This window comes from Streptomyces sp. NPDC054794 (assembly GCF_053611585.1).
In genome coordinates this window covers 1-55,523 of the sequence record NZ_JBSHAQ010000042.1, presented here as the reverse complement: position 1 = coordinate 55,523, position 55,523 = coordinate 1, and the positions used below count along the sequence as shown (strand labels likewise).

At 69.3% G+C, this 55,523-nt stretch carries 60 protein-coding genes and 3 pseudogenes (1 of these 63 running past the window's edge); 38 read left to right on the top strand and 25 right to left on the bottom strand.

Annotated elements, in window-relative coordinates; genetic code table 11:
* Positions 1-29 carry the 5' end (the start) of a hypothetical protein gene (locus ACWGKT_RS34445; protein ID WP_453276733.1) on the bottom strand. It extends 253 nt beyond the left edge of the window, so only the first 29 of its 282 coding nucleotides appear in the window; it begins with the start codon at positions 27-29; the stop codon falls past the left edge of the window.
* Positions 26-541, bottom strand: a complete 516-nt coding sequence (locus ACWGKT_RS34440; protein WP_453276732.1) for a hypothetical protein — start codon at positions 539-541, stop codon at positions 26-28. Before ACWGKT_RS34440 ends, ACWGKT_RS34445 begins: the two co-directional genes overlap by 4 nt.
* A 639-nt stretch (positions 542-1,180) precedes the next feature.
* Between ACWGKT_RS34440 and ACWGKT_RS34435 the strand changes: the two genes are divergently transcribed.
* From ACWGKT_RS34435 to ACWGKT_RS34425, 3 genes are read left to right on the top strand one after another with little or no spacing between them, the layout of a single operon-like run.
* Complete coding sequence (locus ACWGKT_RS34435) at positions 1,181-2,035, top strand: lysozyme family protein (protein WP_356158905.1); 855 nt, start codon at positions 1,181-1,183, stop codon at positions 2,033-2,035.
* Between the two features lie 11 nt (positions 2,036-2,046).
* Complete coding sequence (locus ACWGKT_RS34430; protein WP_453276731.1) at positions 2,047-2,907, top strand: hypothetical protein; 861 nt, start codon at positions 2,047-2,049, stop codon at positions 2,905-2,907.
* 42 nt (positions 2,908-2,949) lie between these two features.
* Entirely contained in the window at positions 2,950-3,867 is a 918-nt protein-coding gene (locus ACWGKT_RS34425) for a GlxA family transcriptional regulator (RefSeq protein ID WP_453276730.1), read from the top strand.
* 101 nt (positions 3,868-3,968) lie between these two features.
* Here ACWGKT_RS34425 and ACWGKT_RS34420 read toward each other — a convergent pair whose 3' ends face one another.
* Together ACWGKT_RS34420 and ACWGKT_RS34415 are read right to left on the bottom strand one after the other, a co-directional pair.
* On the bottom strand, positions 3,969-4,373 hold the full coding sequence (locus ACWGKT_RS34420) for a Dabb family protein (RefSeq protein WP_351435597.1): 405 nt from the start codon (positions 4,371-4,373) through the stop codon (positions 3,969-3,971).
* Positions 4,374-4,545: 172 nt separating this feature from the next.
* Complete coding sequence (locus ACWGKT_RS34415) at positions 4,546-5,460, bottom strand: NAD-dependent epimerase/dehydratase family protein (RefSeq protein ID WP_453276729.1); 915 nt, start codon at positions 5,458-5,460, stop codon at positions 4,546-4,548.
* Between the two features lie 344 nt (positions 5,461-5,804).
* Between ACWGKT_RS34415 and ACWGKT_RS34410 the strand changes: the two genes are divergently transcribed.
* Together ACWGKT_RS34410 and ACWGKT_RS34405 are read left to right on the top strand one after the other, a co-directional pair.
* A complete protein-coding gene (locus ACWGKT_RS34410) occupies positions 5,805-6,545 on the top strand; it encodes an IS701 family transposase (protein ID WP_453276728.1) in 741 nt (246 codons plus the stop codon).
* Entirely contained in the window at positions 6,466-7,068 is a 603-nt protein-coding gene (locus ACWGKT_RS34405; protein ID WP_453276727.1) for a hypothetical protein, read from the top strand. Before ACWGKT_RS34410 ends, ACWGKT_RS34405 begins: the two co-directional genes overlap by 80 nt.
* Before the next feature lie 618 nt (positions 7,069-7,686).
* Here ACWGKT_RS34405 and ACWGKT_RS34400 read toward each other — a convergent pair.
* On the bottom strand, positions 7,687-8,763 hold the full coding sequence (locus ACWGKT_RS34400; protein WP_453276726.1) for a glycosyl hydrolase family 18 protein: 1,077 nt from the start codon (positions 8,761-8,763) through the stop codon (positions 7,687-7,689).
* A gap of 109 nt (positions 8,764-8,872) precedes the next feature.
* Positions 8,873-9,709, bottom strand: a complete 837-nt coding sequence (locus ACWGKT_RS34395; protein WP_453276725.1) for a GntR family transcriptional regulator — start codon at positions 9,707-9,709, stop codon at positions 8,873-8,875.
* Positions 9,710-9,999: 290 nt separating this feature from the next.
* On the opposite strand from ACWGKT_RS34395, the gene ACWGKT_RS34390 reads away from it, so the two are divergent.
* Together ACWGKT_RS34390 and ACWGKT_RS34385 are read left to right on the top strand one after the other, a co-directional pair.
* Positions 10,000-10,158 (top strand): hypothetical protein, encoded by a 159-nt coding sequence (locus tag ACWGKT_RS34390; RefSeq protein ID WP_453276724.1) that lies wholly within the window; start codon positions 10,000-10,002, stop codon positions 10,156-10,158.
* A gap of 145 nt (positions 10,159-10,303) precedes the next feature.
* Positions 10,304-10,777, top strand: a complete 474-nt coding sequence (locus ACWGKT_RS34385; RefSeq protein ID WP_453276723.1) for an ester cyclase — start codon at positions 10,304-10,306, stop codon at positions 10,775-10,777.
* Here the strand turns inward: ACWGKT_RS34385 and ACWGKT_RS34380 are convergent.
* Positions 10,755-11,168, bottom strand: coding sequence for a hypothetical protein (locus ACWGKT_RS34380; protein WP_453276722.1), 414 nt, complete (start codon positions 11,166-11,168; stop codon positions 10,755-10,757). The genes ACWGKT_RS34385 and ACWGKT_RS34380 overlap by 23 nt on opposite strands.
* A gap of 33 nt (positions 11,169-11,201) precedes the next feature.
* Here ACWGKT_RS34380 and ACWGKT_RS34375 point away from each other — a divergent pair, with 33 nt between their 5' ends.
* Positions 11,202-11,324: a hypothetical protein gene (locus ACWGKT_RS34375; RefSeq protein WP_453276721.1), complete on the top strand. Its 123-nt coding sequence runs from the start codon at positions 11,202-11,204 to the stop codon at positions 11,322-11,324.
* Positions 11,325-11,850: 526 nt separating this feature from the next.
* Positions 11,851-12,513 (top strand): helix-turn-helix transcriptional regulator, encoded by a 663-nt coding sequence (locus ACWGKT_RS34370; protein WP_356158079.1) that lies wholly within the window; start codon positions 11,851-11,853, stop codon positions 12,511-12,513.
* Positions 12,514-12,756: 243 nt separating this feature from the next.
* Here ACWGKT_RS34370 and ACWGKT_RS34365 read toward each other — a convergent pair whose 3' ends face one another.
* Positions 12,757-13,434 carry a 4'-phosphopantetheinyl transferase family protein gene (locus ACWGKT_RS34365; protein WP_453276720.1) on the bottom strand — a complete coding sequence of 226 codons (678 nt, stop codon included), beginning with the start codon at positions 13,432-13,434 and terminating at the stop codon, positions 12,757-12,759.
* 158 nt (positions 13,435-13,592) lie between these two features.
* Between ACWGKT_RS34365 and ACWGKT_RS34360 the strand changes: the two genes are divergently transcribed.
* The 8 genes from ACWGKT_RS34360 to ACWGKT_RS34325 are packed head-to-tail and all read left to right on the top strand — an operon-like array spanning position 13,593 to position 23,167.
* Positions 13,593-14,327: a nucleotidyltransferase family protein gene (locus ACWGKT_RS34360; protein ID WP_453276719.1), complete on the top strand. Its 735-nt coding sequence runs from the start codon at positions 13,593-13,595 to the stop codon at positions 14,325-14,327.
* Between the two features lie 2 nt (positions 14,328-14,329).
* Positions 14,330-15,787 carry a class I adenylate-forming enzyme family protein gene (locus ACWGKT_RS34355; protein ID WP_453276718.1) on the top strand — a complete coding sequence of 486 codons (1,458 nt, stop codon included), beginning with the start codon at positions 14,330-14,332 and terminating at the stop codon, positions 15,785-15,787.
* Between the two features lie 8 nt (positions 15,788-15,795).
* The gene (locus tag ACWGKT_RS34350) at positions 15,796-17,100 is read left to right on the top strand and encodes a nucleotide sugar dehydrogenase (RefSeq protein ID WP_453276717.1); all 1,305 of its coding nucleotides are present in this window, start codon (positions 15,796-15,798) and stop codon (positions 17,098-17,100) included.
* A complete protein-coding gene (locus ACWGKT_RS34345; RefSeq protein WP_453276716.1) occupies positions 17,093-18,055 on the top strand; it encodes an NAD-dependent epimerase/dehydratase family protein in 963 nt (320 codons plus the stop codon). The genes ACWGKT_RS34350 and ACWGKT_RS34345 overlap by 8 nt, the downstream gene beginning before the upstream one ends.
* The gene (locus ACWGKT_RS34340) at positions 18,052-19,023 is read left to right on the top strand and encodes a glycosyltransferase family 4 protein (RefSeq protein ID WP_453276715.1); all 972 of its coding nucleotides are present in this window, start codon (positions 18,052-18,054) and stop codon (positions 19,021-19,023) included. The genes ACWGKT_RS34345 and ACWGKT_RS34340 overlap by 4 nt, the downstream gene beginning before the upstream one ends.
* A 6-nt stretch (positions 19,024-19,029) precedes the next feature.
* On the top strand, positions 19,030-20,229 hold the full coding sequence (locus ACWGKT_RS34335; protein ID WP_453276714.1) for a DegT/DnrJ/EryC1/StrS family aminotransferase: 1,200 nt from the start codon (positions 19,030-19,032) through the stop codon (positions 20,227-20,229).
* Positions 20,226-22,115 (top strand): hypothetical protein, encoded by a 1,890-nt coding sequence (locus ACWGKT_RS34330; RefSeq protein WP_453276713.1) that lies wholly within the window; start codon positions 20,226-20,228, stop codon positions 22,113-22,115. The genes ACWGKT_RS34335 and ACWGKT_RS34330 overlap by 4 nt, the downstream gene beginning before the upstream one ends.
* Complete coding sequence (locus ACWGKT_RS34325) at positions 22,112-23,167, top strand: alcohol dehydrogenase catalytic domain-containing protein (RefSeq protein WP_453276712.1); 1,056 nt, start codon at positions 22,112-22,114, stop codon at positions 23,165-23,167. Before ACWGKT_RS34330 ends, ACWGKT_RS34325 begins: the two co-directional genes overlap by 4 nt.
* 27 nt (positions 23,168-23,194) lie before the next feature.
* On the opposite strand, the gene ACWGKT_RS34320 is transcribed toward ACWGKT_RS34325, so the two are convergent.
* The gene (locus ACWGKT_RS34320) at positions 23,195-24,598 is read right to left on the bottom strand and encodes an aldehyde dehydrogenase family protein (protein ID WP_453276711.1); all 1,404 of its coding nucleotides are present in this window, start codon (positions 24,596-24,598) and stop codon (positions 23,195-23,197) included.
* 413 nt (positions 24,599-25,011) lie between these two features.
* On the opposite strand from ACWGKT_RS34320, the gene ACWGKT_RS34315 reads away from it, so the two are divergent.
* From ACWGKT_RS34315 to ACWGKT_RS34280, 8 genes are all read left to right on the top strand, one after another.
* The gene (locus ACWGKT_RS34315) at positions 25,012-25,953 is read left to right on the top strand and encodes a 3-oxoacyl-[acyl-carrier-protein] synthase III C-terminal domain-containing protein (protein WP_356158049.1); all 942 of its coding nucleotides are present in this window, start codon (positions 25,012-25,014) and stop codon (positions 25,951-25,953) included.
* A gap of 20 nt (positions 25,954-25,973) precedes the next feature.
* Positions 25,974-26,819 (top strand): hypothetical protein, encoded by an 846-nt coding sequence (locus ACWGKT_RS34310; protein ID WP_453276710.1) that lies wholly within the window; start codon positions 25,974-25,976, stop codon positions 26,817-26,819.
* The gene (locus ACWGKT_RS34305; RefSeq protein WP_453276709.1) at positions 26,816-27,517 is read left to right on the top strand and encodes a hypothetical protein; all 702 of its coding nucleotides are present in this window, start codon (positions 26,816-26,818) and stop codon (positions 27,515-27,517) included. Before ACWGKT_RS34310 ends, ACWGKT_RS34305 begins: the two co-directional genes overlap by 4 nt.
* A complete protein-coding gene (locus tag ACWGKT_RS34300) occupies positions 27,514-28,662 on the top strand; it encodes an acyl-CoA dehydrogenase family protein (protein ID WP_453276708.1) in 1,149 nt (382 codons plus the stop codon). The genes ACWGKT_RS34305 and ACWGKT_RS34300 overlap by 4 nt, the downstream gene beginning before the upstream one ends.
* A gap of 85 nt (positions 28,663-28,747) precedes the next feature.
* Positions 28,748-29,008, top strand: a complete 261-nt coding sequence (locus tag ACWGKT_RS34295; protein ID WP_356158175.1) for an acyl carrier protein — start codon at positions 28,748-28,750, stop codon at positions 29,006-29,008.
* A 102-nt stretch (positions 29,009-29,110) separates the two neighbouring features.
* Complete coding sequence (gene sbnA / locus ACWGKT_RS34290; RefSeq protein WP_453276707.1) at positions 29,111-30,091, top strand: 2,3-diaminopropionate biosynthesis protein SbnA; 981 nt, start codon at positions 29,111-29,113, stop codon at positions 30,089-30,091.
* The gene (gene sbnB, locus ACWGKT_RS34285) at positions 30,091-31,152 is read left to right on the top strand and encodes a 2,3-diaminopropionate biosynthesis protein SbnB (protein WP_453276706.1); all 1,062 of its coding nucleotides are present in this window, start codon (positions 30,091-30,093) and stop codon (positions 31,150-31,152) included. Before sbnA ends, sbnB begins: the two co-directional genes overlap by 1 nt.
* 37 nt (positions 31,153-31,189) lie before the next feature.
* Positions 31,190-32,893, top strand: coding sequence for an amino acid adenylation domain-containing protein (locus ACWGKT_RS34280; RefSeq protein WP_453276705.1), 1,704 nt, complete (start codon positions 31,190-31,192; stop codon positions 32,891-32,893).
* Here ACWGKT_RS34280 and ACWGKT_RS34275 read toward each other — a convergent pair.
* The 8 genes from ACWGKT_RS34275 to ACWGKT_RS34240 form a co-directional block, all read right to left on the bottom strand.
* Positions 32,880-34,139, bottom strand: coding sequence for an ATP-grasp domain-containing protein (locus tag ACWGKT_RS34275; RefSeq protein WP_453276704.1), 1,260 nt, complete (start codon positions 34,137-34,139; stop codon positions 32,880-32,882). The genes ACWGKT_RS34280 and ACWGKT_RS34275 overlap by 14 nt on opposite strands.
* 56 nt (positions 34,140-34,195) lie before the next feature.
* Positions 34,196-35,050: an alpha/beta fold hydrolase gene (locus ACWGKT_RS34270; protein ID WP_453276703.1), complete on the bottom strand. Its 855-nt coding sequence runs from the start codon at positions 35,048-35,050 to the stop codon at positions 34,196-34,198.
* Positions 35,051-35,157: 107 nt separating this feature from the next.
* Positions 35,158-35,430 (bottom strand): acyl carrier protein, encoded by a 273-nt coding sequence (locus tag ACWGKT_RS34265; RefSeq protein ID WP_356158192.1) that lies wholly within the window; start codon positions 35,428-35,430, stop codon positions 35,158-35,160.
* Positions 35,431-35,438: 8 nt separating this feature from the next.
* Positions 35,439-36,764 carry a type III PLP-dependent enzyme gene (locus ACWGKT_RS34260; RefSeq protein WP_453276702.1) on the bottom strand — a complete coding sequence of 442 codons (1,326 nt, stop codon included), beginning with the start codon at positions 36,762-36,764 and terminating at the stop codon, positions 35,439-35,441.
* Entirely contained in the window at positions 36,757-37,965 is a 1,209-nt protein-coding gene (locus ACWGKT_RS34255) for a preATP grasp domain-containing protein (protein WP_453276701.1), read from the bottom strand. The genes ACWGKT_RS34260 and ACWGKT_RS34255 overlap by 8 nt, the downstream gene beginning before the upstream one ends.
* Positions 37,966-38,261: 296 nt before the next feature.
* On the bottom strand, positions 38,262-39,614 hold the full coding sequence (locus tag ACWGKT_RS34250; protein ID WP_453276700.1) for an MATE family efflux transporter: 1,353 nt from the start codon (positions 39,612-39,614) through the stop codon (positions 38,262-38,264).
* A gap of 53 nt (positions 39,615-39,667) precedes the next feature.
* Positions 39,668-41,197 (bottom strand): amidase family protein, encoded by a 1,530-nt coding sequence (locus tag ACWGKT_RS34245; protein WP_356158204.1) that lies wholly within the window; start codon positions 41,195-41,197, stop codon positions 39,668-39,670.
* Positions 41,184-41,459 carry a phosphopantetheine-binding protein gene (locus tag ACWGKT_RS34240; RefSeq protein ID WP_356158207.1) on the bottom strand — a complete coding sequence of 92 codons (276 nt, stop codon included), beginning with the start codon at positions 41,457-41,459 and terminating at the stop codon, positions 41,184-41,186. The genes ACWGKT_RS34245 and ACWGKT_RS34240 overlap by 14 nt, the downstream gene beginning before the upstream one ends.
* A gap of 161 nt (positions 41,460-41,620) precedes the next feature.
* On the opposite strand from ACWGKT_RS34240, the gene ACWGKT_RS34235 reads away from it, so the two are divergent.
* From ACWGKT_RS34235 to ACWGKT_RS34210, 6 genes and pseudogenes are all read left to right on the top strand, one after another.
* Entirely contained in the window at positions 41,621-42,460 is an 840-nt protein-coding gene (locus tag ACWGKT_RS34235; RefSeq protein ID WP_453276699.1) for a class I SAM-dependent methyltransferase, read from the top strand.
* Between the two features lie 403 nt (positions 42,461-42,863).
* Positions 42,864-43,344, top strand: a pseudogene (locus ACWGKT_RS34230) (Tn3 family transposase); the annotation flags it as partial.
* A 76-nt stretch (positions 43,345-43,420) separates the two neighbouring features.
* Entirely contained in the window at positions 43,421-44,140 is a 720-nt protein-coding gene (locus ACWGKT_RS34225; RefSeq protein WP_453276758.1) for a tyrosine-type recombinase/integrase, read from the top strand.
* Positions 44,137-44,952: a hypothetical protein gene (locus ACWGKT_RS34220; RefSeq protein ID WP_453276698.1), complete on the top strand. Its 816-nt coding sequence runs from the start codon at positions 44,137-44,139 to the stop codon at positions 44,950-44,952. The genes ACWGKT_RS34225 and ACWGKT_RS34220 overlap by 4 nt, the downstream gene beginning before the upstream one ends.
* Positions 44,953-45,021: 69 nt before the next feature.
* A complete protein-coding gene (locus tag ACWGKT_RS34215) occupies positions 45,022-45,180 on the top strand; it encodes a hypothetical protein (RefSeq protein WP_453276697.1) in 159 nt (52 codons plus the stop codon).
* A 53-nt stretch (positions 45,181-45,233) separates the two neighbouring features.
* A pseudogene (locus tag ACWGKT_RS34210) lies at positions 45,234-45,384 on the top strand (IS5/IS1182 family transposase); the annotation flags it as partial.
* Positions 45,385-45,453: 69 nt separating this feature from the next.
* Here ACWGKT_RS34210 and ACWGKT_RS34205 read toward each other — a convergent pair.
* Together ACWGKT_RS34205 and ACWGKT_RS34200 are read right to left on the bottom strand one after the other, a co-directional pair.
* A complete protein-coding gene (locus ACWGKT_RS34205) occupies positions 45,454-45,888 on the bottom strand; it encodes a VOC family protein (protein WP_356159562.1) in 435 nt (144 codons plus the stop codon).
* Between the two features lie 101 nt (positions 45,889-45,989).
* The gene (locus ACWGKT_RS34200; RefSeq protein ID WP_453276696.1) at positions 45,990-46,370 is read right to left on the bottom strand and encodes a hypothetical protein; all 381 of its coding nucleotides are present in this window, start codon (positions 46,368-46,370) and stop codon (positions 45,990-45,992) included.
* 142 nt (positions 46,371-46,512) lie between these two features.
* On the opposite strand from ACWGKT_RS34200, the gene ACWGKT_RS34195 reads away from it, so the two are divergent.
* Positions 46,513-47,211, top strand: coding sequence for a hypothetical protein (locus tag ACWGKT_RS34195; RefSeq protein ID WP_453276695.1), 699 nt, complete (start codon positions 46,513-46,515; stop codon positions 47,209-47,211).
* Here the strand turns inward: ACWGKT_RS34195 and ACWGKT_RS34190 are convergent.
* Entirely contained in the window at positions 47,184-47,555 is a 372-nt protein-coding gene (locus ACWGKT_RS34190) for a VOC family protein (RefSeq protein WP_453276694.1), read from the bottom strand. The genes ACWGKT_RS34195 and ACWGKT_RS34190 overlap by 28 nt on opposite strands.
* An 81-nt stretch (positions 47,556-47,636) precedes the next feature.
* On the opposite strand from ACWGKT_RS34190, the gene ACWGKT_RS34185 reads away from it, so the two are divergent.
* On the top strand, positions 47,637-48,098 hold the full coding sequence (locus ACWGKT_RS34185) for a MarR family winged helix-turn-helix transcriptional regulator (RefSeq protein ID WP_356159552.1): 462 nt from the start codon (positions 47,637-47,639) through the stop codon (positions 48,096-48,098).
* A 97-nt stretch (positions 48,099-48,195) separates the two neighbouring features.
* Here ACWGKT_RS34185 and ACWGKT_RS34180 read toward each other — a convergent pair whose 3' ends face one another.
* Both ACWGKT_RS34180 and ACWGKT_RS34175 read right to left on the bottom strand, forming a co-directional pair.
* Positions 48,196-48,648 (bottom strand): nuclear transport factor 2 family protein, encoded by a 453-nt coding sequence (locus ACWGKT_RS34180; RefSeq protein WP_453276693.1) that lies wholly within the window; start codon positions 48,646-48,648, stop codon positions 48,196-48,198.
* A 66-nt stretch (positions 48,649-48,714) separates the two neighbouring features.
* Positions 48,715-49,425, bottom strand: coding sequence for an SDR family NAD(P)-dependent oxidoreductase (locus tag ACWGKT_RS34175; RefSeq protein ID WP_453276692.1), 711 nt, complete (start codon positions 49,423-49,425; stop codon positions 48,715-48,717).
* A gap of 103 nt (positions 49,426-49,528) precedes the next feature.
* Here ACWGKT_RS34175 and ACWGKT_RS34170 point away from each other — a divergent pair, with 103 nt between their 5' ends.
* Together ACWGKT_RS34170 and ACWGKT_RS34165 are read left to right on the top strand one after the other, a co-directional pair.
* A complete protein-coding gene (locus ACWGKT_RS34170; protein ID WP_453276691.1) occupies positions 49,529-50,371 on the top strand; it encodes a helix-turn-helix domain-containing protein in 843 nt (280 codons plus the stop codon).
* A gap of 694 nt (positions 50,372-51,065) precedes the next feature.
* Positions 51,066-51,254, top strand: coding sequence for a DUF6233 domain-containing protein (locus tag ACWGKT_RS34165; protein WP_453276690.1), 189 nt, complete (start codon positions 51,066-51,068; stop codon positions 51,252-51,254).
* Positions 51,255-51,446: 192 nt separating this feature from the next.
* Here the strand turns inward: ACWGKT_RS34165 and ACWGKT_RS34160 are convergent, their stop codons facing one another.
* On the bottom strand, positions 51,447-52,349 hold the full coding sequence (locus ACWGKT_RS34160) for a LysR family transcriptional regulator (protein ID WP_453276689.1): 903 nt from the start codon (positions 52,347-52,349) through the stop codon (positions 51,447-51,449).
* Positions 52,350-52,537: 188 nt separating this feature from the next.
* Here ACWGKT_RS34160 and ACWGKT_RS34155 point away from each other — a divergent pair, with 188 nt between their 5' ends.
* From ACWGKT_RS34155 to ACWGKT_RS34145, 3 genes and pseudogenes are all read left to right on the top strand, one after another.
* Positions 52,538-52,831 (top strand): DUF1330 domain-containing protein, encoded by a 294-nt coding sequence (locus tag ACWGKT_RS34155; RefSeq protein ID WP_453276688.1) that lies wholly within the window; start codon positions 52,538-52,540, stop codon positions 52,829-52,831.
* 354 nt (positions 52,832-53,185) lie between these two features.
* On the top strand, positions 53,186-53,368 hold the full coding sequence (locus ACWGKT_RS34150; RefSeq protein ID WP_453276687.1) for a hypothetical protein: 183 nt from the start codon (positions 53,186-53,188) through the stop codon (positions 53,366-53,368).
* A 111-nt stretch (positions 53,369-53,479) separates the two neighbouring features.
* Positions 53,480-54,015 (top strand): annotated as a pseudogene (locus ACWGKT_RS34145) (transposase); the annotation flags it as partial.
* Between the two features lie 603 nt (positions 54,016-54,618).
* Here ACWGKT_RS34145 and ACWGKT_RS34140 read toward each other — a convergent pair.
* Positions 54,619-55,338 carry a hypothetical protein gene (locus ACWGKT_RS34140; RefSeq protein ID WP_453276686.1) on the bottom strand — a complete coding sequence of 240 codons (720 nt, stop codon included), beginning with the start codon at positions 55,336-55,338 and terminating at the stop codon, positions 54,619-54,621.
* A partial coding sequence (locus tag ACWGKT_RS34135; protein WP_453276685.1) for a sigma factor-like helix-turn-helix DNA-binding protein occupies positions 55,331-55,523 on the bottom strand: 193 nt, incomplete at its 5' end. The genes ACWGKT_RS34140 and ACWGKT_RS34135, both read right to left, overlap by 8 nt.

Here is a 55,523-nt window from a genome sequence, read left to right as displayed (position 1 = left end):
TACGGCGCGCTGGAAAGGAGTTGGGTCACGACACGACTCCCTCGCCGTGGATCTCGCCGCCCACCAGCCTGGAGAGCGTGACGAGTTGCCTGGGTACGTACTTCAGCTGACCGCCCGTGCGCCACGCCGGGATCCACGGCACGCGGTGCACGCGGGCGACGGAGCGCAGGACCCGGATCCGGCGCAGCAGACCGAGCGGCAACCGTCCGGGGGCGTCGGCGACGAGGACCACGGCCAGCAGGTCGAGTCCTTGCGGGGCGTTGCCCTCCTTGAGCGCACCCAAGGCCTGGGAGACGGCCCGTAGTCCGCGTGCGCTGGTCCGGCCGACCAGCACGACCCGGCGCGGCTCGCCCCGGGCCGGGTCCGGCCATCGGGCTCCTACGTCCACTCCGCCGAGGGCCTCGACGAGCGAGGTCGCACCGGACCCGCCGTGCGCCTTGACCCAGACGACCTCGTCGCGCGACCTGCCCCGCGCCGGCTTGGGCTGCTTCGGCTGGCCCCAGCCCGCTTCTGACGCACGAGCCGGGGCGACGCGGCGCACGGGGGCGGCCTGCGGCAGGACGGGGGCCGTGGACCGGGGGGCTGCCTGCCGTGCGGCAGGGGCCCCAGGCCGGGGAGCGACAGGGATCGGCGGCTGGGGAGCGACAGGAGCCATGGGCCGCGGGGCGGCCTTCACGGCGGCTTGCGCATGGGGCACCACCGCTACCGGCGGCACGGGTGCCGTCGGCTGACCGCCGAGGCCCGGAGGCGGAGGGTACGCCGACTGCCCGCCGTGGCCCGGTGGGAACGCCTGCTGCCCACCGGGGCCGGCGGGATACACCGGCTGCCCGACGGAGGCCGGGTGCCCGACGGAGGCCGCCGGGGCGGCCGTACTCGCGCCCGTCCCCGCCGTCGGACCGGTCGCGTCGCCGTCGGGAGCGGGCCGCGTTTCCGGGGGCGTCGGCTGTGGAGCTTTCGGTCCCCGTACCCATGACTGCGGGCCTGACGGCATTGCCGAAGGAGTGCCCATGTGTGCCCCGCCCCCCTCTTCGCTCGTACTTCCGCTGCTCTGGCTCATCTGTTTCCACCGGTTTGAACTTATTTGTTCCGGGGCCCGTTTGGATCTGTCGAGCCCGTCGGACAGCACAACGGGCCGTGTGGCCACATCGGTTCAAGGCGAAGGGGAGAAGGTCGGACGCAGATGGGTGCGGGAGAGAGCGAAGAGAGCGGCGGCTCGAAGGCCGTCATGTACGGCATAGCCGGCGCCGGCGTGGGCGGCTGCATGATGATCCCGCTCTCCATAGCGGGCGCCCTGCCGTTCATCATCATCTTCGGCGGGTTCGGGGTCCTGCTGGCCCCGCTCATCGCGCTGATCCTGCTCTTCGGAGGAGGCGGCGGCAGCGCCGACAACTACAGCAGCGACAACGACACCGCGAACCAGATGCTCACCGTCCTCCAGGGCGACGGCAAGGGCGAGCTGGACACCTCCACCGTCCCCGACGACTTGGTGGACCCCATCCAGAAGGCCGGCGAGCTGTGCGACGCGATCGGCCCGATCGTCATCGCCTCCCAGCTGGAGAAGGCGTCCGGCTTCAACTCGGTCCTGGTCGGCCCGAAAGGCGAGCTGGGCATCTCGCAGCTGCCGCCCGCGATCTTCACGCAGTACGGCAAGGACGACGACAACAACGGCAAGACGTCCGCCACGGACAACAAAGACTCGATCATGGCCCAGGGCCGCTACATGTGCGACCTGGCCAGTCAGGGCCAGAAGTTGCTCGACGACGGCACGGTCGTGAAGACCACCGACAAGGACGGCAACACCACCAACAGCGTCCTGGACCTCGCCCTGGCCGGCTACGCCATCGGGATGGACGCCGTGAAAGCCGCCAAGGGCGTCCCACAGTCGAACGACGCCCTGAGCTACGTCCTCACCATCCGCGCCCAGTTCGCCAAGTACCAGGGCATCGCCGCCCCGCCCTCGGGCGCCACCCCCGGCGTCACACCCAGCCCCACCGACTCACCGTCGGTCACTGCTTCGCCCACCACAGGAGCATGAGGAGGACAGCCATGGCCCACTTCCAGGTGCGCATCTCCGACGAAGGGCTCGCCGAGATCGACGGGGACCCCCTCGTCCACGAGCCGGATCAGACCGTGCACGAGGCCGTACTCGACCAGTTGCAGCGGTACGCGCAGGAGCGCGGCGCCGCCGTCGAGGCGACGGTGAACGACGGCCCCGGCGCCGCCCACTTCGCCCTTGAGATGTCGCCGGACGGTTCCAGCCGCATCCTCGCACCGGAGGAGCCACCGGCCCCGGAACCCGAACCCGTCCTCGTGGCCTCCGTGGCCTCCGTGACCGCCCTCGCCCTCTCCCTCGCCGAGGCTCCTGCCCCCTCCGCCATCGCCACCGCGATTGCCCGTGCCCGCGCCACGGTCGCTGACCGTGTCGCCGCCGCCCCGGCCCAGCTCTCTGCCAGGACCATCGACCTCCCCGCCGAACTCGCCGAACCGATCGGCCGTATCAACGCGTTGGCGGGCGTTGGCCGGCTCGACGAGGCGTTCGCCGAGGCGACCGCGCTGCGCGAGAGGCTGACCGGATCGATGGGTGCCGAGCATCCGCAGGCGCTGGAGGCACGGGCCGTGGAGGCATACCTCGCGCACCTGCGCGGCGACCCCCGCGAGGCCACCGTGCTGGCCCTGGCCGTGGCCCGGATCAGGTGCGGGGCGAGGGACGACCGGGCGCCGGAGGAGGTGGCGCGGGCGACAGCCGCCTGGCAACGGCTCGACGACGACCAGGCCGCACTCACCCACGGGCGCGAACTGCTGCACATGTGGGCCAAGTTGGAGCACCGTGGACCGCTGCCCCCCGGCCACTCGGAACTCGCCGAACAGGTCCGCAGACATGTGGAGGCACTGATGGCGTACGCCTGACCCACCCACGGGCAGGTCCCTCCCGGCACAACCGGCTACAGCGTGCCGACCCGGCACGGCTTCGAGGTGCGGGCCCGGCACGGCCTGGAGCGGCTGGCCTCGGCGGACCTCATCTGCGTCCCCGCCTACGACCCGCACGTGCGCCAGCCGGACCGCCTGACCGAGGAACTGCGGGCCGCTGTGGACAGGGGCGCACGCGTGTTGAGCATCTGCACGGGAGCTTTCCTCCTTGGCGAGGCCGGGCTGCTGGACGAGCGACGCTGCACCACCCACTGGCGCTACAACGACGAACTCGCCCGCCGCCACCCGCGCGCCCGGGTCGAGTCGGACGTGCTCTATGTCGACGAGGACCCGGTCATCACCGGCGCCGGCACCGCCGCCGGCGTCGACACCTGCCTCCACCTCATCCGCCAGGCACACGGCAGCGCTGTCGCCAACGCGATCGCCCGCCGCATGGTCACACCCCCGCACCGCGACGGCGGCCAGCACCAGTACCGCCAACGCCCCCTCCCCCGGGAAGGGGCCGGTTCCCTTGCCCCCGTCCTGGCCTGGGTGGAAGCCAACCTCGATCAGGACCTGACCGTCGACGCAATGGCCCGCCGTGCCCGCCTCTCCCCGCGGACCTTCGCCCGACGCTTCCGGCAGGAGGCCGGGACCACCCCGCTGCAATGGCTCACCGGGCAGCGGGTCCTGCTCGCACAGCACCACCTGGAGACCACGGACGACCCGGTATCCGCGATCGCCCACCGCTCAGGCTTCGGCACCGTCGACAACCTCCGCCACCACTTCGCCCGACACATCGGCACGACGCCACAGGCATACCGGCGCACGTTCGGAGCCCTGCCCACCAGCTCACGATCCGCGTCCGTCTCCACAACTCCGCAAGGGGCGCGGAGTGCTGTCGGTTCTCGTGAACATCGACCAGCGCACCGGACCGGCGCGTCCCGAAGTGCTGACTAGAGGTGCCATAACTAGCGTAAAAGTTATCGAGGGGTGATTGCGTCACGACCGGCAGGTGCCGGGTGCCTTGCCGCGTATACTTGCCGGTCGTGACGTGCTGATTAGTCGTTCGCGCCGGCGCCGCGAAAGTCTGGGACGTCCGAAAGCATGCCGGGAATCTCCGGGTTCAGGGCGCTGCGGCGGCGGTGCAGTTCTTCGATTTTCGCGTACAGGTCAGGGTCGTCGTCGTCGCTGATGTCGAAGATGTCGAGGCGTTCGAGCAGCGCCAGTCCCAGATGGTCAGTCCCGATAGTCGCGGGGTGGGTCAGGTACTCGTAGAGGCCGTCGAGGTCCTCAACGACGAAGACACAGCTGTAGTCGAAGTCCCCGCCGAGATCGCGGCCAACCATGAAAGACTTCACGGCCGGGTTGGACCGTCCTTGGTTGCGCCAACTTTCCAAGGCGGCCTCGATTTGCTCGGGGGTGACTTCGGCCTTAGCCTTCGCGCGGTTGATGTGGTAGATCATGGCTACTCCTGTCGTTTCTCACTGCCGAAGAGGGATACCTTTCACGACACAGCCCAGATGGTGGGCCTCATCGCAGGATTGACTCAAATGCGATAAGGACTGATTCGCCGGACGTGTCATGACGAAGCGCAGGGCCGGAATCGCTGCTTGCTGTCGAAATCGGGAGGCGGGATCAAGCCGCGGCCGCGCTCACCTGATTATTGATAATGATGTCTAGATCGGTGGCGGTGAGGCCGAAGGCGTCAGCTGTTTTTGAGGCGTCCATGAGGAACGGCGAGTACCATTGATAGTCCATTTCGGCCATTTCACGGGCTTTCGGCACGAAAAGCCCAGCTGTGCGCATTGCCGCGCGTGGCACCGGGATCAGCTTGACCGGGGGCCGGCCTGCAGCGGCGGCGTAGCGCCGCGCCAGTTCACGGATGCTGATGGCCGGTGGCGACGGCACATGCCACGCCTGACCCCACGCACGCTCATCATTTCCAAGTGCGACCAGGGCCTGAGCCATGTCTCCGTTGAAGGTGAAGGTGTGTGGCGCGTCTAGATCGGCAGGCACCCAGGCTGCGCGGCCCGTCTTCATTGCCGGCTCAATGATTATGGAATACAGGCCATTCGAGTCCCTGCCGATGTAGTCGGACCCGCGAACCTCCACAGTGCGGATTCCGGCGTTAAGGGCCTGCTCCCACAGCCGTTTACGGAGACGGCCTTTAGACCCAGTGGCGGCCATGGGGGTGTATTCGTTCATCATACCGCCAGGCTGCGGGCCGTAAGCGTACATGCTGCCAGTAATCGCCAGCACGGCCCTGTTTGCTTTCGCGGCTGCGATGACCGCATTCTGTATGGGCGGCAACAGCCGTTCCCACATTGTGTAGGAAGGCGGGTTCGCACAGTGGTAGATTACCTTTGCGCCGCGAGACAGCTCGGTCAAGCGGCCCGGGTCGGAAGCATCCGCGGCGACCCGTTCGACCTGCGGATACTCCGGGCCCGAGCCGCTGCGCGTGACAATGCGGACGCTTTCACCGCGGTCGGCGAGCAGGCGAGCGACATTCGTGCCGATGGAACCGGCACCGATAACGACATGTATGGCCATGATGGGCTCTTTCATATAGATAGGAGTCCCGGGTTCGTTTAAGACTCAGAACAAAGTTCGTCGATGGCCGTTGCTGGAAACTAATCGGCCTGAGCTTTGGCCGCAGGGCAGACCTCGGATCGGCGGTTCTTCACGCTGCCGTATGCGGCCGCCTGTCAGTGAGCTATGGGCTCGTATCAATCTCGTCGTCCGTCTTCGTACTTGGTCACCGGTGGTGTCGCACGAGTCGTGACGCTAGCCGGGCCTCGCTGCGATTTGGCAGAGATAGATTTTTCTAACACCATCAGGTACTACCGCAGATCTTGTGACTGGTGACCGGTGCTGACCGTTGTCCGGTCATGCTGATGGATGTGAGGGTGGACCACGTCGCGCGGTGGGCAGGGGAACTGGCTGCCCTGACGGGCGGGTTGGGGCATCTGTTCGCCCGGCCGGAGCCGCGGGACGTGTTCGCCGATCTGATCGAGGGGCTGCTGTCTGACCTGGGCCGGAAGAACGGCTGGACGATGGCAGGGCGAGCCGGGCATGCCACCCCGCACCGGATCCAGAAGTTTCTGGACGAGGCGTCCTGGAGCGCGGACGCACTGCCGGCCGAGGTGCAGGCTTACGCGGCACGGGAGTTGGAGTATCCGAGCCCGACGCTGGTGCTGGACGACACCCAGGTGATCAAGAAGGGTGACAAGTCCGTCGGGGTCGGCCACCAGCACTGCGGGACGACCGGTGACGTCCGCAACTGCCAAGTCATGGCGATGCTCACCTATACCGCCGCGAGTGGCCACACCTTCTACGACCGGCGTCTGTACCTGCCGCAGTCCTGGACCGGCGATCGTGAGCGGTGCCGGGCGGCCGGAGTCCCCAAGGTCGCCTTCGCCACCAAGCCGCAGCTGGGCATCGCCATGCTGCAGGGCGCGGTGGTCGGTGGGCTGCCGTTCTCCCGGGCGGCTGCCGACGGACTACGGCAAGGACCCCGCTCTGAGGTCCTGACTGCACGGGCAGAGGATCCGCTACGTGCTCGCGGTGCCGCTCACGCCGCCGGTTCAGGGCCCGCCGGGCAAGCCGTACCTGCCGAAGGTCACAGCGGCCGGTGACCTGCTGCACTACGCCACGGTGCGCGAGCAGCGGGAACGCCGCAGCCAGGGCCAGGGCTCCAAGGAACAGCGAGCCTACGACTGGACGTGGTTCGAGGTCACCCTGCCCGGACAGATACCGGCCGACAGCTTCACCCACCAGCTGCTGATCCGCCGCAGCACCGAAAAGAAGCAACTGGCCGGCGACCGCGTCGACTTCGCGTACGCGTACTTCCTCGACCATGCCCCGGCCGCCGACCCGGTCACCGAGGCGATCGTGAGGGCCGGGGTCCGCTGGAAGATCGAGGAAAACAACGAACTCGCCAAACAGATCACCGGCCACGGCCAGTACCAGCTCCGCCGCCGGACCTCCTGGCACCGGCACGTCACCTGCGCGATGCCCGCCCTGGCCTTCCTAACCGTCCAGCGCGCCCGCCACCCCGACCCACAACCAGAACCCGATCTCCCCGGACAGCGCGCCGGCCCTGACCCGGCAGACGAGGGAAAAGCGCAGGAGACGGCGGGAAGGGGCGCCTCCCGCTGATCCGGCTGACCGCCCCAGCCCCCGCCTGTCTCCTCGCGGCCACCGCCCTGACCGCCCACCACAGCGACGCCTACCACCTCCAGCAGCATCACTCGCGAGCCCTGCACCAGACCCGGGCCACCGTCCGCCACTACAACCGGCGCGGCGCCCCCCTCCCAGCCCGCCTCCGCCCCTGACGACAACCCGAGCAGAACCGATCACAACCTCAAGATCTGAGGCTGTAGGACGAGCCTGCGCCGCTGCCCTCTCGTAGCGCTCCTCAGCCAGCCGTCGACCATCACGGACGGCGACGAACAGGGCAACGGCTGCCGCACTTAAAGAGCATTTTCTCCCGTTTTTTCATCCTGGAATCTACGGTTTGCGCGGCTTTGCAGTGTCGCGCCAGGAGATGATGTCGTAGCCGGTGAGGCCACCATCTCCCGGCGCTATCCGACACCCCGGGATCAAACGCCCGTGCACCAAGGCCATCGGCACCCGGCCCCTCACCGCCAGTGCCGTGCCAGCACCAGGCCGGGAACGCCGCAACAGCGGTTCACAAGCCGCGCACCCCGGGCCTGTTGACCTGGAGAAGCGGGCCACGCAAAGGCAGAATGCGGAGGACCGCCGACGTGTCACCGATCAGCGACGGAACCAGGGGTTGCCCCCGCCGAGGGACCATACCGAGACCTTGGTGACGCCCAGGTCCGCCAGGACGGCCAGCTTGCGGTCCATGGCGGTGCCGTCGACGTAGTCGTACAGGACGCCGCCGGATGTCCAACGAATCTCGCCGGACGACGGATCGCGACGCCTCTCCACCGTTGCCGGGTCCCTGGAGAAGCCGGGGCTCTGCTGCATGACGCTGAACTGGATGTTGCCGGTAACGGCGTTCGGATCGCAGGGCGCGGGAGCGCTGTAGCCGTACGAGGGCAGCCCGATGACCAGGCGCGAGGGATCCGGGACCTTGCTCTTGGCGTAGCCGGCCACCTTCTTGAGCCAGTTGAACGGGGTGATGGGCAGACACCGGGTCCCCGCCGGAGTGTCGTACTGATCGTCATAGGCCATGATGGCCAACTCGTCGACTCCGGCGGCACTGACCTGCGCGTAGTCGTACCACGGCGCATCCTCGGTCATCGCCGGTGCGTCGACCTGAAGCCGCTTCCCGTGGGCGTGCAGGGACGAGGCGAGCTGCCGGAGAAACGTCTTGTAGTTGGCGAAGTCGGCGGTGCTCCAGGACCAGTAGTCCTCGAAGTCCACGTCGACGCCGGAGAGGCCGGCGTTGACGACCAGCGTGGTGAGCTGCGACACGGCCTTCGACCGCTTGGTACTGCTGCTCACCAGCGCACGCACGTCGCCCGTCGTCATGGCGGAGGCCGTCGGGTACTGAAATGCGGAATGCTTCTTGAGGTCGCGGACGTTCGCCGGGCTGTAGCCGTTGCACAGACCGTCCGCGGTGGTCTCCAACCTCAGGGTGCCGTCGGAGCTGACGGCCCAGTACTCGGGCTTGAGCGCGCCTGACTTCACGCGGTCGTCGCTGTACTCGGCAGGGGCGGTGCACTGCGAATCGCCGGGCGAGCCCGGGTAGAGCCAGGCCTGGAGCTGTATCGCGGATACGTCAGCAGGCCTGCTGGGCGTGGGGCAGCTTACGGCGATGCCTGTGGCCAGCGCCGTGACCGCGCATGCGGCCGCGACGGCGGTGGAGATTCTGCGAAAACGCATGCCTGTGCCTCCGTGGGGCGTGGGGATCGCCGCAGCGACCGGGCGGCCGACGCGGATGCTGAGGAGTTGGTTACGGGTCTGTCGGCACTCGGCCCGACCGGTACGGTGACTACTCCTGGCCGGTCCAGTAGGGATCCATGACGAGGGTGTCCGCCCCAGGGACGGATGACGCCGCAGCCCAGGAGCCACCGACCACCTGCCCGCCGTCCGGCCGGGGCGACAGTGTCAGCTGGGTGTGGATCCGGTAGCGGTCGCCCCGGTAGACGGAGTGGGTGAACTCCACGGCACGGCCCTGGGAGTCCGCGGTGACACGCTCGAAGAGCAGCGCCGGTGTGTGCAGCGGCACCTCGAGGAGTTCCGCCTCCGCCTCGTCGGTCACGGTGGGTTCGATGGTCTGCTCGGCGTCCGTGAGGAGAAGGCCGTAGCGGTGGCCCAGAAGCTGATACAGGGAACCGGTTTCCACGTCGCTCGTTGTCAGGCCGGGGACCAGGGCCGCGGGCAGGTGCAGTGTCTCGATGCAGATGGGTGCGTCGTCCACCAGTCGCAGACGGGTGATCCGCAGGACCGGCTCGCCCGGTGAGAGCCTCAGTCGCCGGCCGAGCCGCGGCCCGGCCAGAATGGTGCGGAAATCAACTGTCCGGCTGTGCCAGGTGCCGTTGACTCCGCCGATGCCGAGGAGCGGGCCGGGCGTCCCGGGCGGCTGGGCCAGGTGCTGGGCGATCTTGGCTTTGGCCACAAAGACGCCACGCCCGTGTTCGCGGACGAGCTGGCCGTCGCGGACCAGGTCGTCGACCACCGACCGCAGGGTGGGGCGGGACACGCCGAGCTCGTCGCACAGCTGCCGTTCTGAAGGGATCGGACGTCCGACCGCCGTTTCTTCGACAAGGTCGAGAAGGCGCTCGCGGATCCGCTCCCGCTTCTGCCAGCGACTCTCATTCTTGACCATTAACGCACCAATTCTCCCTGCAGGTGAACCATGCCGACGGTGGACGTGAACACCGGAAGCTCCGGGTCACGGAGCTAGTGCCGCATCGCCCGAACCATGCGGCTCCAAGCACGTGACGTTGACTAGATACTTACCCAGGATGTGACCACTCGTCAATGAGTGGTAAAAATCTGGTTGTTCGGTCGGCGGCCTCCCCACCAACTGCCGTCGGGCCGCCGTGACCTCGCCAGCCACTGGCTTTCCCGGATCGGAGACTCCTGTACTACCGCACCTCCAACCACGGCGGATCCATGTTGCGCGCCGTCGTCGAGGTCGACCGGGCCACCATGGGACCCGAACGGCTCGCCGCCAAACTCACCACCTACGCCCGCCTCCACAACTACGTACCCGCGCTCCCGCCCGGACGCCCACGCACCGCCGTCGGACAGCAGCTCCTGGAGGAGTACTAGCGGTGCAGTTACACACCCCGGGCGCTATGGAGCACGTGGGGAAAGGATCCCGTCGACACCGGGCGGACAGCTCCGGACAGGAATGGACAGCCACCACTTCTGCCGGACCTGGAAAGTGGACACCGTCCCTCGCGAGACTCGCCCCATGAACCTCCAAGGAACGCAGCCGCGGGAGACGTCAAGCGCTCCCCAGGGCAATCGCGAAGCCACGCGGACGATGCTGGACGCATGGGTCCGACTATGGAACGGCGACCTGGCTCAGGCCGCAGTCATCATCGCGCCCGATTTCCGTATCCACGCCGCCCTCCTCGACGGCGGAGACGGTAGCAACCTGCCCGGTGTTGACGGCCTGGTGGCCTGGATCAGCCAGATACGTGCGGCCTTCCCGGACCTGCACTTCGCCGTCGAAGTCCCCCCGCTGATCGACAGCGACTACGCATCCGTGCGCTGGACGGCCACCGGCACCTACGCCGGCGGTTTCCCCGGCGCCCAGGCCGAGCCCGGCACCGTGGTCACTTTCACCGGCACCGACACCCTCCGCCTGGAGGGCGGCCGCTTCGTCGAATACTGGATCAACTCCGACACCCTGGAACTGGTCAGGCAGCTCCAGATGCAATGACATACCGATCCATCACCCGACACACCATCACCCAAAGGAACGTCACCATGAAGTTCGGCCCGGCCCGTGCCACGACCGCGCTGATTGGTGCCACGGCCGTCTGCGCCACTTTCGGCACCACAGCTTCCGCCGCACAACCCGCCGAACAGCGCCTGCCGAAGGCCGTTACGGCCTGGGCCGCCGCCTGGAACGGCACCGACCCCCAAGCGCTCGGCGCTCTGTTCACCACCACGGCACCTACACCGACCAGTGCCTGGGCGTCACCTTCCACGGCCGCAAAGAGATCGCCGCCTGGAAGGCCCGCTCCGACTCCCTTATCAACAACATCCACGTCACCGTCCGAGCCGCATACCGCGACCACATCACCATCAAGGCCGTCTACGCCGGCCACCTCAAGGGCGCGCCCAAGCCCTTCGCCGTACCGATGGCCACTCTCCTCGAACTCGACAACCGCCACCGGATCATGTCCAACCAGGACTACGACGCTCTCAACGCCGTCCTCGCCCAGTCCGGCCTGCCCGCGGACTGGACCCCGCCCACCCACTGAGCGGCGAACCGACGTCTGTCTGGTTCTTGCTGGTCGGCTCAGGCCGACTTTCCAGCAGGTCGAGGAGATGCAACTCACGCCCCGGGTGATGTGGAGCGCCGGGGGCGTGCAACTGCCGGTTCCTGATGGCCCACCGACCACACACGATCGGCGGCTTTCGCTGATGTACCGTCATAATGTGTTCTCTCATCGGGTAGTTGAGTGTTCCACTGTGACGCAGGTTACGCGGATCTCACCCCGGCAACGATTAGAGTGTGCCGTGCGAGGGCTGCCCGGCGGGTGAGCCGGTGGCGGCCGGCACCCCTTTCCGTGCGCGACCGTGGCCTGCTTGCTGTTCACCGCGACAGCGTTCATACGGCGGAGTGTCGGCACCCGCGCCCGCAGCCCGCGACACAACTCTGGCCTGACGTACCGCAGTCCCATGCATGGCAGCGCGATAGAGGTGCCCTGCACGCGCCTCGCACGTGCGTGAGCCGCATGCGATCACGACGAGGGAATTTCCTCCCTCGGGACCTAGGGAAAAGCTATGCAGACTTCCAGTACCCGCAGCGGCGATGACATCGATGTCGCTATTCTCGTGGATACCGAGGTGCTCTCTCGCGGGATCATCTCCCTGCTGACACAGATCTCGCGTGTGACCATCGTGAGTCAACGAGGACTGCCGTCGAAGTGGCCAGATCGCGCGGCACCCGACCATGCGCGTTTGATCATGACCACACTTTCGACATGGAAGACGTTATCGCACGACGACCTGGCGGTCGGGAGGACTCGGCCCTTCGTCCTGCTGATCGGCGATGACATCCACGGCAGGGACATCTCACTATCCGGTGAACTTCCCTGCGACGGAGTGATTTCACTCCAGGAAGCCACTGTCTCCACACTGGACGACACATTGCAGCGCACCGTCAAAGGGGAGGTACCCCTGCCGGCGCGTCTGGCGCGCGAGCTCCTCGCGGCGAGTCGAGGGCGATTGCGACACCACTCGACGGGGCGTTCCGTTGAGTTCACGGCGCGCGAGAAGGAGACCCTCGACTTGCTGACTCAGGGATACAGCAACAAGCAGATCGCGAAATCACTTGGCATATCGTCACACGGGGTGAAGCGACTGGTGGGGGCCATATTGCTCAAGTTGGGTGTCCCGAACCGCACGACGGCGGTCATCATAGCGATGAATGAGAAACTGATATAGACCGGCGAGGACGCGTCATCGGTCAGGAAAAAATGCAGGAGATCAGCTGGTGCGTCGGCCGTGCTCGGTCCGATACCGGCCCGGGGCGCCCTGCCTCTCTCCTGCTCCGCAGAACGCAGCCGGCCGCATGCGGCGGCGCAAGCTCCGTCGCGGGCCGTCTCCTTTCCGGCGCGCCCTTCGGCCGGCAGCCTCGAACAACGGGCCCGCGCGAGACCCCACACGGGTCCCGCACAATCGGCACGTCTACTGGGCGGACCAACGGCGGAGGCCGACTGTGAAGTCACCCGGTCCGCGCAGAGCCACGGCGGCACCGTAGCCGGGAAAGGAGCCGAGGTCTCGCACCCGCCACTCGGCTCCGTGTGAATCAGAGACCAGCAGAGGCGATTCGCCCAGGGTACGGAGCCGTATACCGTGCGGGAGCATGGTGCCACCCGCAGCCTTCACACACGCCTCCTTACGGGTGAAGAGCTGAGTGAACAGACGTGCGCGGGCGGCGTGGTCAGCGGCGGCGACGGCCGCGGTTTCCTCAGGGAGAAACAGCCGAACCGGAGGAACTGCGGCCCAGCGGACAGCGATCCGCTCGACGTCCACACCGACCTCGCGATCAGCGACCGCCAGCAGCGCCAGGTCATCGGAATGACTCAGGCTGACATGGGGAGCGCGGGCCAGGTCGGTCAGTTCCGGTTTGCCGTGCGGCCCTGTGCGCCAACGTATTTGCTCAGGCTTCGCGTTCAGCCGCCCGGCGAGAATCAGCCGGGCGGCGCCGTGCGCCACCGCGTACCGGGCGCGGGCCGTCGGATCGAGCAGCCTCGCGCATCGCGCCCGTTCCCTGTCGTCCAGTTTCGCCTTGAGGCTGCCGAGGGCGGGCGCAGACACCTGCAGACCGATGGGCCAGATTTCCACGTGATCGGTGGCAGTCACCCGGCGAAGTTAGGCCCCGACCCGAGCCCTGGCAATCGACCGGTTCGGGCCTGGCAATGTGTCTAGGTCGTTCTGCCGAACCCCTGGGAGTTGGCTGCCCTGTGGGGATCGTGTGGGATCGGTGCCGAAGGTCAGAAGGCCCACCGGATCGGAGGGACATGCACGCTATTGTCATCGCCGGGGGGAAGGGCACCAGATTGGGTCCCCTGACCGCCAAATCCCCCAAAGCACTGATGCGTTTCGGTGATCGCTCGCTGCTGGAGATCACCCTCCTGCAAATGAGGCGGGCGGGCGCCACTCGCATCACCCTCTGTGTTTCCCATCTCAGTCACCTGATCGAGCGCGAATTCGGCAACGGCCAACGGCTCGGCTTACGCATCGACTACTGCCACGACCCGGGCCGACTGGGTACGGCAGGCCCTTTGCGTCATGTGTCCGACTGGAATTCCCCAGCGCTCGTCGTGAACTGTGACATCCTCACCTCGCTTGATTTCGGGCGTCTGCACCGTGCGCACTGCGAGTCCGGACGGGTCCTCACCATCGCCACCAAACGTCGTGACATCACGGTGCCTTTCGGGGTGCTTGAGGTAACGGACCAAGGTGCCGTGCAGTCGATCAGCGAGAAGCCGACGCTGTCGTTCGACGTCTCCGCCGGCATCTACGTGGTCAATGCCGAGGTACGTTCGCGGATATCCGCCGACGGGCCGATGGACATGCCTCTGCTCGTCCAGACCCTGCTGGAGAACGGCAGTTCCGTAGGGGCGTCTCCATTCACCGCCCGGTGGCACGACATCGGTACGCCCGACAGCTACCAGACAGCACAAAACGAGTACCTCGCGGACCCGCACGCCTTCCTCGCGCCGGAATACGTCGCCGCCATGGCTGAAAGGTAGTCATGGAAGATCTGCTGTACCTGGTGGAGCGGCGCGCCCGGGAGTGCCCGGACCGAGTGGCCGTGCGCGTCTTCTCGCGGGGCGATTGGACCGACACGTCGTGGAGCCGGCTCGACTCGCTGGTGCGGATGACCGCGGCCGGCGCGCGGGCTCTGCGGGCCGACGCCCCTGTCCTGCTGGTGCTGGACAACACCGCGCACGCCATCGCGGTTCTCCTCGGGCTGCTCCGCGCCAATGTGGACGTGATATGCGTCGAGCGCGGCAACTCGCACCTGAGGGACTCCGGTTCAGTCTTGCGCCAGGTGGCCGTAGCGGCCCTGATCGAGCCCGACGGCAACGGCCTTCCCGACACCGACGCGTCCGCGGACCTGCCCTTCACCCGGCACACTTACGCCGATCTGCTGTCCAGCCCGCTGACACGGACGCCCCAGTCGACACCGAACACATCGTCGGTCCACCAGCTGACGTCGGGCTCCACGGGCGAGCCTCGCATCGTGCGCCATACAGCCGCGTCGATCGGCCGGGGCGGCGCCATCTACCGCGACCTTTTCGGCTACCGGCCGGACGACAGGGTCGTTCTGCCGGTGCCGCAAGCGCACTCCTTCGGCATGGTCGGAGGCGTCGTGGCAGGTCTGCTGTCCGCTGCCGCCGTCGTCATGCTCGACACCTTCAGCCTCACCACGGTGCACCGCGCGCTCGCTGACGGTGGCACCGTGCTGCTCGGTACGCCGTTGGTGTACCGGCTCCTCGCTGCCGCGCCGCCTCCGGACAGCCGACTGCGCCTCGCGCTCTCTTCCGGCGGCCCGATGGACCCGGACACGGCTGACCGGGCCGAGCGGGCACTGGGGGTGCGGGTGGCCCAAGTCTACGGAAGCACAGAGACCGGCATCATCGCCTACCAGGCGCCCCGTGCTGAGCCGTGGCCGGAGCAGGCCGTGGGCCTTGCCGCGCCCGGTGTCACCTGGCGGGTCGGCCCTGCGGGCCTGGTGGTCACGACCTCAACGATGTTCACCGGCTACCTGAAACCCGGCGGTGTCGCACCGTTCGAAGCGACCGACGGCTACGCCACCGGGGACGTCGCGCGGATCGACGCCGGCGTGCTGTACCTGACCGGACGCAAGGACACGTTCGTCAACGTCGGCGGCCGCAAGGTCAACCCGGCGCGTGTCGGGCGGATCGTGCTCGCGCACCCCGCGGTACGGGAGGCTCACGTGTTCGCACTGGACGGTGCCTCCGGCGAGCAGGAGGTCCACGCCGCCGTGGTGGCCCCGGCCGTGAAGGCCGCGCGGCTCACCGCCCACTGCCGGGAGCGGCTCGCGCCCCATGAAGTGCCGCGGCTGCACTTCGTGGACCAGCTGCCGCGCTCGGCGCTGGGCAAGGTGGACCTTTCCCGGCTGCTCGCCGAGCTCTCCCCGGCCGCTCCTGACGGATTGCCCGAGACCCATGAACCACGAAAGTGAGGCCCACCGTGGACACCAAACTCAGCCCAGATGACGGTTACACCGCGGTCATCGGTCTGGGATACGTGGGGCTGCCGCTGGCCGCCGCGCTGGCCGCCGCCGGCTCCCGCGTGGTCGGCATCGACCAGGACCCCGCGGTACGCGCCGCCGTCGAAGCCGGCACCCCCCTCTTCCGGGAGCCGGGACTGCCCGAACTGCTGGCCGAGGTGAGCGACCGGTTCACCGTGACCGACAAGCTGCCCGACGCGCGTCCTGGGGCGGTGATCGTGTGCGTCGGCACGCCGCCCGAGCCCGGCACCAACCAGGCGAACCTGACTCATCTGCGGTCAGCAGTCGGTATGTTCGCCCACGCCGTCGACGCCCACTGCCCTGTGGTGATCCGCAGCACGGTGCCCGTCGGCACGTGCCGCGAGGTCGTACTGCCCGAGCTGAAGGCCCACCAGGACGCGCCGCTGCTCGCCTTCTGCCCCGAACGAACCATCCAGGGCCGCGCGCTGGCCGAGATCCGCTCCCTGCCCCAGATCATTGGGGGCCTCGACCAGCGGGCCGCGGCCGCCGCCAGCCGGCTGCTCGCCCCGGTCGTACCCGAGCGGATCACGGTGTCCAGCCTGGAGACCGCCGAGATGATCAAGCTGGTGTGCAACTCGCACACCGACCTGATCTACGGGTTCGGCAACGAGGTCGCGCTGATCGCGGAGGCGCTCGGGCTGGACGCCAGTGAGGTGATCGCCTCAGCCAACCTCCGCTACCCCCGCCCGGACATAGCCCGGCCCGGGTTCGTCGGCGGCAGCTGTCTGGTGAAGGATCCGTACATGCTGCTCGACGCGGCTCGCCGGGCGGGGCACGAGGCCACCCTGGTGGCCTCGGCACGTGCGCTGAACGAACGCGTCCCCGAGCACGCCGTGCAGCAGGTTCTCACGGCGCTGGCGGCACGCGGCGTCGACCTCGCCGACGCCACCGTCATCGTCTGCGGCATCGCCTACAAGGGCAGGCCCGAGACCGACGACGTCCGCGGCTCCGCCGCGACCTCCGTCCAGAACCTGCTCGCCAACCGTGTCGCCCGCCTGCTGGGGCATGACTTCGTGGTGGCCGACAGCCGCGTCTCCGCCATGGGCTTCGAACCCTCCGAGCTGGCCGACGGCCTCAGCAAGGCGGACGCCGTGCTACTGCTGTCGGACCATCCCGGGTACGCCCTGCCCGACGTGGCCGGGCTGCTTGCTTCCTCTCCCGTCGTGTTCGACATGTGGGGCATGTGGGAGGACGCCCTCGCGGACACCGCCGGCATCGAGTACATGAGGTTGGGCCGTGGCTGAGCACGCACTGATCACGGGTGGAGCCGGGTTCATCGGCGCGCACCTCGCCCGACGGCTGCTGGACGAGGGCGTGCGGGTCACGCTCGTCGACGACTTCTCACGCGGCAGGCAGGACGAGATGTTGGACCAGCTCGCGTTGCGGGCCACGCTGGTTCGGCACAACCTGACCGAGCCGATCCCCGAGGGGGTGTTGCCCAAGGACGTGGACACCGTTTATCACCTCGCGGCCGTGGTCGGCGTGCAGCGCACGGCCGACAGCCCCGGGCGGGTGCTGCGCACCAACGTGCTGGCCGCCAGCAACGTTTTCGACTGGTGCGACGAGGCCCGGCCCGGCACCGTCTTCCTCAGCTCCACCAGCGAGTTCGCGGACGGCGCCGCGCAGTCGGGCCTGGCGTCGTTCCCCACTCCGGAGGACGTGCCGTTCCTGCTGGCCCGACCGCACTCGACGCGTGCCAGCTACGCATTGAGCAAGGCGGTCGCCGAGAGCATGCTGATGTACCGGGCCGGACAGACCAGGGTGCGAATCGGCCGCTACTTCAACGTCTACGGGCCCCGGATGGGGCATTCGCACGTGATCCCCCAGTTCATCGGGCGGATTCTGGCAGGCGAGGATCCATTCCGCGTCTACGGCTCCGAGCAGACCCGCGCCTTCTGCCACGTCGATGACGCAGTGACGGCCACCGTGGCGCTCTCGCGGTTGCCCGGCGACGAACCCGTCCTCGCCAACATCGGCGACGACTCGCGCGAGATCCGGATCGCCGACCTCGCCCGGCTGCTGCTCGAACTGGCCGGAGTCTCTCCACGGCTGGAGATCCTCGATTCACCCAGCGGCTCGCCCGAACGACGGCTCCCGGACCTCTCCACCCTGCACACGGTCTTGGGCGCCCGCGAGACCGTGCCGCTGGAGAAGGGGCTGCGGCAGATGCTGGACTGGTACGGGGCGGAGTCCTGGTGAGCCGCATCGCCACCGTCACGCACCGCTGCGGCCCGGGGCGCATCTGCGGCTCGGAGCGCATGGCCCTGCGCACCGCCGAGGCGCTGACCGCGGTCGGTCACGAGGTGATCGTGGTGGAGAGCGCGGACGGCTGGCCCGACACTGCGCCGGACGTGGTCCACGGCTACGACCTCGCCGAGCCCGAGCTGATCGTTCAGGCCCACCGGTTTGCGGCCGACACCGGAAGCCGTTTCCTGCTCACGCCCGCCTCCGCGCCCCAGCTCTGGCCCGACGCCGAGGTGGGTGCGCAGCTGTGCAGCGCCGCGGACCGGGTGTTCGCGCTGACCGACCACGAGGCAGCCGCGCTGTGCGAGCGGGGCGCAAGGCCCAACCGCGTGCGCCTGATTCCGCAGGCCCCCGACCTGTTCGGCATCGCCGACCCCTGGGGCTTCCGCGAACGCCACGGCATCACCGGGGAGATGGTGCTCTTCCTCGGCCGCCGTATTCCCTCCAAGGGCTACGGCGTGCTGCGTGACGCCGCGCCGGCCGTCTGGCGTGCCCATCCGGACACCACCTTCGTGGTGGCCGGGCCCCGGGGCGACGCTTCACCCTGGGACCACCCCCGGGTGCGCGACCTCGGAATGGTCGACGACCAGACCAAGCACGACGCGCTCGCGGCCGCCTCCCTACTGTGCCTGCCCACCAGCGCGGACGTCTTCCCACTGTCGTTCACCGAGGCGTGGGCCTGTGGACGCCCGGTGGTCAGCGGCTCCTTCCGGGGCGTGCACGAAGTCGTCCGGGAGGGCGTCGACGGCATGGTTGTCGATCCCGAGCCGGGCGCGGTCGCGGACACACTGAACTGGTTGCTCGCCGACCCGCAGGTGCGGGAGCGGCTCGGTGCGGCAGGCCGGCGACGCGTGAGCACCGAGATGACCTGGTCCCGCGTCGCCGAGACGATCACGGCTTCGATCCCGTCAGCACGGAGGTAAGACCCTGTGGGGCCTGAAGACACCCGGCGCAACGTGGCGTTCGCCGACAACACCGTCGGCCAGGAAGAGACCGAGGCCGTTCTGGCCGTCCTGCGGTCCGGATGGCTCTCCGCGGACCGCGAAGTCCGGTCCTTTGAGGAGGAGTTCGCGGCGGCGGCGGGAGCGGAGGACAGCGTCTTCGTCAGCAGCGGCACGGCCGCACTGCACCTGGCCGTCCTCGCGCTGGGCCTGCGGCCCGGCGACGAGGTGATCATGCCGTCCCTCAGTTTCGTCTCGGCCGCGGAGGTCTGCGCGCTTCACGGCATCACCCCGGTTTTCGCCGACATTGTGTCCGAGGAAGACCTGACCGTCTCCGCTGCCGACATCGAACGGCTCCTCACACCCCGGACCAGGGCCGTCGTCGTGATGCACTACGGCGGTCACGCGGCCGGCGTCGAGGACGTAGTGGCCCTCGCCGAACGGCACGGCCTGCGCGTCATCGAGGACTCCGCGCACGCCCCACTGGTCAGGCGGCCCGGCGGCATGCTCGGCACCATCGGCGACATCGGGTGCTTCAGCTTCTTCGCCACCAAGAACCTGACCACCGGCGAGGGAGGAATGGTCCTCGCCCGTCAGCCCGAGCTGCTCAGCCAGGTGCGGAGCATGCGCTCGCACAGCATCGACGGCTCGTCCAGGAGCCGAACCGCCTCCGGATCAGCCGGCTACGACATCGCCTCGGTCGGCCTCAATTACCGCCCCACCGAACTCGCCGCGGCCATCGGCCGGGTCCAGCTCGCCAAGCTCCACAACGACCGGGTACATCGCGGCCGCATCGTGGCCACCTACTGCCGCGACCTCGCCCACATCCCGGATCTCGGGGTGCCGTTCGCCGGGAGGACGGACGAGCCCGCGGCCCACCATCTGTTCCCGGTCCTGCTGCCGCCCGGGCACGACCGGGACCGCATCAGGGACCGACTGCGCTCGGCCGGCGTACCGACCTCCGTGCACTACCCGCCGACCCACTTGATGACGTACTACCGCCACGGCGCCCCCGAGGCGGGCGGTCTGCGCGACGCAACGGCCGGGCGGGAACACCTGCCGCACACCGAGGCCGTGGCGGACCGCATGCTGTCCTTGCCGCTGCACGCCAAGCTCGACACGTCGGACGCCGCGTACGTGGCGGTCCGGCTCTCCGAGGCCCTGGCGGCGGAAGGAGCCGGCGCATGACCTTCAGCATCTCGGATGGCCGGCTGCTTCGCGATGGAGCCCCCTTCGTGGCGCTCGGGACCGACTACCACCCCTCCGCCGCCGGTTGCCGCTGGTGGGCCGACTGGGACGAGTCGGCCGTGCGTGAGGACTTTCACCGGATGGCTGCCGCAGGGCTCAACTCCGTGCGGTTCTTCCTGTTCTGGCGCGACTTCATGCCCGACGAACGGACGGTGGACCACACCGCCCTGGCCCGGTTGGAAGCTGCCGTCTCCGCGGCCGAGGAGGCCGGACTCGCCTGCGTTCCGTCCCTGCTGACAATCTGGATGAACGGCCAACGCCTGGACCTGCCCTGGCGTGCGGGCCGCAGTGTCTGGCGCGACCCGGCCATGCTCACCGCCGAGGAAACGTACGTCCAGGCGGTGGCCAGGAGCCTGCGCGGGCGCGGCAACGTGCTGGCATTCGACCTCGGCGACGAACTGTGGAACATCGACCCCGCCGACGCGGCGAGTCTCTCCAGCGAGCAGGTGGCCGCCTGGCAGGGCCGGCTCGCCGACGCGATCCGCGAGGAGTCGCCGGGCTCGCTCGTCCTCCAAGCGAACGACGCCTCCGCCGTCTTCGGCCACGGCCCGTACGGTTGCGACAACCAGGCGGAGCTCGATCTGGCCGGTCTCCACGGCTTCCCCCCGTGGACCCCCGGCTGCATCGAGTCCACCCTGTCGTACAAGGCCACGAACCTGCCCGCCTTCCTGGTCGCCGTGGCGGCGGCGTACCGCCCGCCCCTCGTGGACGAGTTGGGCAGCTACGGCGTCAGCGAGGAGACCGCCACGGCCTACCTGGGCGCCGCGGCGGCGTCGGCGCTGGCGGCGGGCGCGGGCGGCCTGTTCGTCTGGTGCTGGCAGGACATCGCCTCGACCGCCGAGCCCTACCGCGAGCGCCCCGCCGAACGTTTCGCGGGACTGCACACCCTGGACGGCACCGAGAAGTCCACGATGGCCGCCTATCGGAGGGTCCTCGGTGCGGCGTCCGCCCTGTCGGTCGAGCGCCCGCCGTCCCCCGTCGGGTTGTTCCTGCCGCGGCGGCTGCGCGGACAAGGCGGCTCCTATCTGGACGCGGGCGGAAGCGCCGTCGAGACCTTCCACGCCTTCCTGCTGCTGAAGCGCGCCCACCTCGACTTCGAGGTGGTGTCGGCGGCCGAGCGCACCCTGCGGCCCGACCTGCGCCTGCTGATCTGCCCGGCACCGACACACCTCACCCAGGACGACCTGGAAGCGTTGCGCAGGTACGCGGCGGGCGGGGCCACGGTCTACCTGTCTCTCGGCGACCACCTGCACGGCCTGCCCGGCACGGACCTGATCGGCGCCAAGATCACCGACTACGGGTGGGACGACCAGGGCAAGCAGGCGCTGTGCTGGGGCGACCGGCGCTGGCCCGTCAGCTGGAACGAGACCATGAAGCCCACGTCGCTGGAGGCCACCACCGGCGAAGTCGCCGCCGTGTACTCCGACGGATCACCCGCGGTGGTAGTTCAGCGGGCAGGGCGGGGCCGCATGATCTTCACCAACCTCCCGGTCGAGTCCCAGTTCCGCCGACCGGGCTCGCTCACGGCGACCGCCTGGCACGAGTTCTACCTGCGGCTGGCCGAGTCGGCCGGCGTGCGACCCGCCGTCGACTGCCCGGAACCCGACCTCGAGGTCGTACGCGGCCGGACCGCCACCGTCGTGATCAACCATGCCGCCCGGCACATCGCCACCGACATCCGGGTGGCAAACACCCGCTATGGCGTCTCCCTGCCTGGCAAGGATTGGACCATCCTGTTGGACGACACCAGCCCGGCCCCACACGCGGGCCCGGAGCACAAGACCGCCGCCGACGATCCGGCCCGTACCGAGGGAGCCTTCGTATGAAAGCGGTCGTCTACCGCGGACCCGGCACAGTCGCCGTCGAGGACCGCCCCGACCCCGCGCTCACCGGACCACGTGACGCCATCGTCCGAGTGACGGCAACCGCGGTGTGCGGAACCGACCTCCACCCGTACCGGGGAGAGGTGCCGCAGTTCGAGGAAGGCACCGTCCTCGGGCACGAGTTCGCCGGCACCGTCGTGGAGGCCGGCGAGCAGGTACCCCACCACGTCGGCCAGCGCGTCTTCGCCTCCGACATCATCGCCTGCGGACGCTGTCGCGCCTGCGCGAGAGGCATGCACTACCACTGCGCCTCGGTGGGCCTGTTCGGGTCCTCGACGCTCGTGGGGAAGCCGGTCGACGGCGGCCAGGCCGAGTACGTGCGCGTCCCCTTCGCCGACATCGTCCTGCACCCCACGCCCGACGACGTGTCGGACGAGCAGGCAGTGTTCGTCGGGGACATCCTGTGCACCGCTTACGCGGGAGTCGAGGCCGCCCGGATACGGCCGGGGGACGTCGTGGCGGTCGTGGGGGCCGGTCCCGTCGGCGTGCTGGCGGCGGCCTGCGCGAGGGTCGCCGGCGCGTCCGAAGTCATACTGGCCGACCCCGACCCGCGTCGCCGGGACACCCCGGTCGGCCGGGTCGTGGAGCCCCACGAACTGTCCGACACCGTCAGGGAACTCACCGACGGGTGGGGAGCGCACGCCGCCATCGAAGCCGTGGGCAGCCCGGCCGCTCTGCGCGGGGCCGTCCAGGCGATGGGCCCGCAGGGGACCGTCGCGGCGATCGGTGTGCACCATGCCGATGCCGCTCCCTTCCCCACGGGCACCGCCTTCGCGAAGGAAGCCGCCCTGCGCTTCGTCGTCGGAAATCCGCTGGCGGTCCGTGCGCCGGTGCTCGCCCTGATCCGCGCCGGGCTCATCGACCCCACCATCCTGATTAGCCACCGCCTGCCGCTTTCGTCGGCTGTGGAGGCGTACTCCCTGTTCGAAGCCCGGGAGGCCACCAAGGTGGTCCTCAGCGCGACCGACGGGCCGTCTGCGGGTACCGGCCGCTGAGCGTGCCGAGGGGCGGCCGGGCTCGCGTCATCGGCCCGGCCCGGCCCGGTGGGTGACCGCGATCCGGGTGTATTCCAGCAGTCCCCAGTAGCCGTACTCCACCCCGAGGCCGGAGTCCCGGCTGCCCCCGAACGGCACGTCGTGTCGCAGGTCCCCGTGGGTGTTGATCCACACCGTTCCGGCGTCGACCTGCGCCGCCAGCCCCTCGGCCAGGTCGGGGTCGCCCCACAGCGACGCGCCCAGGCCGTACTCCGTGACGTTGGCGGCGCGGATTGCGGAGGCGGTGTCGTCGTAGGCGAGCACCGGTATGACAGGGGCGAACTGCTCCTCCCGCTCCAGCCTGCTCGCCGGCGGCAGGTCGCTGACGACCGTCACCGGATGGAAATGGCCCCCGCCGACGGGCACTTCGCTCTGCGCGACCACCCGGGCGCCGTCCCGGACGGCCTCCTCCACCATCGCCGCCACGCGCGGCACGTGCTCCCCGGCGGTCAGCGGGCCGTACTCGGTGGACGGGTCGAGGCCGTCGCCCAGCCGGGCCCGGCGCGCAAACTCGCCCAGCTGCTCCACCAGTTCGGCGTGGTTCCGCCGCGGCACGTAGACGCGCTTGATCGCGGCGCAGAACTGGCCGCTGTTGACCAGGGAGCGGGCGAAGAGTTCCGGCGCGACGGCCTCCAGGTCGGCACCGGGCAGCACGATGGCCGGGTCGTTGCCTCCCAGCTCCAGGACCACCCGCCGCAGCCCCGCGGTCGCGGCGATGGCCCGCCCCACAGCGACGGAGCCGGTGAAGGAGATCAGGTCGACCTTCGGGTGGCGCGTCAGTGCGGGGCCGAGCTCCGCGCTCCCGGAGAGGGCGTTCAACACTCCGGCGGGCAGCGCCTTCGCCAGGACCTCCACCATGCGCAGCGTGGCAAGCGGGGTGAGCGGGGACGGCTTGACCACCACGGTGTTGCCGGCGAGCAGCGCCGGCGCGATCTTGCAGACGGACAGGATGAGCGGGAAGTTGAACGGCGCGATCGCCGCGACCACACCGCGCGGCACGCGCCGCATCGTGACCGACGCGGTGCCGTCGTCCACCAGTGGCTCGACGCCGAGCCGCAGCGCGGCGGTGTCACCGAACCACGAGGCCGACAGTTCCGCCTCGGCACGGGCCTGAGCGAGGGGCTTGCCCTGCTCCATGGTGAGGAGTGCGGCGATCTCCTCCGCGTGCTCGGCGAGCACGTCGCCGCAGCGCCCCACGAAGGCCGCCCGCTCCTCAAGGGACCGCGCGGCCCAAGGCGCAAACGCTCGCGCAGCTGCCTCCACCGCCGCACCGAGCTCTTCCGGGGCGCACGCGGGGGCCTCCGCCGCAACCTTGCCGGTGGCTGGGTCGACCACCGAAAGCGTCTTCCTGGTTACGACCGGCCGCCCGTCGATGGTCATGGGAATGGTCATAAATGCTCGCCTCCATTGGTCCGGAGCATTCCCGGACGTGCTCGCTCAAAGGATCGCCCCGATGGAAAGCCGGAACCGGTGGCCGACCTGCCGTGAATGCTCACGCAGGCGAAAATGGGCGCGCAGAGTGAGCGTGACCCGTACGGCATCCACACATGACGGAACGGAGCGCGCCACACGCTGTGGTGACCGTACCTGTGTACCACCAGAACTTGGCGCGGCACGGGCCGACCGGCGGCTCCGGGGGGTCATCGCCGCCCTCCCGCGGCGGATTTCGCCTGGTGGGCCCCCCATGCCGGGAGCGTGGTCTCTTGGTACCTACCTGAAGCGGTAGGTACTTCGGGCGCCCGGGGGACGCTACCGGCCCACGGGCGGCTTTCCGATCCTTGATACGCGCATGCCTGGATCGGGAGGTGCCCTTGACATCACTGGCTGCAGTATCGGCCTATCTGCCCGCAAAGAGCGAGTCAATAGCCGAGTATCTGCGCGCATATGGGCTCAGCGAACGCGAGATCAAGATTTACAAGCAGTATTACGGCTTTTCCGAGATCCGGACGGACCCGGATCTCGGAATGGCCGGTCAGCTCATCGCGGCGGGGCGCGGGCTGAAGGAACTGGCCGGCCAGGAGGACCGCGTACGGTACATCCTTCAGGCCAGAACGATGCCGGTCGCCGTCCCGTATCCGCTCAACCCCCTGCACGAGGCGCGGGACGCCCTGGGGCTGAGGAATGCCCAGGCGTTCTCGCTCAACCAGCAGGCCTGTGCCTCCGCACTGATGTCGGTCGAACTCGCGGGCCGGATGCTGGCCGAAGACAGTGAGCCGGACGCGCTGGCGCTGGTCTTCGTCGGGGAGAAGACCTTCACCACGGACGCCCACGTGCTGGGCGTCACGGCCGTCATGGGCGAGGGCGTCGCGGCCATCCTCGTCCGCGCCGGCGCCGGCCGTGACCGGCTGCTCGGCTTCGCCTCCCGCATCCTGGGCGAGTTCCACCGCGGGTCCCGGATGACGCCGGAGGACCACGAGCGGTGGGCGGACCGCTACGCCGACGTGCTGGGCGGCGTGATCACCTCCGCGCTCGACCAAGCCGGCATGACACCCGGGGACATCGACCTGGTCCTGCCCCACCACGTGAACCGGCTCTCCTGGCTCAAGGTGCTGCGAACCCTCCAGATCGGCCAGAAGGACCGCATCTTCATGGACAACCTCCCCGTGGTCGGCCACTGCTTCGGCGCCGACGCGTTCATCAACTACTGCTCGGCTCGGGACTCCGGACGGCTCAAGCCCGGTGACCGCTATGTCATGACCGCGGTCGGTCTCGGCGCCACGTTCTCCGCCATGGTCTTCGAGCACTGAGCCGGAAGGAACGAGCGACGTTGTATATCGGACCGCAGCCGGACACCGCCCTGGCGGGATTGCGCTTGGCCCGCGTGGAGCACTTGGAGTTCGGCCGGGGCGGCCCCTTCCACGAACTGGACTACCCGTATTTCAAGGACCTGTGGCAACTGTTCGATCTGCACTGGGACGACGGGTACCTCGCCGCGGGCCGCACCACGTTCCACGACATGATCGAGGCAGTGCTGGACCGCCTGGGGCCCCAGCAACAGGGATTCGACGCGGCGATCCTGGCCAACGCCACGCCGGACGCGGAACCAGGCTTCCCCATGCCGTATGTCGAGAACGCCCTCGATGGCACGGGGACCGTGTTCGCCGTCTCCGACCAGGGCGCCGCCGCCGCGTTCACAGCCCTGCGGCTGGCAGCGCGCACCCTGCCTCCGGGCGGACACGGACGGTCGCTCGTGGTCGTCATGGACCAGGCTGCAGTGCTGACGGGGCCTCCGATCCCACAGGACATCCGGCCGTTGCGCGACTCGGCCGTGGCTCTCGTCCTGGAACGGGACGGGGAGATCGGCACCCCGCAGATCAGCCAGTACGTGAGCGTGCCGACGGGCGAGATCGTCGGGCACCTCAGCGCGGTCGCCAGGGACGCCGAACGGATCACCGCCATCTGTCGGCCGGAGTTGGCGCCGTACTGGTCCAAGGCCGACGTGGCCGCGGACATCGTGCCGGTACCCGACGGCCTGCCGTGCACCGGGCTGTGGGCCACGCTGGCCCAGCACCGCGCCGCAGCCGGCGGCGCCGGGCGGGTCGTCCTCGCGGACTACGACCCACGCCTGAAGTACCTCAGCGTCTGCGGCCTCGACACGGGAGCGGCACGATGACGACCAAGACCCACCGGGCCGACACGGCGGGCACCGCCAGCGGTCTGCCGTCCGCCGCGCGGCGCACGCCGGAGGTGGCGGACGCCGGAACGCCGCCGGAGCGGACCCCGGTCCAGGATCTGGCAGCTTTCCACCTGCGGATGGCCGGGACGGGTGCCGCGCTGGTCGGACCGGGCGGGCACGCCCTGGTGCCGACCGACGCCCTGGACTCGATCGAGCACCTCGTCGTGGACGGGCAGCGCCTTCGCCGGAACCCGGCGGCCGAGACGGTCGTCCTGCTGCCCCCGCTCGACGACGTCGTCGCACTCCGCTCCGGGCTGCCGGTACCCGGCACCGAACTCGATGCCGCGTGCCTGGCCGCATTGGCGGGGGTCCGTCACGCCTGGTCGCAGGCCCTGCTGCGGTCGGTCGTGGCCCACCTGGGCAACCGCACGTCCGGCGACCGACTCCTGCTGGACCAGCAACTGGTGCAGGGGGCGCTGGCCGACGCGGTCATCGGGCAACGGGAGAACGAGACCTGTCTCGGCGCGGACGGCGCTGAGCCCGGCGAGCTCCGCCTGCTCCACGACCGGATCACCGAGGTCGACCGCACGCTGCTGAGGCTCACGGGAGCGCACGGCTTCACCGCCGACGGCCCCGGGCGCACGGCCCACCTCTCCGAGCTTGTCTCCCACCTCTACGTGAGGGGCGAAGGATGATCGCGTTGGACGACCGGCTGACGGCGCTGAGGGGGCAGGCAGCGGAGTTCGCGGCCGCGATCCGTCCGTACGGCCTGGAACTGGACCGCGACCCGTCCGCGATCCACCGGCGGCTCGACGTGCCGCTGCTTCTCGAACTGAGCGCGCTGCAGGTCCCGCCGGCCTACCAGAGCGAGCCGCTGAAGGTGGGCCCGTACCGCTTCCACCTGATGGACGCCCTGGAGCGGGTGGTGTTCATGATGGAGGCGGCGCGAGGTGACCTCGGCTTCCTCCTCGCCGCACCGGGTGCGCCGATGGCCGGAGCGGCCGTCGCCATGCTCGGCGACGAGCGCCAGCAGGAGTGGTTCTTCGGCCGGGTGGTCTCGGAACCCACGTGGGCCTTCTTCGCAATGTCCGAGCCCCGGGGCGGCTCGGACGCCGGCGGGATGAGCACCCGGCTGACCAACGACCCCGACACTCAGGCGTTAGCGCTCGACGGCACCAAGCGGTACATCGGCAACGGGACGCGCGCCCAGATCGGCGTGGCCTTTGCCAAACGCGGCCGCGGAGGGCCGCTGTCGGCGACCGCCGTACTCGTGGATGCCGGCGATCCGGGATTCTCCGCCGTCCCGGTACCCACTCTGGGGTTGCGGGGCGTTGAGCTCAGCGAGATCACCTTCGACTCCGTTCCGATACCCCGGGAGCGGGTGCTCGGGTCGCATCTGTCGGCGACCCGTGGCGGGTTGTGGGGCTGGCTGCGCACCTTCAACCTGCTGCGGCCCGTCGTGGCCGCGATGGGAGTGGGTGTCGCCCAGGCCGCGCACGACTACGTCGCGGAACACCGCCCGGGACTGCCGGCGTCCCTGCGCGACGGCCTGGAGCGGCTGCGGCTGGAGATCGAGTCGGTGAGCCGGCTCACTCTGCGTGCCGCCGCCGAAGCCGACCGCGACCCGTCCAAGGGTGAGCTGAGCTCGGCGGCGAAGGTGCGGGCGGCGGCGCTGGCCGAGCAGGCGACCCGCTATGCGAGCCGGTGCTTCGGCACCGGAGGGCTGCTTGAGCACCCGTATCTGGAGAAGCTGCTGCGGGACGCCCGCGGCATCGAGTTCATGGAAGGCGCGGGCGCCATCCAGCGGATGCACGTCTTCGCTTCCGTTCCCCGGCCCTGACGCCGGAACCGCCCACACCCGTCGGTAGTGGGCACGACCAAGCCATCACAGTGGCGTTGCACCACACCTGCGATTAGGAACCATCATGACTGTGTCGTCCGAACACGACACCTATCTCGCCGTTCTCCGTAGCCACCTTCCGGACGTCGGCGATGCGGTGCTGACCGATGACAGCCTCCTGGAGGACCTGGGCCTGGACTCCCTGGGCACGGTCCGCCTGCTGGCCGATCTGGAGGACACGTTCGGCAGGGAACTGCCCGAGGAGGCCCTGCACGAGTCGACGTTCCGGACCGTCGACTCGCTGTGGCAGGCGTTCCAGCGCGAGGCGAAGTCGGTCGTCGACTGATCCGCCGCACCCGGCCCGGGCGCTGCCCCCGCGCGGCTGCCCCTACCGGCCTGTGTCCGTCAGTGGGCCAGTCGAGTCTCTTTGCCAGAGGGGATGTTGTGGATGCCTGTCATATCCGCGGCGCACGAACTCATCGAATCCGACGTGTACATCGACCTCCAACCAACCCTCGGCCGCAGGCTGTACGCGAAGTGCGAGGGTTTCAACTTCGGCGGATCGGTCAAGCTGCGCTCGGCCGTCTCCATGGTCGAGGCGGCCGAGCGGGACGGCGTGATCATGGAGGATTCCATCCTGGTGGAATCCTCCTCGGGAAATCTCGGGATCGCGCTCAGCGTGGTCGCCGCGAGCAAGGAGTTGCGGTTCGTCTGCGTGACCGACCCGCGCTGCAACGAGGCGTCCATTCAGATCATGCGCGCCCTCGGAGCCGAGGTGGTCGTCGTCGACGAGATGCATCCCACGGGCGGCTACCTGCGCAGCAGACAGGACCACGTGCGCTCGCTGTGCGAACGGGACCCCCGTCATCTGTGGCTGAACCAGTACGTCAACGAGGCGAACTGGCGCGCCCACTACGAGACGACGGCCCCGGAGATGGTGAAACGCTTCCCCGACCTAGACGTGCTGTTCGTCGGGGTCGGCACCGGCGGCACCATCATGGGCTGTGCCCGCTACCTCCACGACAACGCATTGCCGACGCGCGTCGTCGCAGTGGACGCCGTGGGCTCGGTGACCTTCGGCAGGCCCCCGGCGCCCCGCTACATCCCCGGGCTCGGCGCCGGCGTGCGCCCGCCGATCGTCGACCGCTCGCTGATCGACGAGGTCGTGCACGTCACCGAAGCCGACACCGTCCGCACCTGCCGGATGCTGGCCCGGCACGGGTTCCTGCTCGGTGGGTCCAGCGGCACGGTGCTCAGCGGCGCGCTCGACTGGCTGGAGCGCAATGACCGGGACCACCGGCTGACATGCGCGACCATCGCCCCTGACTTGGGAGACCGGTACGTCGCCACGATCTACGACGACCCGTGGGTTGTCGACCACTTCGGCGAGCAGGCCTTGCGCTACCCACCCGAGGAAGGCAACCCCTGATGACGAACCACCCCGCCCCACCGTCGTTCGCGGTGATCCCCGGCCGGTCCGTGCAGGCGGCCCTGGCCGGGCGCGAACGCGAGGTCATCGACCTCGTCGAGTCCGCCTACCGGCTGCACGGCTCGGGCGACACGGTCAACCCGCCGTCCTACTTCCTGCGGTTCCCCGACCGCCCGAAGGAGCGCATCATCGCACTGCCGGCCTCCGTGGGCGGTGACGTGAAGAGCGCCGGCATCAAGTGGATCTCCAGCTTCCCCGACAACGTCAGCGCGGGGCTGCCCCGGGCCTCCGCCGTGCTGCTGCTCAACGACCTCGGCACCGGCTACCCGTACGCCTGCCTGGAGGGCTCGGTCATCAGCGCGAGCCGCACGGCCGCATCGGCCGCCCTGGCCGCGACCCAGCTCAGCCGCGGCCGGTCCTCCGTGGGCCGTGTCGGCTTCATCGGCACCGGATTGATCGCCCGGTACATCCACACGTATTTTGCCGCCGCCGACTGGCCGTTCGAACGCATCGGTGTGTACGACACGTCCGCCGATCGTGTCCGGGGGTTCAGCGAGCAGCTGCGGACGACCAGCCGGACCCCGATCGAGGCGTTCGACAGCGCACAGGAGATCATTCGCGCCAGCGACGTCATCGTGTTCGCGACGACCGCCGGCACACCGCACGTCACCGACCCGGCCTGGTTCGGCCACGCCCCGCTGGTGCTGCACGTCTCGTTGCGCGACGTTTCGACCGAAGTGGTGCTCTCCGCCGCCAACTTCGTCGACGACGTCGAGCACTGCCTGAAGGCCCACACGTCGGTCCATCTGACCGAACAGCGCACCGGCAGCCGGGACTTCCTCGACGGGACTCTGTACGACGTGCTCACCGGGAAGGTCACGCCACCCACCGACAGGACGGTGCTGTTCTCGCCCTTCGGACTGGGCGTGCTGGACCTGGCGCTGGGTGCGTTCGTCCACGGGGAGTGCTCCCGCACGGGGGAACTCTCCACGATCGACGGCTTCTTCAGCGAACTGGAGACGCACGGCACCACCGTCCGGCCCGAAGCCCGGGATGTCTGACGTGAGCACACGGTACGAATCGAACGAGGAAGACCTCATGCAGGATGTACCGGCGGACGATGCGCGCCGCCTCGTCCCGGACCTCGGGCCGCTGCCGATCTCCGCGGCGGAGGTGCGGCTCGCGGTCTCTGCGCGCCTGCGCCGGGACCACCCCATCGACGTGACGCTGACCGTCTGCGGCCACGTGACGCACTGGGCGGAGCAGACTCCCGACGCCGTGGCCGTGGCGGACCGGAACGGAAGCGTCACCTACCGGGAGCTGGCCCACCGGGTGGCCGGGGTCCGCGACGCCCTGACCGGCCTGGGCTGCCGTCCGGGTGCCGTCGTCGCCGCGGCGGGGCCGCGCAGCGCGGACTCGGTCGTCCTGCTGCTGGCGCTGGAGAGCCTGGCCGTGACGTACCTGCCCGTGGACGCGACGTGGCCCCACGACCGGCTCGTCCGCGTCCTGCGTCAAAGCCGCGCCCGTCACGTGGTCTCCTACCACCGGGACGGGAAGTCGGACCGCCTGGCCGGTGCGGCCGACGCGGCCGGGGTGACCCTGCTCGATCTCCCTGGCCCGGCCCGAGGGACCGACGGTCCGGCAGACCTCCGTGAGCGGTGCCAGGACCCCGACGAGCCCCGGTACGCGTACTACACCTCGGGTACCACGGGAGTCCCGAAGGGCGCTCTGATCGACCATCAGGGCATGACGAACCACCTGTGGGCGAAGGTGGTCGACCTGGAACTGGGCCCCGCCGACAGCCTGGGCCTGACCGCGCCGCTCACCTTCGACATCGCCATATGGCAGATGCTCGCCCCCCTGCTGGTCGGCGGACGGGTCGCGGCGCTCGATGAGCGAGAGACGGCCTTCCCACGGTCTTTGGTCAGGCACCTGCGGGAACGGGACGTCACCGTGGTGGAGCTGGTGCCGACCGTCCTGGAATGGCTGGCCGACGAGGCCGAGAATCATCCGGGCCGGGAGCTGCCGCCGCTGCGTTCGCTGGTGTCCACCGGCGAGGAGCTCACTCCGCAGCTGGCCGGCCGGCTGCTGGCCGGGTACCCCGGCGCGACGGTGGTCAACGCGTACGGATTCACCGAGACTTCCGACGACGTCACACACCACGTGGTGACCAAGGACGACCTCGCCGGCATGCGGTTGCCGGTGGGCTCCCCCGTCATCAACACCTCGTTGTACGTGCTGGTCGCCGAGGGCGACCGGTGGCGCGCCGCCCGCCCGGGCGAGAGCGGGGAGCTGTTCGTCGGCGGGCTGCCGCCCGGCCGCGGCTACCTCGACGACGAGCGAGCCACCAGGTCGGCCTTCTTCCGCGACACGCTCGACCCCGGCTCTCCCAGCGGCCGGCTGTACCGCAGCGGCGACGTGGTGACGGTGTCCGACGGGGTGCTGCGCTACGTCGGCAGGCTGGACCGCCAGGTCAAGGTCTCCGGGGTCCGCATGGAACTCGGCGAGATCGAGGCCGCGTTGCGGCTGCACGACGCGGTGGCCGACTGCGCGGTGATCGTGGTCGCAGCGGCCGACGGCAACGGGCGCCAACTGGTGGGGCACGTGGTGCCGCACCAAGGCGTCCTTCCCCCCTCGGAGGAGCTGCTCGCGTTTCTCCGCACCCGGCTGCCGTCGGCGATGGTCCCGCGGCGCTGGCACACGCACGAGACCCTGCCGGTGACGGCGAACGGCAAGGCCGACTACCACGCCCTCGCCGCCCTGTCGGCGTCCGAGGACGGGGTCGCGCCTACGCGTACGTGATCCGGAGCGCCTTCAGGGCGGTGTCGATGTCGGTGAGCGCGGCCTGGTGGTCGGCCGCCTCACCGAGGATCAGCCCGATGTGCCCGCTGGTCCCCCAGCGCCAGTCGATGGGCGCTCCCGCCTCCACGAACGCCTGGTATCGGCGCACGTTGGGGATGGGGGCGATCGCGTCAGGCTCGCCGATGGAGACCAGCCGCGTGGCGTCCTGCGGCGGCTGGACGAAGTACACGTAGGTGACTTGGTCGAGCAGCGTGGGCAGGTCGGTCGGCAGCCCGAGCGCCATCCGCAGGGCGGCGGCGGTCATGTCGTAGCGCCCGCCGGAGGCCCGGCGCAGGAGTTCCGTCATATAGCCGGGAGGCCGGCCGTTGACCTCGATGATCCGCAGGCCCGTGGGCGTCAGCTTGATCTCGGTGTGGACTACACCGAGGTCGATTCCGAGGGCCTGGATGGCCGCCTCGGCCAGTTCGCGGCACCGCTCCTCCACGTCGGCGGCCGCCGTACTGGGCACGAACAGGCCACACTCGCGAAACGGCGGGGTGAGCGGGAACTTTCCCGTGACGCACAGGTGGCGGATGCTTGTGCCTTGCACCACCGACTCCACCGACAGGAAGTCGCCGAAGTCGGGGCCCGCGTACGTGCTGTCGCCCACGAGCAGTTCCTCCACGACGAAGTCGCGGAAGGTGCCGGGCACCGTAGCGATGCGCTCGGCCTGCTCGGCGCTCCACCGCTCCGCCTCCGCCACGGTGTCGAGGCGCACAGTGTCGACGCTGCCCGCCCCTTCGCGGGGTTTGACAACCACGGGCAGCCCGACCTCCCGTACGACCGCAGGCAGTTCGGCCAGGTCGTCCAGGGCGGCCGAGCGCACCGCGTCGACGCCCGCTTCGGCCAGGGTCCGCCGCTGAACCAGCTTGTCGCGGCACGCGGTGGCCGACGCGATCGACAGGAACCGGTACCCCGCCGCGGCGGCGATCTCCGCGGTGCGCACCAGCTGACGGTCGCTGAAGGTGATGATGTGCTCGACGCCCAGGTCGCGCAGGATCTTGGCGGCGCTCGCGTGGTCGGTGCCCGCAAGGTTGACGAAGTCGCCGGGCACGGCGGCGGTGCCCGCTTCGGCGGGATCCCGGTCCACGACGAAGACCGGTTCGCAGAGCCTGCGGCTCGCCTTGAAGATGTCGACCGGACTCGCCGACCCGCCGTCATAGAGGATGCCGATGCGGGGCTTGTGCCGAGTGGGTTGCGTGGACACGAGATCTCACTCCGAGGGGTGGGGCGTGGAAGAGGGGCACGCGGGCGGACGGCCGGTCAGGCGCGCCCCGACGTCGCGGAGGGGCCGGCCGCGGCGTCCTCCATCAGGAAGGACCACAAAGCCTTCTCGGTCGCCGACGGCTGCTCCACCCACGGGTAATGCCCGGCGTCGTCGATCAGCACCTGCCGTACCAGCGGCAGCGCCTCGACCAGGCTGTCGGTCACCGCCGGGGGCTGACTGTCGTGCGTGCCGTGCAGCACCAGCGTCGGTACCCGCAGCGAGGAGCAGGCTGCTACGCCCTGCTCCTCGGTGAACTGTGCGGTCTCGCCGGACAGCGCCCTGGCGTACTCGTGGTTGAGCGTGAAGCACGGGTCGGTCAGCCGGGCGGCGAAGTGCCGGCCGGCGTCCTGGTCGACGAAGCCGAACGAGAGGCGCCACAACAGCAGTTGCCGGTCGCGCTCCGGCGACGGGCCGGAGCGCAGTACATCGTCGATGCGGTCCAGGTGGGGCCTCATGACGTCGCGCATCCGGCGCCAGTCGGTGTCTTTCGGCCGACCCAGGCCGGTGCCGGAGAGGTAGACCAGGCGGGACACGCGCTCCGGACGGAGCAGGGCGTAGTGCAGCGCCAAGTTGGCACCCCAGGAGTGGCCGACCAGGGTGATCCGCTCGTGGCCGAAGTGCCGGCGCACCTCGTCGAGGTCCTCCAGAGTCCGCTCCAGGCTGTACGGGCCCGGCCAATGGGAACGGCCGCAGCCGCGCTGGTCCCAGCGGTAGGTGGTGAACACAGAGGACAGCGTCTTCGCCAGCTCGCCGAACATGTCCCACAGTCCCGGTCCGCCGTGCACGAAGACGATCGGCGGGCCGGTGCCCTCGGATGCCGTCCACAGCCGGCATCCGTCGGACACTGTCACACAGTCGCTCATCCTGCCTTCCCATCGGTACGAGGTGATGTCTTCGCGTGGACGGCTTCCACCTGGTCCGGGGGGCGGTCGGTGTGCGCCGTCGACCGGAAACTCCGTCAGCTCTGAGACCGGATGAACTGGGTCAGCGCGCTGACGGAGGTGAGGTGTTCGGGTTCGAGTGACTCCGGGTCGAAGGCGACGCCGAGCTCCTCCTCGATCGCCATGAGAACCTCCAGGACGGCCGTGGAGTCGAGATTGAGCTCCTCGAACAGCCTGGTCTCCCCGGTGGCCTCCGGCAGTTCCCTGGACAGAGCCTGCTCCAGCACCCTGATGATGTCCTTGTCCTGGATGTCCTGGATGTCCTGGACGTTCGGTACGTTCTGGGTCACAAGTGCTCCTAGTAGCCTTCTATTGCCAGTTGTTTGTTCAGCAGGTCGTCGACGCTGTCACGGCGGCGGACCAGGTGGGGGGTGCCGTCGAGCACCATGACCTCCGCCGGAAATCCGTGGCTGAGGAACAGCCCTGGGGAGGCGGACGGTCCGTAGGCGCCCGATCGCGCGATGCCCACGAGGTCTCCGGGCAGCAGCCGGGGCAGTGCGGCCTTCTTGACCAGCAGGTCGTTGGGCGTGCACAGCGGGCCCGACAGGTTCCAGGGACGGTCGTCCAGTGGAGCCGCGCGGTTGAGCAGACCAACGGGGAAGTTGCGGTGCGCGAACGAGCCCGTGCCGACCGCGGCCATGTGGTGGTTGGTACCGCCGTCGGCGACGGCGAACGGTTCGCCGTGGGACTCTTTGACGTACCGCACCTTCACGATGTAGGTGCCCGCCGTCGCAGCGAGGTAGCGACCGAGCTCCATCAGAACGCGGGTGCCAGGGTGCCGGTCGCGGAACGCCCGCACGACCGCGTTCACCGCGTCGGTCAGCGCGACCGGATCGAGATCTCGCTCCCCGTCGAAGTAGGCCACGCCGAGCCCGCCGCCGATGTCGACGATGTCCAGCGCGCACCCCAGGTGCGCGGTGATCCGCTCCCCCAGGTCGAGGATGCGCTCGGTGTTGGCCGCGACGACGGCCTCCGTCAGGATGCGAGTGCCCATGTACGCCTGGATGCCGACGACCTCCAGGTGCGGCCACCGGCCGGCCACCGGCTCGCAGTTCAGCAGTTCGGCCTCGTCGATGCCGAACTGCCGCGGCTTGCCTCCCATGGTCAGGCCGGCGCCCTTGACCTGGAACTCGGGGTTGACCCTCAGGAGCACGCGTGCGGTCCGGTCGAGGGCGGCCACCAGGGTTTCGTATTGGTCGAGTTCGGCCAGGGACTCCGCGATGAGCAGCCCGGCCTCGCCGCGCGCGCAGGCCGCGAGTTCCGCCTCGCTCTTGCCCGGGCCCAGGAATATGATCCGCTCGGCCTCCACCCCGGCCCGCTGCGCAGTGACCAGCTCCGCCAGGGAGGAGACCTCGGCGCCCGCCCCGAGCCGGTGCAGCACCTGGCAGATGGCAATGTTCGGGTTGGCCTTGAGCGAGTAGAAGACCTCGACCGCGTCGTGGAGGCGGGACCTGAGGCCCTGGTACTGGGCGGCCAGCTCATCCGCGTCGTAGACGAACAGGGGGGTCCCGTAGCGCTCGGCCAGTTCGGCGGCGGGGAAGCTCGCGTACCCGAATCTCTCTGCGGGCGGTTGCGTCGCGTCGTTGCGGGACGGGGGCGCAGCCCGGTGCGGTGTCTCACTCATGTGCGCTGTCCTCCTGCCACTGGGCCAGTAGCTCCGTCACCCGCTTGTCCAACGCGCTCACCGTCTCCGCGTCGGGGCCGACGAGGATTCCGTACAGCCGTCCTGCGCCGCCGGCGGTGATGCCGGAGTTGACCGTCGCGAAGTTGTTGACCAGCAGACCGCTGCCGTCGTCCGGCGAGGTCAACAGTGCATCGCCGAGCAGGGTCCGGACCGCACCGAACGACGCGGGCCGGGGTCGCACGACGGGGTAGTGCCGGGCGAGCGCGCTGACCCCGGAAGAGGGGAGGAGTTCGAGCAGGGATTCCTGGTAAGTGGACATGTTGTTGCGTGCGTTGATCTCCGTCAGGGGGTACAGCCCCCCGTCGGGGTCGAGCATGGCGTCCACGCCGACGACCCCGTAGTAGCCGTCCGCCGCCAGCGTCTGGCCCATGCCGACGGTCGCGGCAGCAATCTCGTCGCGTACCTCGGCCGATATCCGGGCGGGCACGAGATGGCCCATGTGCACGCCGTTCTCCGTCAGCGCCTCCTTGATGAAGTCGAGGTGGACGGAGCCGTCGCGGGCCAGCGTGAACTGGTAGTTCAGGTCTGCAGACTTGGCCACCCACTCCTCGACCACCACGCCGAGCCGGCGATCGCCCCGCCGGGTGCTCCGCTGGGTGAACATCCGGTCCAGCTGGTCCAGCCGAGACACCTCGCTGATCTGGAGGATGCCCTTGCCCGAGACCCCGAAGGCGTCCTTCACCGCGACCTTTCCGCCGCCGCGCAGCACCTCGCGAGCCCACGGCAGCGTCTGGCTCCAGCGCTCCAGGCTGTCGCACCACCGACCCGCCGGCTGCCGCAGTCCCAGCCGCTCCGCCAACCGCCTGCTGTAGATCTTGCTGTTGACGTGCTTGCAGACATCCGCCGCCGGTGCGGCCAGCGGCAGACCACACTCCCGGGAAAGCCGCTCCACCCGGTCGGAGACGCCATGGGCGACGATCAACGCACCCTGGTCCCGTAGACCGGTCAGATCCTGCAGCAGTTCCCCGTCCGCCAGCGCGTCTTCCGTGACGTCGCGCGTCGGGTCGCTTGCCGCCGGCACCAGGACCTGCGGCTGCTGCCAGCCCAGCGCGGTGAGGTAGTCGACGTATTCAGAGTCCGGTTCTTCCTTGAGGACGACGACATCGCCCGGTCCGGCCAAGGTCAACGCGAATTCGTCCATCCGGTTGACCACCAGGTCGGACGATGGCGAGTGGAATTTCGGCAGACCTGGTTCACCCTTACCCCATTCCCGTTCGACCTCAAAATTCCCGAGAAAAACAAATGGCGCGGCCGGTCGCACACTGAGTGAAGTTCGCAGCCGGGAAAGAAAGGCAGGCGCCTTATCATGCATACCGTGAACCTTATTCGAAGTATTCCGGATGGACAATCAGCCGATTCGGGTATACCGCTTTGTCTACGCTGCCTGGGCGGACCTCGGGTCCTTGATGCCGCATACGCGGGCCCCGTGATCCGGTGTCAGCCCGATGCGGCCGGCACCCGGGTGAGCCCCGACTGCGACACCTGCCGCACATGGCGGACAACCAGGACGGGCACGACGACGCCAATGACGTTGCTCCACGCCACCACTTCGTAGAAACCGCGCGCGCCGCCGAGCGTCGGGGCCAAGAGCCCGCCGGCAACCACGATGAGGCCGAAGTAGACCGTGTTGAGGACGAGAGCCCGCAAGCCGCCACCGGTCTGCTCCATAACGGTCAGCGCTGTCAGTACCGGCCCCTGGAAGAAGAAGCTGAACGCAACGGCACCCAGGTACGATTGCGCCGAGGCGGAGACCTGCGAGTCGCTGCTGAGCAGGTGCGCCACCGGGGAGGCCAACGCCCACACCGCCACGGCGACGAGCGCGTAGAGCCCGGCGGACATCTCCAGGCCTCTGCGCACCGACTCGACCATGCGGCCCCATTCGTTCGCTCCGCGCTGCTGGTTGATGACGATCGCGGTGGCCGTGCCGATGACCGTGCCCGGCAGGAGGACCAGGTTCTGCAGCGTGAGCGCTGCGGAGAACCCGGCCACCACCTCGTGGCCGTAGCGCCCGATCAGCCCCAGCACTGCGAAGTTGTATCCCGAGATGACCAGGAGCGACGCGCCCACCGGGACACCGATACAGCGGAGCCCCCGCAGGGCGTCGGGCCGCCAGAGCCGGAGTCCGGGCGGATGCCACAGCGCTGTGCCCCGCAGCATTGCCAGCCCCGCCATGGTGCCGATGACCGCACTGAAGGTCTGGGCGACCGGGACCGCCTCGACCCCGAACCTGGCCCCGAGCCCGAGCCCGGCCACGGTCCCGATCTGCACAACCGCCGTGCAGACGACGAGGACGGTGGCCCGCCGCGCGTGTCCGTACCCCCGCAGACTCGACGCGCACAACTCCGGGCCGACGGCCAGCAGTCCGGCCAGGCTGATCCAGCGCAGGAAGTTGACGAACTCGTCGTGCAGGTCGGGGCCGACGCCGAACAGGTCAGCGAGCCAGGGCGCCACGACCACCAGGACGACGCAGACCGCGGTGGCGCAGACAATCCAGATCCGCGCCAGGCTGGCCACGTGTGTCATGACGTCCCGCGGACGTCCCGCACCTTTACTGACCGCGGTGGCGACCTGGTTGGTTACAGAGAAGGCCACGGTGAGCGCCAACATCAGCAAGGCGATCGGCTGGTACACCGATCTCACGTAAATGGCGTCGTTGCCCATGTGCCCGAGGAGCGCCACGACGATCAGCTGGGCCAGGAAATTCACCGCTTCGGCGGCGAAGATAGGGAGAGCCAGCGCGGTGATCGTCCTCCGCGTTTCCGCTCCCTCCCGGCGGGTGAATAGAATCACCTGAGTCTCCTGAGAGTTTCGAGAAAGTCTCGGGATGCTGTCAAGAATTCACGTCAAATGTCCACAGGCAAGGTGCGGCCCTGCGTCCCCGGGAGGCATGAGACGGACTCCGGCGCGCTTCGGCCGATGTCACGGTCCGTCGGCGGCTGCCAGGCCGTCAGTTCCGGGCGGCCGAACGGCCCCAGCAGCACGGAGAGCCGACGCGCGACGGCGAGCGGCGTCCGGTCCTCCAGGTACGGTCCGACCACGGCGACGCCCACCGGCAGACCGCGCGAGTCCCGGCGCACCGGTACCACCGTGGTCGGCAACCCCGCCAAGCCGGTCATGTTGACCCAGACCATCTGGTCCCAGTACGAACGCGGATTGCCGTCGATGACAACGCTCCGCTTGTCGAACGGGCGCGCGTCGTGCCGCCCCACCAGAGCCGGTGACACCGGAAGCAGCAGTGCGTCGAAGTGGGTGAAGAAACGCCGCCACCGGGCCCGCAGCCGCTCGCGCCGCGCGTGCGCCTCCATCCAGTCCCGGTAGCTCTGAGCGACGAAATCGGCGCCCAGGCCGGCCCCGGGCCGCCGCAGACCGGCATTGATCTGCTCGATGTCGCCTGCCGTGTAGTCCCCGAGCGCCACTGATGCCAGCAGCCTGCGGGCCACGTCATCGCTGTCATCGAGCCTGATCCCGGAAGGCCGGGCCACCTCCACAGCGACCCCACCGTCGGCCAGGACAGCAGCTGCGTGCTCCACTGCATCGCGCACCTCCCCGTCCACCGGGCAGTACGGATCGTCCGCCCAAACCGCCACCCGGACCGAGGACCTGGCGGGCGGCAACTCGACTCGCCAGGCGACCCGGTCCACCGGGCCCGGGCCTACCGTCGCGTCGAGCATCGTCTCCAAGTCGTCGGGGCAAGAGGCGAGCGGCCCCGCCACTGCCAGGTCCGGCTCGACCGGCTGATAGGGCGGCATGTGGCCGCGCATCGGGACTACTCCGAAACTCGGCCGATGCCCGAACACGCCACAGGCCGCAGCCGGTATACGGATCGATCCCGCGATGTCCGAACCGAGATCCGCAGCACTGAATCCAGCTGCCACCGCCCCGGCCGAGCCACCAGACGACCCGCCGGTCGTGTACGCCGGGTTCCACGGATTCGCCGCAGCTCCGAACAGCACGTTCGCCGACTGGACATCCGCGCATCCCGCCGCCAGGTTGGTCTTGCCGAACACGACGGCTCCCGCTCGGCGGAGCCCGGCAACCGCTTCGGCATCCTGTCGCGGGAAGTTGCCGGAGAGTTCCTCACGGCCCGAGGTGCTCCGCAGGCCCTCGGTCGCGAAGCTGTCCTTGACCGTAACCGGGACACCGTGCAGGGGCCCCAGCGGGTCTCCCCGCAGCACGGCCTCGTCGGCCTCGTGCGCCCACCGCTCGGCGCGCTCGTCAAGAGTGACCACCAGCCGCAGCGGCCCGTTGTAGCGGTCGACGCGGGCGCGGAACGCAGCCAGGACCTCCCGCGAGGAAACCTTCCGCCTCCGCACAGCATCTGCGATGTCCCCTGCCGACCACAACGACACGTTCGACCCGTCAGACGTGCTCATCAACCACCGCGGCCAGGGCCTCGGGGCTGGCGTCGTCGAACACGGCCAGTAGCAGCGCCGCGCCGAGAACCTTGCCGTCGTCGTCCGTGGCGCCCCGGAAGCGCTCAACGATGCGGGTTATCAGCTCCACAGCTCGTACGGAGTCGCCGCCGGCGAGGAAGAAGTCCCTGTCCTTGTCGAGGAGCCCGGTGGACAGTATCTGCCCCATCTCCTGAGCGATCACGGCCGAGGTCTCATCCGTTGGTTGTGCCTGGGCCTTCATGGCGCTTCCCTTCCTGGAGCCTCAAGATGACACTCGTTCATATCCTTGTCGGCACACCGCTGCGGACCAGCACCCATTGGCCGACCGAAGGGCATGCCGGGAAGGGCATGCCTGCTTGGGGAGATCCCTCTCGGGCCATGTCACCGCTAGGTTGGCGGGCCATGGGCGACGAAACGATGAACGGCGTCGGGCAGACTTCCCTGTGGACTGCTGCTGCCCGAGCCCGCGAAAGCGCACGCGCTGATCGACTGTTCCACGACCCGTACGCAGAGCTCCTCGCTGGACCTCACGGCCAGGACCTGCTGAGTCACTTCCACACGTCCCGGGCCTCCGACGAGGGCAACCCCTTCCTGCCGATCCGCACGCGATGGTTCGACGATGCCTTGCACAGCGCGTTGGAGGCTGGCATCCGGCAGGTGGTTGGGCTGGGCGCGGGACTCGACACGCGGGCCTACCGGATCGACTGGCCGACGGGAACAACCCTTTTCGAGGTCGACCAGCCCAGTGTGCTCGGCTACAAGCGCGCCGTACTCGACAAGGCCGGCATCACCCCGTCGGACAGCCTGACGACGGTTCCGGCGGACCTCGGGGACGATTGGAGCACGGCTCTGACGGCGGCCGGGCACGACGCCTCCCAGCCCACCATGTGGTTCACCGAAGGGGTCTTGTTCTACATGCCGCGGAAACTGGCCGGCGACGTTGTGCTCCGCGCTGCCGCACTGTCGGCGCCGGGCAGCAGACTCACGGTCGACCTGATCGGCACCGGCATCTTCCGCTTCCCTTACATGCAGCCCTTCCTCCGTAAGTTGGAGGACGCCGGCAGCCCCTGGCAGTTCGGCACAGACGACCCCGGCGATTTCCTCATCGAGAACGGTTGGCACACGAACGTGGTGACCGAACCAGGCCGCCCGGACGCCTCGTACGGCCGTTGGTCCTCGGCCGCCAACCCCGTCGAACTCGAAAACCTGCCGCGCAGCTACCTGGTTGCCGGGCACATCTGACCTAGGGCGGGCAAAGGGGGACGAAGAATGCCTCGCCGCCGCTTCGGCGCTTGGGCCTGCAAGGCCAGCCGTCGGTGTATCTCATCCGGCACTTCGGGATTTCGCCAGGCACGGCCATGAAGCCATTGCTCGCCGACTTCGGCATGCGGGCGTGGCGTCGCTCGCGGATGCCCCACACAGCCGGATCCCTGGCACTACAGGCGCGCTCGGCCAGCAGGAGCCGCACCTCACCGATCGCGGGCATGCCGACTGAACGGTCCACTCCGAACCATCAGGCACGCACATCATGAGGGATGCCGTGGCCCAGAGCCCACCCAAGTGGCCAGCAGCCTGTCGACGAAGACGCGTTTGTACGTTGATGAGTTCAGCGATCACATCCGGCGACAGCCCCCCAGGCCACGCTTCCAGCGCGGCGGCCACGGTGGTCAGCCTGGTGCCGGAGGACGACGACACGGCCGAGACTGCGCTGGGCGGGGCGCTCGCGCTGCGCTACAACACCGTGCGCCCGTTCCTGTCGCTGCCTGGTCGAGACGTCGGCGCTGAGGGCGGCGACCGGCGGGATGCGCATCCGGACCGGGGTGAAGCGGCTCCCGGCCCTGGCGCGGCGGAAGGTGTCGGAGAAGCCGCCGCTGCCGCGCGAGGTCGACGACAAGCTGGTGCCGGCGCACTGGCGCAAGGCGGTGTACGCGAACGCCGAGCTGCCCCAGGGGGCGGTGGACCGCGACGCGCACGCGGGGTGCGTGCGGGAGCAGCTGTTCCGAGCCCTCAAGCGCCGCGACTCCTTCGCCTCCCCCTCGCACCGCTGGTCCGACCCGCGCGCCCGCCTGCTTCAGGGCAAGGGCTGGGAGGCGGTACGCGAGGACGTCCTGGCGGGCCTGAGCCTCCCAGAAGAGGGCAGCACCGTGACGGCCCCGTTGCGGGCCGCGGGCGGCAGCCGCCCAGCACGCTGCCCGCCACGCCATCGACCTGGGCGAGCTGCTGACGACCTGGCAGCCAGCCGGGCGCCGCAGCACCGCGTGGAAGCCGTTCCTGCACCACGTCACCAAGGGCAAGCCGCAGCCCCGGCGCGCGATCTCGCTGAAGACCCCCAAGAAGCTGCCGCGGATCCTCACCGCCTCCGAGATCCAGACGGTCCTGGACGCTTGCGAGCGGTTGCGGGACCGGCTGCTGTTCGACTCCGGCATGCGGATCGGTGAGGTCCTTGGGCTGCGGCACGAGGACTGGGCCGTCGCCGAGCGCGAACTGTCGGTGGTGCCCCGGCTCAACGACAACGGCGCCCGCACCAAGTCCGCGACGACCCGGACGATCCCGGTCAGTGCCGCGCTGATCCGGCTCTACGCCGACTACATGCACACCGAGTACGGCGACCTCGACTCCGACTACGTGTTCGTCAATCTCTGGGGCGCCCCGCGCGGTCACGCAATGACCTACGCGGCCGTATACGACCTGGTCAGACGCCTGCGCCGCAAGACCGGCATCGACTACGACTCCCACTGGTATCGCCACACCTACGCCACCCGGCTCCTCCGTGGCGGCACCCCGATCGAGGTCGTCAGCAAACTCCTCGGACACGCATGCCTCACCACCACGACCGACACGTACGGTCACCTCACCGCCGAGGACGCCCGCCGGGCCCTGAAGAAAGCCGGATTCCTCACCGGAACGGAGGTGCGCTGGTGACCACGCCCGCCGCCGCACCACGCCAACCCAGGCTGCTGGAGAAACTGATGGCCGCCGTCCGCCCCGAGTTCCGCGCCGAGGTCATCGACATCAACCCGGGTGACCTTGTCTTCGGCGGCCCGTCGTGCCAGGTCACCAACTGCTCGCGGACCGGCCGCAGTCACGGACTCTGCATCGGCCACCACCATCGCTGGAGCGGTCAAGGCCGCCCCGATCTGGAGGAGTTCGCCGCAACGACCGAGCCGCTCATGCGCGGATTCGCCCCGCTGGCCTCGTGCCGGGTGGCCGACTGCCGTTACGGCGTCCGCAGCCGCGGCCTGTGCTCCAAGCAGGAGTGGGCCTGGCGCTATGCCGGACGCCCTGATCAGGAATCGTGGCTGGCCACGGTGCCGTCGGCGGACCAGGAGGAGGAACACGCCGAGTGTCTGGTCGGCTTCTGTGACCTGTGGGTACAGGGCAGCGCGCCGTTCTGCGTCTCGCACCGGGCCCGGTGGCGAGAGACCGGCTATCCGGAGCCTGCGGAGTTCATCCAGCTCTACGAGGAGCAAACCCCCGGCCACGAGCGTCTCAATCTGCGCAGCCTCACCGGCCAGCTGAGGCTGGAGATGCAGTACGCCCTCCAGTGCCGCCACGACGACCAGCGGATCAAGACCCCGCCCACCCGGGTTCGGTACGTCGTCCGCTTCGTCGCCCGCACCGGAGTCCACTCGCTGCTGGACCGCACGGAGGAGATCTGGCGGGAGTGCTTTCCGCGGGGCAGTCAGCGGGGCGAAGTTGCTCAGATGTCACGACGCACGGCAACATCTGGCTGACGGGCGCTCGCGGCGATGCCGCCGCAGCCCACATGCCTCAACGCTCAGGACCTACGGCTGATCAGGCGTATGGGCAAGAAACGCGCACTCGTCGCGGTCATGCACAAGATCGTCATCGCCACCTGGCGCATGCTCGCCATCGACACCGACTATCAGGGCCTTGGACCCAGCCACGGGCAACAGCACCCGCGCCAGGTCAAACGACGTCGGCAACGGCTCATCCGCTGAGTTGAGCGCCCTTGGGGTCGGCACATCCGGCCTCACACCCGCCTGATCTTCCACACCTCAGCCCGGCAGCCGGGGCGATCAACCCTGCCCTCGCACGGCCATTTACGAGTCAGATCCTTCGCGACTGCCGTCTAATAGGCGACGGCGTTCACACCGCCATGTACGGCATCCGCCCGACTGCACAACCTCGCCCTCATGGGGTAGGCCCCTCCCCGTACGAGACCATAGAGGCCCAAGGGAGGCGGCTCCCCACCTCCCCGGCTCGGAGAGTGCTCAGTCGATACAGAACTCGTTGCCCTCGATGTCCAGCATGGGGATGCACGACTCGTTTTCCTCATCGGCATACAGTGTTCGCACGTGGGTCGCCCCGAGCGCGACCAGTCGTGCGCACTCGGCTTCGAGCTTGGCGAGGCGCTCGTCCCCCACGAGCCCGGTGCCGGCCCGGACGTCGAGATGCACCCGATTCTTAACGATCTTGCCTTCGGGGACGCGCTGGAAGTACAGGCGCGGGCCCACACCTGAGGGATCACTGCAGGCGAACCATGAACCCTGCTTCTCAGGGGGCAGGGTGCGGTTGAAATCGTCCCAGGTGGTGAACCCCTCCGGTGGCGGCGGAGTGACGTACCCCAACACCTCGCACCAGAAGCGAGCGAGGCGCTCGGGTTCTGCGCAGTCAAAGGTGACTTGGAACTTCTTGATCGCTGACATCGGCGCACCGTACCGCGTACCAGCGGAACCCTGCCGCTCATTTCCGCAGGCGGATCCGCCCGCCACCCGTCGCATCCTGGGCCGCATTGGACACCAAGTGATCAAACCTGACAGTCCACGAGAGCGACGCGACCGTGGCGGCGGAGCGCCCCAGCAGTCCCCCTGCTTGGCGCGGCTGTCGCGGGCTTCTGACGAAGCGGCGGCGGCCCGTGGCAATCACCCGGGTGATCTCGGCGGCCGACATCGTCGTACCGGTCGGCCCGCCTCGTCTTGCACAGCGCCATCACCGTGGCCTCGATCGGGTGGGCCCCACCCTTGGTTGTCCCGTGGTCGGAGAGAGTCCTCACCTCGCTTGTATGCGGGTCGGCATGGGCGCGCAGCAGCAGGGCAATCCAGCTGCGGTAGGGCTTCCACCGGTCGGCGATGCGCAGCAGGCCGGGCAGTTTGGCGGTCTGGTCGTCCAGGGCGTAGGCGCTGGTCATGGCGGCGTAGGCGGGGTTCGCGGCGGGGGAAGACAGCGGGGTGTCCTGCGCCGCGGACGAGGATGAGTTCGGCCGAGAAGGGACCGATGCCAGGCAGTTTCTGCAGCGCTGCGAGAGCGTCCTGGGCCGGTAGGGCACGCAGGTGTGCGGCCTCGAGTTCGCCGGTCTCCGCGGCGTCGGCGACGGCGTGCAACCGCTGAAGCTTCACCTCGGTCAGGCCGGGGAAGCTGGTGACGGTGCGCAGGACGTCTGGCGCGGGGAAGGCGTACAGGTCCTGGCCGGCGACCGCGACACGGTGACCATGTCGCTGGGCGAGCAGTGTCTTGACGGCGGCGGCGTGGCTCATCCGAACCCGGTGTCCAATGACTGCCCACGCCGCCGCCTCGTACGGCGAGTTGAAGCAGACCGGCCGCAGGCCGGGGAACTGCTGCATGAGACCGGCGACGACCGGGTCGGCATCGGTCAAGGCCGTATAACGGGATCCGCCGACGTCCAGGGACAGGACGCGGGCGACATGATCGGCCGCCCACTTCCCCGCACCGGCACCGGCTTGTGCCGGTGCGGGGTCGGCGTAGAGCCGGTCGGCCGGGTGGAGCGTGATGTCGGCGTGCACTGGGCCGGGCCTGCCCGCCGCCGTCCTGTCCTGGCGTACCGCTGCGGTGACAGTGAAGCGGCTGTCGTCCGTGGGGAAGGCAAGCCGGAGCACTCCGTCGCTGCCTGCCTGGTAGCGGGCGGGGGTGAAGCCCTGGAGGAAGCGCAGGGCGGAGGTGAGCGAGAACGGGCCGCGAGGGGTGAGGACGGCGGCGGTCATGGTCAGCCTCCGTGGACGGTGAGCCGGTAGCCCTCGGGGCCGGTGAAGGTGAACGTCGGCCCGAAGGGGCTGTCCTGCACCGGGCCGGCGACCTCGACTCCCGCCGCGACGAGCTGTGCGTGCAGCTTGGTGGCGTCGCCGGTGCGCAGCCACAGCGCCACGCCCAGCCCCGGGGCGGAATCGCCGGTCAGGTCGGTGCCCGGGAGCGGCTCGCGGACAGCGAAGGGGATCGGGGTGGTGGCGAAGACCACCGCGTTAGGCGGGGAGACGGGGGCGCGGTGCAGGCCGAGGTGCTCCTCGAAGAAGGCCGCGGCGGCGATCACGTCCGTGACCTGCAGGGCGATGAAGTCGGGACCCTCAACGGTGGTGGTCATGGTTCCTCCAGTAACTCCTATGTCAGGACTTTGACATCTGGGACTGTAGGCGCACGTCACCCTGCATGTCAAAATGCTGACATGGAAGATCGGACGCCCGTCCCCCCGCCGCATCCAGCCCAGGACGTCACCGAGCACGTGGGATACCGCCTCAAGCGGACCTCGGCCGCCCTGCGCAACGCCATGGACAAAGCACTGCGGGAGCATGAGCTGACCGTCCCGCAGTACTCCTGCCTGGAACTTCTCGATCAGCAGCCCGGCCTGTCCAACGCCGACCTCGCCCGCGGCACCTTCGTCACCCGGCAGTCCGCCAACGTCGTCCTGCGTGGCCTTAAGGACGCCGGCCTGATCACCCGGCCCGTGTCCGCCGAACACGGCCGTGCCCTGCCCGTGCACCTCACCCCGGCCGGACGGGAACGCCTGCACGCCGCCCGCAGCGCCGTCTACGCCATCGAGAAACGCATGATCAGCGGTGTTCCCGCAGACCGCCTGACGGCGCTGCTCGCCGACCTCGACGCCATGGCCGAAGCACTCGGCGACTGACCGGCCGACCGCGGAGCGCCTGCGGCCGGCCCGAGCAGCGCCCCCGGGGCCGCAGGGCGTGGATGCGGCCCGGGGGCTGCCGGTGTGCCACCTCGGGTCAGCGGCCCTGAGCTGCCGCCTCGGCCTGGGAGTCGGCAATGCCAAGGTTGGCGTAGGCGACGGGGTTGGCGTACTCCCACACCTTCACGACGTGGCCGTCGGCGACGTCGATACGGAAGATGTAGACGTTGTTGTAGACCAGCTTCTCCGCGCTGGAGAGAATGTCGCCGCTGGCCTGGAGAAACACCGAGCGGGCGTCCTCGCTGACCGTCCACACCTTGTCAAGGAAGGCGACGTGGTCGAACTTGGCCGCGACCGACTCGATGTAGGCGAGCACGGCGGCGGGTCCGTCGAAGACGTACCACGGCTCCGGGGTGCCCGCGATGGACAGCGGGATGACGAACGTCGCCTGAGCGGAGAGCAGCTCGGCCACGGTGGCCGGGTCGCGGTTCTCGAACGCGGTGATGAACGCCTGGGCTGTGTCGAGGGACTTCTGGTGAACGCTGTTCATGATCATGCTTTCTGGGTGGTGCTGCACGTCCGCGGGCTGCGGTCGGGGGCAGGAAGTCAGATGGGGTCACCAGGGCACGGGGCCGGTGGCACCGGTGAAGGCGGGGCTCGGCGCGCCGGGGCTGGCGGTGGCGGCCGTGACGATCGCGGCGGCGCCTTCCTCTACGCTCTGGATGCCCTGGTGGCCGTTGAGGTCGGTCGCAGTGAACCCGGGGTCGACCGAGGTGACGCTGATCTGCGGGAACGCCTGCGCGTAGACGACCGTCAGCATGTTCAGCGCGGCCTTGGAGGAGTTGTAGGCCAGCAGTGGCGCCCACGCGGTGAGAATGCCGGTGTGGGCGGCCGGGTCGGTATTGATGGCCAGTGAGCCCAGGCTGCTGGAGACGTTCACTATCGCGGGCCGGGCAGCCTCCTGCAAAAGAGGCAGGAAGGCGCGCGTGGTGCGCACCGCACCGAAGACATTGGTGTCGAACACCTGCTGCAGGTCGGCCGCGGTCAGCTCGCCGGCGGGAGCGGCCGGTCCGGCGATGCCCGCATTGTTGACCAGCACGTCCACTCGCCCGGCCTCGGCCCGGACCCGGTCCGCGGCGGCCGCCACGGACGCCTCGTCGGTGATGTCGATCAGCAGCGGCCGGGCCCCGAGGGCCTTCGCCGCCTGCTCGCCGCGGTGGGCGTCACGGGCGCCGGCATAGACGGTGTGACCCTGCTCGATCAGACGGCGGGCCGTTTCGTACCCGAGGCCCTTGTTGGCCCCGGTGATCACAGTGACTGTTGTCATGGCACTCAGCCTGCGCACCACGGAAACACACAGGGAGAGCTCTCCTCAGCGGGGGGTCGGCCAGTACCAGGCTCTTCCCGCACACCCGGCGGACAATAGATGCGTGAACGACGATCCCGCAGCCCTCGGTCAGGCCCTGCGCCACTGGCGCGACCGCACCAACCCCCAGGGCCTCGGCCTGCCCATCGGCGGCGTCCGCCGCGCACCCGGGCTGCGGCGCGAAGAACTCGCCCAGCTCGCCGGCCTCTCCGTCGACTACGTGACCCGCCTCGAACGAGGTCGCGCCACCTCACCCTCCCCCCAGGTCCTGGCCGCCCTCGCCCGCGCCCTGCGCCTGACCGCGACCGAACGCGACCACCTCTATCTCCTCGCCGGCCAGGCCCCGCCCGCCACCGGCCAGATCTCCTCCCACATCCCGCCCAGCGTCCAGCGCCTCCTCGACCAACTGCGCGCCATCCCGCTCAGCGTCCACGACGCCGCCTGGAACCTCATCTCCTTCAACCCCCTGTGGGCCGCTCTCATAGGCGACCCCTCCCCCTGGCGCGGCCGCCAGGCCAACATCGCCTGGCGGCACTTCACCCACCTTCCCACCCGCGTCACCCACACCCCCGACCAGCAGATCCGCTTCGAGACCGCCCTCGTCTCCGACCTGCGCTCCTCCGCCGCCCGCTACCCCAAAGACACACCACTCAGAACACTCATCACCGACCTGCGCCGCGCCAGCAACCGCTTCGACGACCTGTGGGACTCCCACACCGTCGGCTTCCACACCACCGACAGCAAAACCGTCCACCACCCCGACCTCGGACCCGTCACCGTCGACTGCGACACCCTCACCATCCCCGGCAACGACCTACGCATCGCCGTCCTCTCCGCGCCGGCAGGAACCAGAACGGCTGCCCAGTTCGACCTCCTGGCCACCATCGGCACCCAGGCCCTGACCTGAACAGGCCGCCGCCGAAACCCCAGCATGAACAGGCCCCCAGCACGAGGTCAGCCGTTTGCAGCGCCAGAAGATCCGGTGAGGAATCCGAGTGAACGGTCAGCGGGATGCCCCGTTCTCTGGCCACATGGTCGATTTCAGCAGCGCGGGCGACCTGGCGCCCACTGGCCTGGTCCCGCCAGACGAATCGCCTTCGCCGACCGGGCTCAGCCTGCTGCCTGCGTGATACACCGCCCCAGTCCGAGGAAGCTTGTACAGGGCTCTCCAGGCTCCGGCGAGCGCTCAAAGCCCGTGTGGCGGCCCGTCCAAGTCCCCGAACGGCACCGTCCCCTGGAGCCAGCCCCGGAACCCGAAGGCAGCGCACCACGTTCGCCCTGGCAGACGTTCCAGGCCCGACCATCGGCCCGACCACGACAGGTCACAGGGTCGCGCAGACCATCCAGCCGTACGCAGCCAGCCCGCGACTGCGCAGCAGTTGGCGCCAGCCACCCGGCCCGGCTGCGCAGCGGACTGCGCACAGCCAGCTGCTGCGCACAGCACGCACGCCGTCCCAGAAGGGGCTGCGCAATAGCCCGGACGCGAATACGCAGCGACCGGTGGATCGCGGACGAGGAGCAGCCTGAGGCGGGGCGGCAGGCCGCCGAGGCGCGAGCGGGCGGCGGACTGGCTGATCCAGTACGGCCTCAACCAGGCCAACGTGGAAGCGGTGCACGGGGGCGACTGCTGGGCGGCGAAGAAGAGCGGGCGGTGCCGGCCGGCGAGCCGGGAGCAGGCGGTGGAGGCGATCCGGCGGCAGGTGCCGGCGTGCCCGCACTGCCCCGGACAGACCAATCGTCAATGTCCGCTCCGTTGTTGGCAAGGACGGCTGTTGGTGAGGGGTGAGTAGCCCTCGGGGTGTCGTAGCGGGGTGCGACTCGGACCGGACCCGGGGCCATCATCGGATGCTGATCCGCCGGCGTAGCGAGGTCGTGTCGGACATTCAGCAAGACCGCCGTCGTCGTCATCACCGCGAAGCCCGTCGGCGCAAGGTCTTCGGCCTCGCCACCGCAGACATCCGTCTCGCTTGACCTCTTGCGCGTCAGTCCGGCAACCAGTGCAGCTCGTGCGCCAGGGTTTTGGCGACGGCACGGATGCGGCGGTGTAGTGGCGACTGCTCGCGTGGGAGGACCAGGTGGAACGTCAGGCTGGGCGCGCCCCGCAGCGGTCGCCAGGTGAGACCGGCCGGTTGTGCCGTGGCCGCGGCTTCTCCGGCCGGGGCGAGGGTGACCCCGTCGCGCAGGTCGCGCTGAGACATGTCGAAAGAGACTGCGGGCGTGTGGAATCGGGGGTGTGGTCGGGTGTCTCGGAACAGTGCGGACAGCTGATCGTGGATCACGGGGTTGGCCGCACGGTCCGGGAGTCGCAACGGATACGCGGCCGCGTCGGCGATCTCGATCTCCGGGCGTTCGGCCAGCGGATGGTGCTGCGCCAGCTGGACCCCGACGCGCGCACGCCGCAGCAGGAACCGGCGCACGCCACGGCCCGGCTGTTCACCGCGGGTGATCCCGGCATCGATGCGGCCGTCGGCGACCGCGGGGGAGATCTCCGGTGTCGCCATCGGGACCGCGCCGACCTCGAGTCCGCTGTTGCCGCGAATCAGCCTGTCCACCAGGACCGGTGCCGTCTCGGCCCCGGCGCTGAGGCTGTATCCGATGCGCAGCGTGCCCAGTTCACCGGCCGCCGCGCTCCGGGCGGTGTCCCACGCCCGGTCCAGCGCCGCCAGCGCGGGCGGCGCGGACTCCGCCAAAGCCGCACCGGCCGCGGTCAATACGACGCTACGCGTGTTGCGGACCATCAGGGCCGCACCGAGTTCCGACTCCAATCGGCGCATCCGGGCGCTGAGTGCGGGCTGTGCGATACCGATCCGTGCGGCCGCGCGGGTGAAGTTCAACTCCTGCGCCAGCACCAGGAAGTACCGCAGGCTCACCGTATCCGCCGCCACGTACCCTCCCTGCCGATTGATAACGATCCGTTCTGAGTCTATCCCGTACCGGTCTTTCCCTCGACCGCACATCAAGCCCTAACCTGCGCATATGACGATTCAACTGACCGCACTACCCGTCGCCGGGATCGATCGATCTGAGTGTCAATTCGAAGTCGGACGTGTCCGGCCGAACACAGGAGGTTTCGATGGCTAAGGGCTACTGGGTCAGTGTCTATCCCTCCATTTCCGACCCTGAGAGGCTGACTGCCTACGACAAGCTGGCCCGTCCGGCCGTCCAGGCTGGGGGCGGGCGTCTACTGTCCCGTGGCGGTCGAGTCGTCGCCCACGAGGCCGGAATCACGCAACGCGTCGTTCTGATCGAGTTCGACAGCCTTGAACAGGCCGTCGCGGCATACGAGAGCGAGGCATACCAGAAGGCGCTGGTGGCCCTCCCCGACGGCGTCGAGCGCGACTTCCGCATCATCGAAGGCGTCGACTGACCGGCGGGCCCAGCCATCGCTGAGCATCCGTCACCTGATACGCACACGGTACTGAACGACGACTCACGAGACGAGTTCGAAGCGATGCCCCGCGTCCCAGTTCGTCGTCGACGTCCTCGACGGCCTGATCCCTGTCGGCGGCTCGCCGCGCTACCCAACGTCGAGCAACTTGCCTGACTTGCCTGACACGGCGATTCAAGCTCCCTGGGTGCCGGCGGCAAGGAGGATGTCACCCTCAAAGCCAAGCTGACCGCAGAAGGCCGGCCACTGGCAGGCAAGGAGATCGAGTTCACCACCGACTCCACCGCGCTGTGCACCGACACGACCGACAACAGGCGCAAAGCCACCTGCAAGGTGCCCGGCAAGCAGCCCATAGAGATCTGCTACACCGCCACCTTCGCCGGTGACGACACCTACGAACGCTCCACCGCCACCGTCTGCAAGAGCAAGGACCGCACGGACGACCCCTGGTCAGAACTGCCCGACCCGAGCGACGTCCATGACGACATCCACGACCTCATGCAAGACACACCATGACCTCGGCAGGCCTGCCCGGCTGAGACAACCGGACCCGGTCCAGGAAGCGCTTGACGCCGAAGGAGCCCCCTCCCGCCCCCATAGGCCGGTGGCGGGGGCGCGGTCTCTACGGCAGGCGCGGAGCCGGTGGCAGGTGCGGGGATGCCGGGGGTGCAGCGGCTGCAGTTCTTCCTGTCCGAGCCGCCCTGGGAAGCCGAGCTGGTCAACGACCGGCGGCTTGAGCTGCTGCGCGAGGAGTCGGCCACAGCTCCGCACGATGGCGGGGTATCGTGATCGACGATTCCGGGGAACGCAAGGACGGCACGGTGACTGCGCACGTGGTCCGGCAGTGGCTGGGCCGGTACGGCAAGACCGACAATGGCATCGTCACGGTGACCACGGTGTGGACCGACGGCCGCGTGTACTTCCCGCTGCACGCGACTCCCTACACCCCCGCCCTCACCGCAGGCCTCATCGCCTGGCAGCAGAGCCGGACCAGCGACCAGCAGCGGCACAACGCCGAGGCCGCCCGCCGCGTGGCCGTCTCCCGGCAACTCGCCGCCCAGTCGGCCACCCTCATCGGCACCAACCCCTCACGTCCCTGCCTGAACCACACCCCTTCCACCCGGCCGCCACAACCGGCAACCCCGGGCCCAGCCAGACGCGCACCTCTCCCCCACTGCCGCACAGCCGTCCGGACAATACAGTCACGGGCCTGCTCACGAACGACCGACAGCACAGCCCGCATCACATCCTGCTCACCTCCACAGCGGCTCATCTCGGATGCGGGCACGGCGGCCGGGCTGTTGGACTAGCTGCGGGCGTCGAGGCGCAGAACACGCCGACAGCACGAGCACAAGGACACATCGAGGCCGACGCCCGCGACCGGATGAACCGCCCCCCAGCCGCGCCCCGGTCCCAACCCGCCCCCACAGCGCCAGCTCCGCCCCCGGCGCACAGCGCGGAGGCTGCCCCGACGCACAACACCCACGAAGGCGCCCCGATCCCCCAACGCTCCACCACACCACGCCCTCCCCTTCCCCATTTTCTTCCCGGGCCAAGGCGCTGTAGGGGTGCCAAGGGAGATGTCGGACTCCCGACCACGGCCCAAAGGGGTGGTGACCTGCAGATACACCGTCAGGCGCGAAGAGGGGGCGGACAGTTCTCGGCGGGGGTGCCCTGGTCCGGAGCGCGCGTGTCGGCCGCGTCCGGGCAGCTGGCCCGGCGCCTTCGTCTCCCATCCGCCGGGCGGACCCCGAGGCGCACCGCCGTCAGCGGTCGCCGGTGATCGGCCAGCGGTCGGAGCATACGGAGGCCGGTTGGGCGTTCGCGGCCTGCCAGCCCTTGATCTCCACCCGTGCGCCGGGCCTTATGGCGTCGTAGACCTCCTTGCCGGTTTCGGGTCCGAGGCCGATGGAGCCGGGGTTGGTGTGGTGGCCGACGCTGTCGAAACCGTCGGAGTCCATCGCCCACATCAACAGCCGCTCGTGGTGATTGCGGTCGGAGAAGGTGACCGCCCACCGCCTGACGCTCGCATCCCCGCCCTTGCCGACCGTGCTGGAAGGCATCCTCAAGGTGGGGTACTTGGCGGTGACCGTGACCGACGTTTCGCCGATCGGGCAGATGTCCCTCGGCCCCACGATGCCGTAATCCTTGCCCTCAATGGTCAGTAGGTTGGAGTTCAGGTCGACCGTCACCCGCTGGACGGGCGTCGAGGGCGGGGCGGGTGTGGGGGTGTGGGACACGGACGTCGCGGGGGGTGTGGTCGGTTTGGCCGAGGAGCCGAGGGCGCCGGTGGTGGCGATGAGGGCCGCTGCCGCCAGCGTGGTGGCCGACAGCGCAGCGTGTCGGGTGCGGCGGCGGCGCACCGCCCGGCTCCTCACCTGTGCTCCCGTGGTCGGGGCCAGTGCCTCGTTGTGCGCGACCAGGCCGTGGAGTCGGGCGGACAGCTCCGCCCCGGTCAGGGGGTGCGGTGGCTGCTGGTCAGGCACGGGCTTCCTCCGTCGGATGTGCTTCTTCGCTCGCCAGGTGAGCGGCCAGTGCCGTACGGCCGCGTGAGAGGCGGGCTTTGACGGTGCCGGCGGCCGCGCCGGTCTCGGCGGCTATCTGCTCCACGCTCAGATCGCACAGGTGATGCAGCACTATCGCGGTCCGCTGGGCTTCGGGCAGGCGCCGC

Bases quoted from the DNA above. Each gene is read 5' to 3' on its own strand.
- ACWGKT_RS34330 (WP_453276713.1), top strand. From the start codon at position 20,226: ATGACCTTCAGCATCTCGGATGGCCGGCTGCTTCGCGATGGAGCCCCC.
- ACWGKT_RS34420 (WP_351435597.1), bottom strand. From the start codon at position 4,373: ATGATCTACCACATCAACCGCGCGAAGGCTAAGGCCGAAGTCACCCCC.
- ACWGKT_RS34185 (WP_356159552.1), top strand. From the start codon at position 47,637: ATGGAAGATCGGACGCCCGTCCCCCCGCCGCATCCAGCCCAGGACGTC.
- ACWGKT_RS34375 (WP_453276721.1), top strand. From the start codon at position 11,202: ATGGCCACTCTCCTCGAACTCGACAACCGCCACCGGATCATGTCCAAC.
- ACWGKT_RS34305 (WP_453276709.1), top strand. From the start codon at position 26,816: ATGACGACCAAGACCCACCGGGCCGACACGGCGGGCACCGCCAGCGGT.
- ACWGKT_RS34155 (WP_453276688.1), top strand. From the start codon at position 52,538: ATGGCTAAGGGCTACTGGGTCAGTGTCTATCCCTCCATTTCCGACCCT.
- ACWGKT_RS34400 (WP_453276726.1), bottom strand. From the start codon at position 8,763: ATGCGTTTTCGCAGAATCTCCACCGCCGTCGCGGCCGCATGCGCGGTC.
- ACWGKT_RS34240 (WP_356158207.1), bottom strand. From the start codon at position 41,459: ATGAAGGCCCAGGCACAACCAACGGATGAGACCTCGGCCGTGATCGCT.
- sbnA (WP_453276707.1), top strand. From the start codon at position 29,111: ATGCCTGTCATATCCGCGGCGCACGAACTCATCGAATCCGACGTGTAC.
- ACWGKT_RS34395 (WP_453276725.1), bottom strand. From the start codon at position 9,709: ATGGTCAAGAATGAGAGTCGCTGGCAGAAGCGGGAGCGGATCCGCGAG.
- ACWGKT_RS34415 (WP_453276729.1), bottom strand. From the start codon at position 5,460: ATGGCCATACATGTCGTTATCGGTGCCGGTTCCATCGGCACGAATGTC.
- ACWGKT_RS34360 (WP_453276719.1), top strand. From the start codon at position 13,593: ATGCACGCTATTGTCATCGCCGGGGGGAAGGGCACCAGATTGGGTCCC.
- ACWGKT_RS34370 (WP_356158079.1), top strand. From the start codon at position 11,851: ATGCAGACTTCCAGTACCCGCAGCGGCGATGACATCGATGTCGCTATT.
- sbnB (WP_453276706.1), top strand. From the start codon at position 30,091: ATGACGAACCACCCCGCCCCACCGTCGTTCGCGGTGATCCCCGGCCGG.
- ACWGKT_RS34435 (WP_356158905.1), top strand. From the start codon at position 1,181: ATGGGTGCGGGAGAGAGCGAAGAGAGCGGCGGCTCGAAGGCCGTCATG.
- ACWGKT_RS34180 (WP_453276693.1), bottom strand. From the start codon at position 48,648: ATGAACAGCGTTCACCAGAAGTCCCTCGACACAGCCCAGGCGTTCATC.
- ACWGKT_RS34320 (WP_453276711.1), bottom strand. From the start codon at position 24,598: ATGACCATTCCCATGACCATCGACGGGCGGCCGGTCGTAACCAGGAAG.
- ACWGKT_RS34390 (WP_453276724.1), top strand. From the start codon at position 10,000: ATGTTGCGCGCCGTCGTCGAGGTCGACCGGGCCACCATGGGACCCGAA.
- ACWGKT_RS34235 (WP_453276699.1), top strand. From the start codon at position 41,621: ATGGGCGACGAAACGATGAACGGCGTCGGGCAGACTTCCCTGTGGACT.
- ACWGKT_RS34325 (WP_453276712.1), top strand. From the start codon at position 22,112: ATGAAAGCGGTCGTCTACCGCGGACCCGGCACAGTCGCCGTCGAGGAC.
- ACWGKT_RS34175 (WP_453276692.1), bottom strand. From the start codon at position 49,425: ATGACAACAGTCACTGTGATCACCGGGGCCAACAAGGGCCTCGGGTAC.
- ACWGKT_RS34215 (WP_453276697.1), top strand. From the start codon at position 45,022: ATGGGCAAGAAACGCGCACTCGTCGCGGTCATGCACAAGATCGTCATC.
- ACWGKT_RS34200 (WP_453276696.1), bottom strand. From the start codon at position 46,370: ATGACCAGCGCCTACGCCCTGGACGACCAGACCGCCAAACTGCCCGGC.
- ACWGKT_RS34245 (WP_356158204.1), bottom strand. From the start codon at position 41,197: ATGAGCACGTCTGACGGGTCGAACGTGTCGTTGTGGTCGGCAGGGGAC.
- ACWGKT_RS34300 (WP_453276708.1), top strand. From the start codon at position 27,514: ATGATCGCGTTGGACGACCGGCTGACGGCGCTGAGGGGGCAGGCAGCG.
- ACWGKT_RS34280 (WP_453276705.1), top strand. From the start codon at position 31,190: ATGCAGGATGTACCGGCGGACGATGCGCGCCGCCTCGTCCCGGACCTC.
- ACWGKT_RS34410 (WP_453276728.1), top strand. From the start codon at position 5,805: ATGGATGTGAGGGTGGACCACGTCGCGCGGTGGGCAGGGGAACTGGCT.
- ACWGKT_RS34295 (WP_356158175.1), top strand. From the start codon at position 28,748: ATGACTGTGTCGTCCGAACACGACACCTATCTCGCCGTTCTCCGTAGC.
- ACWGKT_RS34385 (WP_453276723.1), top strand. From the start codon at position 10,304: ATGAACCTCCAAGGAACGCAGCCGCGGGAGACGTCAAGCGCTCCCCAG.
- ACWGKT_RS34355 (WP_453276718.1), top strand. From the start codon at position 14,330: ATGGAAGATCTGCTGTACCTGGTGGAGCGGCGCGCCCGGGAGTGCCCG.
- ACWGKT_RS34260 (WP_453276702.1), bottom strand. From the start codon at position 36,764: ATGAGTGAGACACCGCACCGGGCTGCGCCCCCGTCCCGCAACGACGCG.
- ACWGKT_RS34255 (WP_453276701.1), bottom strand. From the start codon at position 37,965: ATGGACGAATTCGCGTTGACCTTGGCCGGACCGGGCGATGTCGTCGTC.
- ACWGKT_RS34430 (WP_453276731.1), top strand. From the start codon at position 2,047: ATGGCCCACTTCCAGGTGCGCATCTCCGACGAAGGGCTCGCCGAGATC.
- ACWGKT_RS34190 (WP_453276694.1), bottom strand. From the start codon at position 47,555: ATGACCACCACCGTTGAGGGTCCCGACTTCATCGCCCTGCAGGTCACG.
- ACWGKT_RS34205 (WP_356159562.1), bottom strand. From the start codon at position 45,888: ATGTCAGCGATCAAGAAGTTCCAAGTCACCTTTGACTGCGCAGAACCC.